The organism is Salimicrobium flavidum, from assembly GCF_900156645.1.
GTDB lineage: Bacteria > Bacillota > Bacilli > Bacillales > Halobacillaceae > Salimicrobium > Salimicrobium flavidum.
The window spans coordinates 115,343-173,013 of sequence record NZ_FTOC01000003.1 but is presented as its reverse complement, the minus strand read 5'-3'; the positions used below and the strand labels follow the sequence as shown (position 1 = coordinate 173,013).

Here is a 57,671-nt window from a genome sequence, read left to right as displayed (position 1 = left end):
CCCTTCCATCTGGTATTCCTGGAGCGGGTCGTTCTGTCCGTAGGCGCGCAGATGGATTCCCTGACGGAGCTGGTCCATCTGGTCGATGTGGTCCATCCATTTCTGATCGACCGTACGAAGCAGGATGACTTTTTCGAACTCGCGCATCTGTTCTTCAGTGAGGTCCGCTTCTTTTTCCTCGTAACGCTCGAGGATCTTCGTCATGATCAGTTTTTCCATCTCTTCCGGATCTTTGTCCTTCAGATCCTCTTCAGTGATATCTCCCTGCATGAGCAGATTCGACTGGACGTAGCTGACGATCGCTCCGATTTCCCAGTTCTCCTCGACTTCATCCGAGGTATGGGCCTGGACGGTGCGGGCCACGGTACGTTCGATCATCTGCTCGACGATTTCACGCAGATTGTCGGAAGTAAGCACTTCAAAGCGCTGCTTGTAAATGACCTCCCGCTGCTGACGAAGGACATCGTCAAAGGAAAGGATCGTTTTACGGGCATCGAAGTTGTTCCCTTCCACCCGTTTCTGCGCCGACTCAACGGCACGGGAAATCATTTTACTCTCGATCGGCTGGGAATCATCCATGCCGAGGCGTTCCATCATACTGCGGACGTTGTCGGAGGCGAAGCGGCGCATCAGCTCATCGTCGGTGGACAGGTAGAAGCGGGACATACCCGGGTCTCCCTGACGTCCGGCACGACCACGGAGCTGGTTATCGATACGTCTCGATTCGTGACGCTCCGTACCGATGACGGCAAGACCTCCACAATCGACGACGCCTTCCCCGAGCTTGATGTCGGTACCACGACCGGCCATGTTGGTGGCGATCGTCACGGCGCCTTTCTGCCCGGCATTTTCGATGATTTCCGCTTCACTGAAGTGGTTTTTCGCGTTCAGTACGTTATGCGGCACGTTCGCTTTCTTCAAGTAGTGGGAGATCGTTTCACTCGTCTCGACCGCTACCGTACCGACGAGTACCGGCTGACCCTGCTCATAGCGTTCCTTGATCTCTTCGACGACAGCGCGGTACTTTCCGTCGGTCGTCTTGTAGACGAGATCGGCATGGTCTTCCCGGATGATCGGTTCGTTCGTAGGAATCTGAACGACGTGCATATTGTAGATGCTCAGGAATTCTTCGGCTTCCGTTTTCGCTGTACCGGTCATGCCGGCGAGCTTATCGTACATACGGAAAAAGTTCTGGAAGGTGATCGATGCCAGCGTCATGCTTTCATTCTGGATCGGCAGACCTTCCTTCGCTTCGATCGCCTGGTGGAGACCGTCACTGTAGCGGCGGCCTTTCATGAGACGTCCGGTGAACTGATCGACGATGATGACCTCGCCGTCCTGGACGACGTAATCGGAGTCGCGGTGCATCGTCTGGTGCGCTTTCAGTCCCTGGTTGATATGGTGGATCAGCGATACGTTCCCGAGATCGAACAGGTTGTCGATCTTGAAGTAACGCTCCGCTTTGTTGATCCCTTCTTCTGTCAGCTGGACGTTTTTCGTTTTTTCATCATAGGTGAAGTCCTCTTCGATCGCCAACAGACGGACAAACGCGTTCGCCGTGTTGTACATATCGGCCGACTTCTTGGCCGTTCCTGAGATGATCAGGGGTGTACGCGCTTCATCGATAAGAATCGAGTCGACCTCATCAATGATCGCGAACGGAAGCGGGCGCTGTACCATCTGTTCTTTGTATAGCACCATGTTGTCCCGCAAGTAGTCGAATCCGTACTCGTTGTTCGTTCCGTACATAATATCCGCATTATAGGCTTCGCGCTTCTCGTCTTTCGTCAGATCGTTCGTATTGAGTCCTGTCGTCATTCCGAGAAAGCTGTACAGCTCTCCCATATCCGTGGAGTCACGGCTGGCGAGGTAATCGTTGACGGTGACGATATGGACGCCTTTGCCGGTTAACGCATTCAAATACGCCGGCATGGTGGACGCGAGCGTCTTCCCTTCCCCGGTCTTCATCTCGGCGATGTTGCCTTCATGCATCGCAATCGCACCGGTCAGCTGTACCGGGAACGGGCGCAAACCGAGCACACGTTTCGCTCCTTCACGTACAACAGCATACGCCTCGACGAGCAGGTCGTCGAGGCTTTCTCCGTCTTCGTATCGTTTTTTGAATTCATCCGTTTTCTGACGAAGTTCTTCATCCGAAAGTTTCTCTATCTCAGGCTCCAGTGCTTCAATCTTATCGACCGTCTTCTGAAGTCGTTTAATTTCACGCTGGTTGGCATCTCCAAACATTTTCTTCAATGATCCAAGCATGTTGCACGCTCCTCTGTTTCATAGCTATGTCGTATTTATATCCAATCTATATGATAACACTAGCATAAGTTGCGTGACAACTAATCACCGTCGCTCCGGCACGCTTTCCTTCTGATCGATCAGGTTCTTCACTTCGTTGTTTATGACCGCCATCATTCCGATCAGCTGGGCGACCGTTTCCTCCTGCTGGCGGACTCTACTCTCCAGACGTTCGCACTCTATACACATCGTTCATCGCATCCTTTCTTTTCCCTTTTATAGCATGGTTGCAGAAAAGAAACAAAAGGGGAAGAAGACGATTTTCGTTTCAGGGGTTTGTGAAAATGACGGTTTCGGAACGGGAATTTTCGGTTTTAATTTAGAGCTTAGGGCAGAAAAGAGTATTCTCTAAAAAACTTTGTGGTTTTTCGTTGTTGATTTTCGTCTCTGCAGGTGGAAGCTTGCCACGGGGAGGGTCTCAACTTCCTGAAACTCCTCTCACGGAGCTTCAGGCGATTCTCGGCTCATACTATTCCCGCAGGCGTCTCCCCCCCCCCCTTCGTTCTAAAATCAACAATAGCCTTTAACAGAACCGAAACAAAAGAAAGACCCTGATCGGAATCAAGGCCTTTCGGTTTCTATTTACGTCTCGATCAGGCCATAGCGACCGTCGCGACGTTTGTATACGATATTGGTTTCATCCGTTTCCGCATTCGTGAATACGTAGAAATTGTGTCCCAGCATGTCCATCTGAAGCGCCGCTTCCTCGGAAGCCATCGGTTTCAGATCGAATCTCTTCGTACGGACGATGTTCACATCTTCATCGTCTTCCTGGAGACGTTCCTGCGCTTGTTTTTCTTCCATTTCAGCGAAAACGTATTTAGGAGCACCCTCTTGACGGGCCTTGCGGTTAACTTTTGTTTTATGTTTACGGATTTGTCGTTCTAATTTATCTACAACCAGATCAACCGCAGCGTAGAGATCTGTGTTATGCTCTTCTGCACGAAGCAGAAGGTTCTTCATAGGGATGGTAACCTCAATCGTCTGCTCACTGTTGTAGACACTCAGGTTCACGTGGACCTCAGAAGACGGAGGTGTGTCAAAGTAACGCTCTAGCTTCGTCACCTTTTTCTCCACATAATTTTTGATTGAATCTGTCACTTCCAAGTTTTCACCACGAATATTAAATTGGAACATATAGAAGTGTCCTCCTTTCATCCTTATACCTTACATTCTACCATACCCTCCGGAATTTCTGCATAAACTACAGGGAATTTTCAGAAAAAATTTAAAAAAGCAGGGAAACCGTTGCTGCGACAAGGTTTCCCTGCTTTTTACATATACATTCATCACTTGCGGGTAGCGACGAATGAAGGGTTCTGCAGGTCTTCTCTGTTGTACGTGAGGTCTTTATCAGTATTCGCCACATGAACGGCGCCGCCTGCAATCTCCACAATCGCCTGGCCGGCAGCCGTATCCCATTCCATCGTCGGCTTGAAGCGTGGATAGAAGTCAGCTACGCCTTCTGCAATCAGGCAAAGCTTCAGAGAGCTTCCAGACGTGAGTGTCTGCACGGAAGGATAGTTCTCTTCCAGTTCTTTCACGAACGCATCTTCCTCTTCGGACTGATGGGAGCGGCTCACGATGACCGTCGCTGCCTCACCGTTCGATTCGATGGCAGGGAGACGCAGAGCCTCCAGCCCGTCCTGATAACTGTCGAGTACGGATGTGAATTTATAGGCGCCTTTGGCAGCGTCCGCGACATACAGGTCCTGGAGCGCCGGTGCGTAGACAACACCGAATACCGGCTTGCCGTCCCGGATGAGCGCGATGTTCACGGTGAATTCGCCGTTACGCTTTACGAACTCCTTCGTTCCGTCGAGCGGATCGACGAGCCAGTACTCGTCCCAATCCTGGCGCTCTTCATAAGAAATGTCCGAGCCTTCTTCACTGAGGATCGGGATAGATTCATCATAGTCTTCGAGATGCTTCACGATGATATCATGCGCTTTCTCATCCGCTTTCGTGATCGGTGAATGGTCTTCTTTTTCTTCTACATCAAAATCCGTCTCATAAACATTCATGATTTCCTGTCCTGCCCGTAAGGCAGCCTTAATAACTTCCTGCATAGTTCCAAAACCTCCAATTTACTGTGCTACAAGGGGATGTACCCTAAATCATATCAGCGGAAACGCCTGTTTAGCGACAGAAGTAGAGCGGCCGCAAGTGTCCTCACCTTCATCCCTATATTCGGTCCCGGCACAAAGAAAAACACCTACGCCGGACTCACTTTTTCGAGTCAACATAGGTGCCGTCCATCGTAGCGACGTTCGCATAAGGGTTCGTATAGCTCTGCTTCCCTTTGCGCTGCTTTTTATTGTTGCGCATTTCGGCTTTCAGTTCATTGAAAAGGAACTCCAGGCGACGCTGCATCGACCCGTCCTTGGAACGGACTTCCGTCAGAATCGCCATCTCCTCCTCCGTCTCCGGTGATTTCAATTCCCTCAGGAGCTCCCCGCGCTCCTCCACCAGACTCTCTACGTTTTCCATAATGGCGCTGCGGTTCTGTGTCGTCACTTTCTGATTGATCTCACTCTCCAGATCCCGGTTGACCTGGAGCAGACGCTGCCAAGTCATTACGCTTCACCACCGACGGCATGCTGCACTTTACGGGATTCCTTCACAACTTCCTTCCACGTGTCCCGGAACTCTGTCGCGAGCCCCTGCACTTCTTCGAGAATCTCGTCATCGTTCTGGATATTCGCTTCCATAAGACGACGATTCATGTAGTCGTACAAGGGAAGCAATTGATTCGACACTTCATAATCCGGATTCACCGTCACCATCAGTTCACGGATGATGGCTTGAGCTTTCTGGATATTCGTATTCTTCGCTTCGATTTCTTTATGTTCGACCGCTTTTCTCGCAGCTTTGATGAACTTGATGCAACCATTGTAAAGCATGAGCGTCAGTTCGCCCGGAGAAGCGGTTTCTACGGAATTGTTCTGATACGTTTTAATAGACATAATATCCTCCTTACATGCCGCCAGCAAAGTTCTGCTGCAGGAACGCAGATTGCTGGTTCATTTTACTTATCGCTTTTTCCATTGCTCCGAACTCGCTCCAGTAGCGGTCTTCGATTTCCGTCAGCCGTCTCTGGAAGTCTTCCATTTCACCATTGATGTTCTCTATCTGACGTCCGAGCGTGAAATTGTTGCTAAGACTGGTAGGCTTCCCGGCTTTGGTTTCTATCTGTGAAGTCGCTCTCGAAATCGTCTCATCCAGCTTCCGGACGATGCCCTCTTGTCCGTTCTCACTGGACCCGGACAATAATTGCTTCACGGCGAGAGGGTCTTCCCTCAATGCTTCGCGCAGTTTATCCTCATCCACTTCAAGCTTTCCGCCGTCGAGATAGTTTGCGGTCGTGGAAATTCCGATTTCAGAGGCTTGCGAGTACTTGCCGCCGTTATCGATGGTCTCGTACCAGTTCTGTCTCATCGTCGACATGGCATTATTAAGAACGTTATCACTGCGGAGAAGTCCACTTTTCGCCTTTTCTTCCCACATCTCTATTTCGTTTTCTTCCATGTCACCTCTTTGCTCTTCGGTCAGCGGAGGATAATCACGGTATCGCTTCTCCTGGGTCTTTTCGTTAAGGTGGTCGATGATTCCGTTGTATTTATCGACGAATTCCATCACTTTGTCGAACGCTTCGTCCGGGTTATTGGTCACGTTTACTCGTGCCGGATTATCTACGTTTGTACTGTGGAACTGGAAGTTGAGGCCGTTCAGTTCGTATTCGTTGGCGTGCGATGTAATTTTCATTGCACCGTTGTAATTGAAAATTGCATCCTGACCATCTAGGGTAGCAGCATTTTCCGTCAACTTTAGATTATCCGTCAAAAATGCTTTATTCGTGCCGCCAAATTCGATTTCTGAACCAGCTGCGTTGAAGTTACCAGTTTCGGTGCGTTCCATCATCACCTGACCTGAGTTCTGATCATAAAAGGCACGGATACCGAGGTCAGAATCATTGATGTCGCCTAAAACATCGTTCAGTGAATCATCCGCATTGACGGTAAATTCTTTCATTGTCGCTGCTCCGTCTTCCCCATAGGTAGTCAGGGAAAAGGTCCCTTCATTAAGCGTACCGCCGAACGCGTCACTGAGTTTATCCGAAGCATCGATGTTGGCCGTACCATCTTGATTAGTAATGGGAACAGCATTTCCCTCGGAATCTGTGGATGTAACGTACCCGATCTCTGCAAGCTGCTCCACCTCGATATTATAATTCCCCTCACCAGCCGTAGGCGTGCCCGTCGCTGTAACGGCACCAGGGTTCGTCGAAGAGGTATCCTTCGAGGTGTATGTACGCTCAAGATTCATATCTAGCATCATATTTTCAAGCTCGGAGAATTTCGTATTAACCTCGCGATACGCATCGCGCTGATACGTCTTCCATTCGCGGTCCTGCTCCATTTTTTCAAGCGGCTTCTTCTCCACCCGCATCAGGTCACTGACAATTTTGTCAATGTCCATCCCTGAGGCGAGACCGCCGATTCTCATATCACTCATGAAATCACCTTCTTATATTTTATGATCGACCAGAAATCCAAGCTGCTCCGCCATCATGGCGTACATATCGAGCATTTTCTCAGGAGGTATTTCTTTGATCACTTCATCTGTATCTGCATCTACTACTTTAACATAGTACTCTTCCAGTTTTTCGTGCATTTCGAATTTCAGAGATGTGCGTACGGGTTCCAAAAATTCATTCATCCCCTCTACCGCATTCCTGATATTTTCCGGAGAATTCTCCTTTCCGATTTCAATCGTCCGGGCCTCATCTTCCGGTTTCTTCTGCACAGCTTTTGTGTTGGTATCTGTTTGTTTTTGGCTTTGCAGAAGTTGTGATTGGGTAAGCATCTGTTCAATCTTCACCGTCAACAACTCCTCAGTGTATTCGCTTTTTTATTATATCGGTTTTTTAAGGAGAATTTAAACACTCAAGTAGAGTATATTTTTAGAATAGGGGTAATAAGAACGTATGTTCTTAAAAAGGAGAGGTTACATGCAGGTGCTAACAGAGATCCAAAGAAATATGCTGATTGCAAGTATTATGGGAGACGGGGAGATAACGAAACTTTATCCTGGAAGCAGAAGAAAGAATAATAGTTACCGGGAACATTACGGAGTAGAACAAAAAGCGTACAGAGAATGGAAAGTCAGTTATTTCGATAAATTTTTATACCTTACTGAGAAAAGCAATACCGTCCGTTCTAAATCAGACCCTCTTTTCACAGAATGGTTTCCACAATTTTATGATAAGAATGGTCAAAAATATATTCCACTGTCCATGCTGACAAGTTGCACACTTCCTCACTTTCTAGCAGTTTTATATATGGATGATGGTTCTCTGTGCATAACAAAAAGAAAAAATGAGAGAAACAGGAGAATTTATCTCAGCCCCTCAATCAGTCTTTATCTCCAATGCTACAGTTATGAGGATCTAGACGCTTTACGAAAACATTGCTTTCATACGTTCGGAATTGAGTTATCATTTTCCAAAAGAAAGGATGGACTGAATTATATTTTAAAAACGACAACAGTAAAAGCAACACTGGCTTTTCTCAAGGTAATTCAAGAAGTTACACTTACTTGTCCTTCTATGTACTATAAAACCAATTGGTCCTACCGCTTTAAGAGGGAGAAAGGGGTTTTTGCTGAAAGTGAACCCAGCTACACAATTATTTCGAGTGACTCGGAACGACATAGAGATTATACAACCGAGGAAGTTAAGAAACTGATTCTTTTAAAACAAGAAGGAAAAACAATTAACGAAATTGCTAAGATTCTTAATCGATCATATTGGTCAGTGGTATATAAATGGAAACATATAAACGAAATCAACGATAATGAGAAAAACAATTCAAATTCAACAATACAAAAATAAAGGACCCCGTAAATGGGATCCTTTGAAAAAATTATTGTAGAAGTTGAAGAACTCCTTGTGGTCTTTGGTTGGCTTGCTTCGCCGCTATGTCTTTCGAGCATAGAATAGACTATATCTTCACCCTCGCATTTTGAGGGGCTGGGCACTTCGAACGGTTGTTACCGCCCTACGGATTTCATCACCTCACGCGGTGGTCTATCCTAGTCGTTGAACCTTCTCCATCCTTTCGGAACAGGAGCTTGGCTGCTGATCATCCAATCTCTTTTCTTTTTCGCCCGTCACGCTTACCGTTTCCGGTTACGTTGTGGAGAAAAGAGCTTCAGGAACTTCCAGCAATTCACCCAGTGGTCCTCTGAGCCGTTACCGGTTCAGACGCCCTGTCCAATCTTATTGTAGTAGCTGCAGTACTCCCTGCGGCCGCTGATTGGATTGAGCTAGCATCGATTGAGATGCCTGAGACAAAATAGAAGACTTCGTTTGGTTCATCATTTCTGCCGCCATCGTGCGGCCATCTGCTTTCACAAATGCCTAGACTATATCTTCACCCTTTTTTAGAAAAGGGGTCGGGCACTTCGGATCAATAGCACTGAACCAATGCTTATCTCACCTACGGATTTCATCACCTCGCACGGTGGTCTATCCTAGTCGTTGAACCTTCTCCATCCTTTCGGAACAGGAGCTTGGCTGCTGATTGCCCAATCTCTTCTTTTTTTGACCGTTACGTCTGTCGTTTCCGACTCCGCTGTGGCAAGAAAAGCTTCAGGGGTTTCCAGCAATTCACCCGATTGTAATCACTGACCGTTACCAGTCAGGACGACTGTGCTTCCGCTTAAGCGGCGAAAGCATAATCTACGTCACGGATACGAGATTCCGCTGCCGTTAGGTTTTCAGAAGATGTTCCAAGGTTGTTGATTGTGTGATCCAAACGGTTTTGAGTCGCCCCCAACTTTGAGCGTTCAGAAGAAACATCTTCTATGGCTTGGTTTATAGTACTAATAGCACTTTCTGCTCCTTCTCTACTAGTCAAATCAATATCTTGAACTCCTAAAGCTTCTGATGACATTGAATTAAGAGATAAATTAGTAGTCTGGTTTTCATTTGCCCCTATATGAAAACTTAACGAGTTTCCTGTAACTTCAACTTCAGTATCAGTAGCAGAATTTTTTAGGTCTCCATCAAAGTTTAATTCTAGCCCTCCAACACTTGTGACTCCAGTTGTATTATCAGTTATCGTTTTCGTTGCTACTGACGTGCCATCTTCAGCTTTGACCTCAAAAGTGGCATCTGCTTCCACAGAAAAAGAGAAGGTTCCGTCCGTGGCTTCGCCAGCTGCACTACCCGTAATGTCGAAATCACCTACACTAACTGCTGAAGAATCCCAATTTGAAATATCCAATGAAGCTTCATTACCTACTTCATTTCCTTCGTCATCTTTAATTATTACATCAGCAGTATCATTACCGGAATCAAAATTAGAAACTTCCATGGTATAATCTCCTAATGCTACATCACTGGATCCAGAATTAATAGCTATTCCAGATACATCCGTAACTGCTGAAGAATCAACATCTACAGAAGTAGAAGTCGTTGTAACTGAATAAGTTTCATTATTTAAGTTTGAATCAAAGACCTCTGCACTAGTTATACCTGTGTCTCCGCTATTAGTAATTTCAGCCCCTTTAGCAAAAGTCCCATCCATTAATGTTTTTTTGTTAAACTCTGTATCAGTTGAGATACGATTTATTTCACTTTTAAGTTGTTCTACCTCTTTTTGAATTTCAGTTCTATCTTCAGAAGTATTTGTATCGTTGGCAGATTGAACGGACAGTTCACGCATACGTTGCAAAATACTGTGAGATTCGTTCATAGCTCCCTCAGCAGTTTGAATCAAAGAGTTTGCATCCTGTGCGTTTTTCGTTGCTTGATCCAAACCACGAATCTGACCGCGCATCTTCTCAGAAATCGCAAGGCCGGCTGCATCATCTTTTGCACTATTGATACGAAGACCGGAAGATAGTTTCTCCATTGATTCCTGTTGAGCCTGGTTCGCCTGTCCCATTTGACGGTGCGTGTTCAGCGCCGCTATGTTGTGATTAATTCTCATTTTAATAATTCCTCCTTGAATTTTCGTTCCACGTCCTTGTGGAATCCTTTTAGTATAAACAAAACGTTGGCCAACGATTTTGTCCTTTACATTCATAATATCGGCCCTTATTTCCAAGTGTTAACTATAATATTAAAAAAACTGTACATTTTTTCATGTACAGTTAGTTATCGATATAAGGTCTAATTTGCTTTTGCATTTCTCTTCTCCACGCTTCGTAATGCGGCAGCACTTTCGTTTGGATTAACACTCGCTTTTCTTCGTTTATCTGTTTTTCAAACCATCGACTAAAGAGTGCCGTCACATCGCGGAAATCAGTCTGAAGATTTTCTATGTCTTCCTCCAAAACAGTTTGTAATTGTTCGTTTGCTGTGGCGATCTGTTCCATTGCAACGACAATATCCCGAAAGACTCTTTCCGTTTCCGGAGGAGCATTTTCCGAAATGCTTTCAGCTAAATATTCGAAGCCTTCACCAACAGCGTCTATGGTTGCGGAATAACTTTCAAGGAAGGTCTGATTTTCTTCGGTTATTGTCATTTACTCACCTTTTCCTTTCAATTGGTTCAAGACGTTCGCATTCAATCGAGAAGCACCTTTATTTTCTTTCTGTATTTCCTCATACACTTCCTGGCGGTGAATATCCACATACTCGGGCGCTTCAATACCGAGTTTGATCTGGCCGCCTTCAATCGCTACGATCTTCACTTCGATATCGTTACCGATCCTTACTGATTCTCCGACTTTTCTATTCAGTACGAGCATCGGTATCACCGCCTTCAGGGAATAGCGGACGGCGTACGTCATACGCTTCGTCATTCAAAATGACCTGTCTCGCTTTTCGTTTGTCTTTATGTATCACAATCGGCGCCTGGAGGTTGATCGTTGACGTGGTAAAAGGATCTTTAAGCGTTACGACGTTGTACACAATCACGTCTTCCTGCTTTTCAATCTCCAATTCTTCCTGCATATGGTCACTGATTTCAAATTCGTAGTTCTCTTCAATCATGTAAGGACTCGTTACCACCAGGGCGACTCCCTGTTCTTCCGTCGATTGCAGGGCAAAATAGACACCCTCCTCATCAATCGGGAATAACGCAAACCTTTTGTAATCCTCAAGGCCTGGCAATCCTTCTTTAAAGGTGATCACTTTTTCTTCTTCGATCGTTACCGTTCCAAAATAGACCGTTTCTATTTCCATCATTACACCTTCCAATCAATAGTGATGCTCGGTTCCTGAAGAAGCGAGATATTCACTTTCCCCGGCTGATACGAGTACTGCGGGTAGCGCGGGGTCACATTTATTTGAGGCTCTTTTTTCTGTATGTCGATTTCCGCTTCCCGTGCCGTGTAATCGATATTTACCAGCTCATGGACTGGAGTATTACCCATCTGATAATCAACCTCGAACCCGTAGTTCCTGGCGGCCTGGCTGGCAATCGGGTTGCCGCCGTTTTCGATGCGCATCAGTTCATCGCCTTCACGCGCACGACGGGCTATACCTTCAGTCGCTTTCTGTTCCCCCACTTGCGCTGTGATCCGGGAACGTTCGGCGGAAGAGTTCAGATGCAGGTTGCTGCGGGCTTTGCTTTGGTCGATACTGAGCTCACCCTCAGGCTGTCTGATCGATACATCCGCTTTCGGCTGACGTATCAAGACGTCCGCATTCTGTTGCTTGTAGGAGAGCTGTGCATTCCTCGTCTGAATGCCGACTCTCGCATCCGTCGTCGATATTTGTAGCCGCGGCATCTCCATGACTCTTCCACCTCCTCTCATAGTTATAAGAAAAAGCTACCTGTCACAAAGGCAGATAGCTTATCTCAAAAAGTCCATCAGTGTCGGTTGGATAATCCGCGCTCCGGCACTTAGTGCGGCACGGTGGATGCTTTCCTGTGTCTTCAGGTTGGTGATGACTTCTTCCATCTCCGCATCTTCGTTATCGGACATCATTTTCGTCGTGATTTCTTTCTGGACCGCAAGACGGTCTTCCACCATGTCACGACGGTTCATCCGTGCACCGAGATCTGCACGTTCGTCGATGACTTTGTTGACATGTCCATCCACTTCACTAAGAAAAGAATCCAATTCGCGAGGTTGGTCAATTTCTTTGCCTTCCAATGTGTCCGCCAGATCACCAAGCGTTTCGAACACATTCTTTTGAACTGTCCCATCTTCTTCAGTTTCTACATCGATATCACCGAAAACATTATTACCATTCACGTTTGATTTTACAGTGACACCTTTGGAAATCTCAATATTAACGGAGGATTCATCAGCGTCAAACGTCACTTCTCCATCCCCCCCCGTGCTAGCAGGAGCATTGGTCGTATCCGTCCCGTTGAACAGATATTTCCCGTTCACTTCTGTATTCGCAAGATCCTTCAAGTGATCAGAGATCTGCCGCACTTCTTTGGCGATACTCTCGCGCTCCTGGTCTCCCAGCGTATCAGATGAACCCTGAACTGTAAGTTCACGGACACGCTGAAGCGCCTTCGTCGATTCATCCAGCGCCGCATCAGACGAATCCATCCAGTTGTATACTTCGCCGATGTTCCGCTCGAACTGTTCGACTTTCGTAAGCTCCGAACGATAGTCGATCCCTTTCATCGCAACCACGGGATCGTCGGAGGGACGGCTGATTTTTTTACCTGTAGAGAACTGTTCCTGATATTTGCCCATACTTTCGTAACTCTTGCTCATGTTCCGGAGCATATTATTCGTAAGCATTCCCTGTGTTACACGCATTCCTCTCACCTACCTTCCGACGCGGCCCATCTGATTGATGACACGGTCGAGCATTTCGTCGATTGACGTAATATTCCTCGAAGACGCGTTGTACGCGTGCTGGAATTTGATCATGTTGGTCATTTCTTCGTCGAGCGATACCTGACTGACAGAGTTGCGTTGATTCTCTACAGAGTTCTGAAGCGTCTGGGTGTTCTCGCTCATACGTCTCGCTTCCTGCGTCTCGACGGCCATGCCGCCGATCATGCCTTCATAGAAGCTGTTGACGGTTGATCCTTCGCCGAGGAGGTCATCCACCCTTCCTTGAATGCCTGCGAGTTCCCGGGCATTCTCTCCGTCTCCAGCACTCTGTGACGCTGTTGCTGAGGCGGCGATGTTCGCTACGTCTTCCTGGATGGAGTCGATTACGCCAATTTCAGAAGCCATGCCACGATACACTCGATCTTCAGGATTACCATTCTTTGGAGCCTCTCCAACTGGGTAAGATGAATCGTAAGAAAAGAAGCCAATGTCCTGTGGTGTATCCCCATTTTCTATTTCATCCATGTCATCAAGGCTGGTGCCACTTTTATGAACAGCATTGAACTGATTCGCAAACGAAGAAGCGAGTTGATCCAAATCATCGAGCATCGATGCATAGCTTCCCTCTTGTTCATTTGTTCCCTCATGAACTCCCTTAATACCGAGAAAATCCGCTCCGTCCCCGTCTACATTAAGTTTCGCATCACGTCCGGTAGATTCTGAACGGACGACTAAGCGCTGCTGGCCATCCTGGTTCAGGATTTCTGCTTCCATGCCTTCGGTTCCATTAATCTTGTCTTTAATATCAGCAAGAGTGGAATCGGCACCTAGAGTAAATACGAGAGAGTCTCCAGTTTCAGTTTCCCCTTCATCGTTCTCGAACGTCCCCGATAGTGTCATATTTAAGCCATCCAGGTCTGCTCCTGTTGCTGGAAGAGCTTCAGAAACCGCATAAGCCGAATCACTCGGTGTATCTGTGACTGTACCGGCAAGATCGGCGAGTCCTTTCAGTTTGCCCGGGGTGGGAAAACCGTTGAAGTCGATTGTATGAGCTTCTCCTACTACTTCTCCGTCTTCAGATATCTGGTTGAGCTGGAGGTTATCAAAAGCGATACGGTTGCCTGAGTCCTGGTAATTGATGGACAGCTCATTCACCGATTCCTGCTCGCCGTCGACAAGGGCAGGCACCCCATCTATCGAATTCCCCTGCTCATCGGCAAGACGTACCGTCGCAATTCCGTCCGCAATCTCTTTCGAGGAAGAGGCACTCTGCTTGTATGACACATCGATGCTTACGATTTCCGACAGGTTATCAAGCAGACGATCGCGTTCATCGTACAGGTCGTTCGGCAACTGGCCGTGCGGTTCGATGTTGCCGATCTGCTGGTTGAGCTGATTGATCTGATTCAGCATCGAATTCGCGTCCTGTACGGTGACGTTCGCTTCCTGCTGCGCATCCTTCTGCAGCGTCTGCACCGATTCCGACAGGTAGTTGAACGTCTCCGCCACCGCTTTTCCTCGTTCTTTCACGACCGAGCGCGCCCCGGAGTCCTCCGGGTTCACCGCAAGATCCTGGAGAGACTGCCAGAAACGGTCCATCGTTTTCGCAAGTCCCTGGTCAGTCGGTTCGTTCATGATCTCTTCCATTTTACCGAGGCCGTTTTCAAGCGCATCGTAATACCCCGCCTTCGTCGCCTCGGAACGGAACTGATCGTCAAGGAACGCCTCGCGCACACGCTCGACGCTTCCTGCCTGAACGCCGCTCCCGATCTGCCCGGCCATTTCCGGGCGGTTCCGGGACGCAGGAGGGAAGGCCGCGGTCTGTTCCATATTGACACGCTGACGCGTATAGCCTTCGGTGTTGGCGTTGGAGATGTTATGCCCGGTTGTATAAAGCGCGGATTGCTGGGTGAACAATCCGCGTTTTGCTACTTCTAATCCATGAAATGTGGAAACCATAGTTATTCCTCTTTTCCTTACGCTCTCGAGTCGAAGACGGACCGTTTCGGTTTATCCGAGTCCTCTTCGCCGCCGTAATTCATATTCGACAGACTGGGCTGTAATAGATCAAGTGAAAGATTGATGAACTGCAGCGACTGCTGCGTAAGTTCAGCGTTGAGCCGCTCCTGGTTCTTGAGGTCGGCGAGCACGAGGATCATCGCTTCGTACTCGGCATTGAGTGCATCATACGATTCCCCTTCGAGTCGCTCCAGCATGTCACTCACCGTCGGGTCAGGATTCGTGATGCCCTGCTCCTCGTACCAGGCCGTGACGTTCGCCTGACGCACTCTTTCGACTTTTTCGACCGCCTGGATGTGCCTTCTCTCTTCCTGGCCGAGCTGCTGGAGCTTAGCGGTGTCGTTGTTCTTCAACGCTTCCGTCTTCTCCTTCGACGCATGCAAGAGACTTTTGTGCAGCTTCACGAGCCGCTTCATATCGGATATTATCGATTCGATCATAAAAGTGTTACTCCTTTATTTCTCACTCGGAGAAGAAATTGACCATTTTCCTGGCGGTGACGGAAGGATCCGGTTTGTACGTCCCGTTATCGACCTGGGCTTTCAATTCATCGATACGTTCACTGCGGGGAGTGGATACCTTTTCCGATTCCTGCATCGATTTGGCTTCTTTCGATATTTCAAGCTTATCCTGATTCGGATTCTGCTGGACTTGTTTCTGTTGGTGGACTTGTTTCTGATACGGATTCCAATTCGTCTGATTCGGTCCATTGATTTTCATCCGTGTCACCTCTTTTCTATAACATTCCGTACTGTGTTCCCCCTATTATATCGAACTTTGCGGGGGAAGGTTAAATAGTTACTATTTCTTATCTTTGTTGACCGAGTAATACGTCATGCTTTTTCTCATTGCCTGGTTTTCCCGTTCCTTCACGCGGCTGCCTAGTTCCTTATCACGCTCGTGTTGCCGGATTCCCTGGCTCATTTCATCCGAGCAGGAAGCGCACATTCGGCCTTCCTGGATGTGCGTACCGCAACGTTCACACTCATACGAAAGGCTCGGGAAGTTGGCCGGATGCAAACGTCTTTCCTTCACGAATTTACGGATCTGGTCTTCTTCCACTTCCGTCGCTTCTGAAATCTGTTCCACGGAAGCACTGCGATTTTCTCTATACCGCAAAAATTTGTACACGGTCTGAAAATCATCTTCTTCCTGCTTCCTGCAACCATCGCATACCGTCTGCGGGCCCTTCATGAACAGTTTACCACAGCGCGGACAATTTGCCGGTTCTGCCATATTCCTCACTCCTCGATTTATCTCTTTCCTTTATTATCGTCAGGAATGAAAGAGCGTTAAGCCTCTTACGGAAGTCGCGCCATTTTCTTTCAGCACCGCTGCCGCCTGCTTCATCGTCGTGCCTGTCGTGTAGATGTCGTCGATGAGCAGGATGTGTCCCTGGACTTTTGTCGTCGCATAGAAAGGGTTCGGTGCGTCGAGGCGCTCCCGCTTCGTTTTCTTCGACTGTTTTTCGGAGTGGGTACGGCCGAAACAGAGATGGGTTTTCTTCATTAAGAGACGCGAAATCGCCTCCGCCTGGTTGAAGCCGCGTTCGTCGAGGCGTTCCTCGCTGAGCGGAACCGGCACCCCTTTTCCCCGGACGAATGTCGGAAGGAAGGCGCTCATCGAAGTGAGGAGCTCGTAATCGCCGCGATACTTCCAGCGGGTGATCCACTCTTTAGCGAATTCATTATAATGAAGAAAAGAGGTATTCGAAAGTAATGGCGACTCTCTGTCACAGTCCGGGCATATCTTTTGGTAGCGCGGGTTGCAGCAGCGCGGACAGCCCTGGTCGATCTTTTCGAATCCATTGTGACAGTCCTCGCATAGACGGCTGTCGATAGCGGGCCTGAGCACGTTACTCCAGTCGGTCTTCGGGTGGATGGGCTGGAAACAATATATACATTTCATGGAGTGTATCCCCGTTTATTCATCCGTTTAATCGCATCGCGCGCTTCCACCATCGCATCGGTCTTCCCCTCCATGTAAAAACGCACGTCCCCGGTCGGGTCCTCCGCACTTCTCCCGGCGCGTCCGGCGATCTGCACGAGGGCCGCTTCGTCGAACACCTCGTGTCCAGCATCGATGACGTACACGTCCACCGATGGAAAAGTTACGCCGCGTTCGAGGATCGTCGTAGTGACGAGCGTTGGGATGTGCTGGCGGCGGAATTTTTCTATCAGTTCTTCCCGTTCCGGGGAATCGGAGTGCACGTACGGGATGTGGAGTTCTTCGGCGATTTCCTCAGCGCGGGTGATCGTCGGCGCGAACAGAAGCAATTGTCGATCGGTCTTTTCAATCGGCGGGAGTTTCGTCTTTATTTTGTGGAATAAATGGAAGGTCGGTACAGGCAGGGGGTGGCCGTGATAGCGGACAGGCACGAATACTTTCGGGAGACGCTTCTGTTTTTTTCGCGGGGTGGCGGTGAGGTAGATGATGGCGGCTGTAGTTGTAGCCGCCTGTACGCTCGCCCATTGCAATGATGCGTCTTTATGAAAAGGGAAGGCGTCCACTTCGTCGATGATCAGGACGTCGAAGGCCTGCTTGTAGCGGTAGAGCTGATGCGTCGTGCTGAGGACGATAGGCGTGTAGGTCGACTGCTTCGCATGCCCTCCATATAGCGCTGCGACCGGTACGTCCGGGAACGCTGCTTCGATCCGGGGTCGGAGTTCACGCACCACATCCGCTCGCGGGGTGGCGATGCAGACACGCTTCCCTTCGACGAGGGCCTGTTCGATGCCGGGGAAGATCATTTCCGTTTTGCCTGCACCGCAGACGGCATGGACCAACAGGGTGCCGCTCGTAGTGACAGTGCGGCTGATTTCGTCTGCTGCGAGTTGCTGATGGCGGGTGAGCGTGCCGGTCCAGCGCAGAGTTCCTGTCGCCGGGAGCTGGTGAGACGATGGCATTTCGTAGAGGGGTGCGCATGATGTGACGCGCCCCATCTGGATACAGTTGCGACAGTACAGGCATTTCTTCCTCTGGCATGAGGCGTGCGGGAATTTTGCGAGTTTATGCCTTTTCGTATTGCCGCACCGCTGGCATTGTCTTTTCAGGAAACCGGGGTGCTGCTTCAATAGGGATTTATCTATATAGGAAGGGATTTCTTCTTTCGTAAGCCATTGGCCGCTGAACATGGACGTCCTCCTCTGGGTTTATCTCAGATTTATTGGTGGTTATCTCAAAAAAATTCAGTTTATCTCAATTTCTCGTGCATTTATCTCAATTTCTCGTGCATTTATCTCAATTTTTTCTGATTTATCTCAAAAAGTATACTTTCTTCTTATTGGGTCCTTCCGATCGCACAGTATTTTTCTTCAAAATATGATGAACAGCCCGGGAATCCTGCATCTGCAGAAACCAGCGCGCCTGACGATTGGTGATCCGTTCCCCGAACAGCAGCCGGTAGTCTTCCAAAGTAGAAAGATGTGCCCGCTTTTCACGGGCGCCGCACACACAGTGCCAGACCGTGCGGACCCGTTGCATCGACAGACGACCGCAGTCCTTGCAGCGCACACCGGGGAGCACGTCCGCCGCATTCACGCCCATCCGTTTCAGTACATCCGTCTCTGCCGGGCAGTGAGCCTGAAGTAATTTTTTTCTTAAAAAGGTTTTATCTATGAGGGGGCTGTCGTACATAAGAGAGTCGATATAAAAGGGAATCATATCAGGACGAAGCACGTCCGGGGGAAGGTCGCCTGCGATACGGGCTTTCCGGTTGGCGGCGATGACGAGCGCTTCACACGGAAGTGAGGGGTCTCCGAGAAATTCCAGGAGCTGCATCCGCTGGCGCCGTGCCTGGAGGACCGGGTCCGGGAAAGTTTCCGTCTTCCCTTCCCACTCACGTAGGAGCTGTGCACGTGCTGTATCGAAAAGGAGGGTGCCGCGGTGATTTTTCACTTCCAGAATCGCAAGGAAATTTTCATGCACGATCAGACAGTCGATCTGGAAAAAGGATTCTATGGAGGGGAGCCGCAGTCCGTAGTAGATGTCGAAATCAGAGGGTAGAAGGGAAAGGGGGTAAGCGAGGGATTGTTCTCCCTGGAAGCCGGAAACCATACGGGAAATCATCTGGTCGACTTCATCTGAGAGCGGCATATGAGCGCGGGCGTGGAGGGCGCGCCATGCGTCAAGAAACGGAGGCTCGGGTGGTTTTACGATCACTCTTTGTACCACCCGAGTCCCATTGCTCCTTCGCCGAGATGCGTGCCTATGACCGGACCGAAATGGCTGATGGTGACGGTCACATTTTCGTAGCGTTTCTCGATTTCCTGCTTCCATGCCCGGGCTTCTGCAGGCCGGTTGGCGTGGATGACAGCGGCGTGGACCCTGGAGCCGTCCGCTGCCGCTTCGTCGAAGAGCTCGAGCGTCCGTTTACGCGCCTTTTTATAAGTGCGGATCTTTTCGAAAGGGACGATTTTCGTATCGACGAAATGCAGGATCGGTTTCACCTGAAGCATGCTGCCGATGAAGGCCTGCGAGCCGTTCAACCGTCCGCCACGGGCAAGATGCCTGAGGTCGTCGACGATGAAATAAGCGCTCATCGACTGCTTCATCTCCCCGAGACGTTTCATGATCTCTTCCGGAGGTTCCCCTCCCTGGGCGCAGCGGGACGCTTCGAGAGCATAGAACCCCTGCATCAGGCAGCTGATTTCCGAATCGAACAGATGAAGCCGGATTCCTTCGACCATATTCCCGGCGGAGTGCATCGCCTGGTAGGTACCGCTGATGCCACTGGAGAGAGTGATGGCTATGACGTCATCATAATTCTCCTTCAATTCCTCCAGCTTCTCCATCACCGCTCCGACAGAAGGCTGGGACGTCTTCGGCAACTCCTCCGTCTCCTTCACTTTTTCATAAAATTCTTCCGTCGTGATATCTATTTCCTCCCTGTACGTCTCCTCGCCGAAGATGACGTTCAGGGGCACCATATGTATATTCAAATCATTTCTCGCATGTTCCGGGATATAAGCAGTGCTGTCTGTGAGGACCACCGTTGTCATCGAATCTTCCTTCCTTGTTGAAAGCCTTTTCTACATTCTATCGTACTTGCTCGTATATTTCAGCTAAAATTCCTGAAGCGGACGTATTCTCTTTCGGACAGGGGGTATCCATCCATGGACATGAGACTTAAGCGTTGGAAAAGGAGCAGCAGATGTAACTGGGCTCCAGATAAAAAAGCCAGAACGGAAACCCTTCCGTTCTGAACTCTCTTTTTCCTTATAACACTTCGACCCAGCCGTTCTTGATAGCAGTCACAACCGCCTGGGTACGGTCGTTCACGTTCATCTTCGTCAAAATATTCGATACGTGGTTCTTGACGGTCTTCTCGCTGATGTAAAGGGACTCTGCCACCCCTTTGTTCGAATTCCCATCAGCCAGAAGCTGCAACACTTCGCACTCTCTGCGAGTAAGCAGATGTAAAGGCTTACGATACTCGACAGCCTTGTACGCGTAGCCGTCGTTCCCATCCGATAGTCTGCGGTATTCTTTCACCAGGTTGTGTGTCACGCGCGGATGAAGATAGGAACCGCCCTGGGATACGACCCGGATCGCTTCGATCAGGGATTCCGAATCCATTTCTTTCAGTAGATATCCTTGCGCCCCTGTTTTCAATGCATGCGTCACGTAGTTCTCGTCATCGTGGATGGAGAGGATGATCACTTTCAGATCCGGAAAGCGTTCCGTCACTTCCGCTGTCGCTTCCACACCGTTTTTCCCGGGCATATTGATGTCCATCAGTACAACGTCCGGTCCGTATTGCTCGATCAGCTCGAGAGCGACTTCTCCGTCATCACCTTCTGCGACGACTTCAAAACTGTCTTCGAATTCGAGGATCCGCCGTACGCCTTCACGAAATAATTTGTGGTCGTCGATAAGTAGAATTTTAGTCGTCATCGTTTCTCCTCCTGTGCTCTTGTCATGAAATGAGTCCTTTAATAAGACTATATTCCCGATTTTACAACTTTACAAGCTATTTTTCTTCCGATATCGGCAATTTGATCGTAACACTCGTGCCTTTACCGATGCCGGAATCGATATCGAGGTCCCCGCTCAGCATATCCACACGTTCATGCATGCCGATCAAGCCGAACGAACCCTTCCGCTTCCCTTCCATATCAAACCCTTTGCCATCGTCTTTCACGATGATCATGATCGTCTGCCACGTAAGCTCGACTTTCACATCGATACGATCGGCCTCCGCATGTTTGACAGCGTTTTGCACCGCCTCCTGTACGAGGCGGAAAATCGCGACTTCATACTGTGACTCGAGCCTCCGCTCTTTGCCGAAAGATTGGAACCGGATATCAAGTTCATGATAGTCGGAAACCGTCGCCAGATACTTACGTAATGTGGGAACGATTCCGAGGTCATCAAGCGCCATCGGCCTGAGATCATAAATGATCCGGCGTACTTCGTACAGGGAGGAGCGCACCATTTTCTTCACGCTGCGCATCTCGGTGATTCCTTCTTTGACCGAACGCTCCTTGAACGTCCTCTCCACCAGGTCGGAGCGGAGTAACACATTCGCAAGCATCTGTGCCGGGCCGTCGTGGATTTCCCTCGACAGACGACGCCGCTCCTCTTCCTGGGCTTCGATGATCTGAAGGCCGAACTCCTGCTTTTGCTTCGCATCCTGAAGCGCTTCGCTCACTTCCCGGAAGTCTTCATTCAAATAATTGAGAACGACCGATATCTTTCCGCCCAGCTTCTCCGCCTTATCGATCGTTTCGTCGATGTCTCTGAGACGGCGTTCGATATCATCTCTACGTTCTCTCAGCTGTTTTTCCTTTTCTCTGGCCATGGAGAGGTTCATTTGCAGTTGGTGTGTCTCTTCATACATATTACGTATTTCCGTTTCCGAATACTCATTGAACTGTTCACTCATCTGAGACAGCCTCTGTCTCGCCACTCTTGACTTTTTATCCAGATCGTCGCCCTGTTCGATATAGGCGTCGATCTGGATTTTCAGGTCCTCGAGTTCTTCTTTCAGGTTCTCATATTCTTTGCGGGATTTCTCACTGATCGTGAATACCTCATCTTTACTGTTCGATACGTGATCCACCATTTCCTGTATAATTGCATCAAGAGACTTTTCGACCATGGGATTGTCCGCCATCGGAACCGTCCTCCATTCTTGCCTTATATTTCATTCGTTTTGCCTAAGTCATTCTATGGGGGTGGAAAGTCATTTCTTCAAAAAAACCTTTTTCTTCATTTGCCGATACGACTCTTCCTGTATATAATAGAGTTTTGGGAGGCAAATAATACTATGCTGAATTCTTATTATACGGTAAAACCCGAAGGAGAAAAAGAACTAGTTATACAAAAATCCCGTTTCATCGGCTATATCCGTCGCTGTGAAACAGAAGAAGAAGCGAATACGTTCATTAATGAGATCAAAAAGAAACATAAAGATGCGACGCATAACTGCTCCGCTTATCTGATCGGTGAACACGACCTGATCCAGAAAGCGAACGATGACGGAGAACCGAGCGGCACCGCCGGCGTACCTATGCTTGATGTTCTGAAAAAACGCGGTCTTAAAGATACAGCCGCTGTCGTCACCCGTTATTTCGGCGGGACGAAGCTCGGGGCGGGCGGACTGATCCGCGCTTACTCCGGAGCCGTCTCCGAAGCGATCGATGAAACAGGGATGGTGGAGCGTCGACTGATGAAACAGATGAACGTTACCATCGATTATTCCCTACTCGGAAAAGTCGAAAATGGAGCAAGACAGTCCAAATTCATCCTCGACAGGGTTAACTACCTTGAAAAAGTGGAATTAGTACTATATACAGAAAATGAAGACCAGGAAGAATTCCGTGACTGGATAACTAATATCACCAGCGGCCAGGCAGAACTCCTGGAAGGGGACCTTTCCTATAGGGAGCTCGATGTCCCGAGTGATAAACAAAAGGAGTAGCGACAACATGAATAAATGGATGAAACGAATAATTTGGACCATCCTATTCGTCGTGCTTTTGTTTGTCGGGGCGGCGGCAGGATATGGTGCTTACCTGACGGACAAAGTACGCGATTCGACGAACGACGCCCAGGAAGAACTCGACCGGGGAGAAAAGTCCGACAAACGGGAAACAACCGTAACTCCCGGCAAAGATCATTTATCCGTCCTTTTCGTAGGGGTGGATGCCAGTGAGAAACGTTCCGATAACCAGGACGACCGGAACAATCTCTCGGACGCCCTCATACTCGCCACGTTCAATAACGACGATAAATCTGTACAGCTATTGAGCATACCACGAGACACCTACACCTATATCCCGGAAGTGGAACGAAAAGACAAAATCACCCACGCGCACGCTTATGGCGGTATTGATTCCACCGTGGAAACGGTCGAAGGATTGCTTGATGTGCCGGTCGATTACTACGTGCGTCTGAATTTCAATTCGTTCGTGGAAGTAGTCAATGCCGTCGGTGGCGTCAAGTACGACGTCCCTTACGACCTGGAGGAGCAGAACTCCAAAGACCAGGCGGAAGCGATCCAGCTTGAAGAAGGAAGACAACTCCTGAACGGGGAGGAAGCGCTGGCCCTGGCACGTACCCGTAAACAGGACAGTGACCTCGAACGTGGACAGCGTCAGATGGACCTCATCAAGGCAATCGCCAATGAAGTCTCGTCCTTCAGCTCCTTCCGCAGTTACGATGACATCATCGATGCGGTCGGGGATGATATGACGACGAATATGTCCTTCGATCAGATGATCACGTTCAAAGACTATTTCCTACAGGAAAATGGCTTCGAATTCGACACGATGCAACTTGAAGGAGAAGGAGGCTTCGCCGATAACGGCATCTGGTATTACAAGACAGAGGAAGACAGTCTTGAAGATACCCAGGAAGAGCTCCGCACCCATCTCGGCCTGCCTGAACTCGATTCAGATAATAACAACTCGTGGGACGATGAGGAAAATGATTTCGCCCAGGATGATGAAGAAGAGGAAGATCCACCGAATTCCGGGACTTCCTGGTAAGATAGGACACTGCCGTCGCAGTGTTCTTTTTTTGACGAAAAAACCCCCGGGGCTAGAGACCCCCGGGGCACATTGTTGATTATTCTTCAGGTTTTTCTTCAGAGTTTTCCTCATCTTCTCCGAATCGTTCCGTCACTTCATAATTTTCATCTTCCAAGAGCTTCTGATCGTGACCGCCGAGATACTGATCGGCTCTGTACATATGTCCTGCAATCTTCTGACCCCAGTAAGGATCGGACGCATACTTCACGTTCATCCCCGTCGATTTGTTTCCGAGCGTGTAGCCGTTGAAGTGCTCACCTTTTTCCACAAGATACTCAGTCGTCAGTTTTTTCTCTGCAAGGTAGCGAATCGAACCTTCAAACGATTCAAATACCATAGCTCCATCATAGGCGTTTCCATCGACTGCGTCGATTCCGAACAGGTTGTTCTTATCACGGGCGATTGCACTCTTGCCCCAGGCACTCTCGTGAATAGCGTGGGCCATCAGGTAAAGGGCGTTCACACCCTGTTCCTCGGCTACTGTCACGAAGGCGTCCCCATGACCGATCAACGGACTGTCGGGATGCTGTGACGCGATATATTCATCGAGCATCTCTCCGTTGTAGTGCCCTTGTCTGCGAAGGTCGAGGTTATTGAAAAACGTCGCTTCTTCGCCGTTGAAGGTAGTACCGTCCCAGCTCGTAACGATTTCCCCTTCCCCGAGGGAGTCAGGAGCTTTACCGTAGCTATACGTTACATAGCTGTTACTTAAAGCGCGATAGATAGTATGTTGCAGCGTGCCGTTCACATTTCTATAATATGATGCGCCTGGTCTGGAATCCGACTCGATCTTCTGGAAATCTTCCGGAATGAACGTCACATCTTCAGGTTTGACGAACACTCTCTTCCCGGCCAGTTCCGCTTCGATCGCATTACTACGAGAACGTACATAGTTCAGTTCCACCTGCCCGTTCACATAAGTCGAGGAAGTCCCGAGGGAAGCATCCGTATAAAAAATCGTGAAAGCGTTCGTTACCAGCTGGGAGCCTTCAGGAGCCCAAAAAATATTTCCGTTCTTAATGATCACCTGGCCCTCTCCTGCGTTGGCCACTCCTTCACTCAAACTGTCATAAGAAGTGCCGAAATCCCAATCCTCAAGGGAATCCAGCGTTACGAGCTGAAACTCCTTCGACACGTAAAAAGGCATTTCCACTTTGTTCTGAATCGTATTCTTGCCGTGCTTCGCTTTGATGCGATCCTCTACAATATGTAAAGTGTATTTAGTATCTACAAGATAATCTGTCTCTGGCTCAACTTTGACTGTCTTATCATCATCCATCAACGTCACAGTTACAGGATAACCTATTTCGTTTTCATCTTCTACCATAACTGCAAAATCATTAACCGAAGATCTTTCGAGTTCTGTATTGAATTCGATTTTCCATGTTTTATCCGGCGCTACATTAATCTTTTCGCCCCACTCTTTCGTCTCTGCCTGGGCACAGGTGGCAAAGCCTAAAAACAGAGCGGCAAAAAGAAAGAAACCGAACCATCTCATTTTCACATGAAACTCCCCTTTTTTATCAATCTGTGTCCATTATAATGGTTTTCGGCAAAAGTGCCTACACCTCAAACGGACTATTTATAAGAAAAGCTCTGTTAAAGCCGGTTGTTGATTTTAAGGACGAAGGGTGGAGACGCCTGCGGGACTGGCATGAACGGAAAATCCCCGGGATCGACCATAGGGAGATTCCGGAAGTTGACGTCATGCCCGCGGCAAGCTTCCACCCGTAGAGACGAAAATCAACAATAAACGATGACAGAGCCATAAGAAAAATGAATTACTCCGGGGAGACGTCCTGGCGTAAGCAGGAGTTTCTGGATGACTTCATCCCCGGGAAAAGCTTTTGGACATTTGCGCAGGGTTCAACGCTCCGCTCCGGCCGTGAGCACCTCAATCCACAAAGTTATGAGGTGCTCAGACAATTCTCCCTACACTGAGCACCTCATAACTTCTCCAAATGAGGAACTCGGAGTCTGCTTAACCTACCGAACACCTCAAACACCCCTTCCACAATACAAAAGGACTGCCTTCTCTTATAAAGAGAAAAGCAGTCCTTTTGCAGTTATCAACGCTTCGATTTATGTCCTTTGAACAGATTCAGAATCGGTCGGTATTCCTTACCGATCAGACCGGTGAATTCCACCAGAAGTTCCAGTAACAGCACGAGCACCGCGAGCACGATGAACGCACCATATAAAGTCGCCTGGGAAAAGATGACCGCAGCGAGACTGAACAGGGCGCTGATCGTGTAGATGACGAGCACGGTCTCCGGGTGACTGTAACCGAGATTCAGAAGATTATGGTGCAAGTGTGATTTGTCCGGCGCGGACATCGGCTTTTTCTGCAATCGGCGTCGTATAATCGCAAAGACGGTGTCAGAGATCGGAACCCCGAGGATAATGACCGGGATGACGAACGAGAACAAAGTTACGTTTTTGAACCCGAGCAGGGAAAGCACACTGATCATGAAGCCGAGAAACAGAGCTCCCGTATCCCCCATGAAAATCTTTGCGGGATAAAAATTATAAATAAGGAACCCTACGGTACTCCCGAGCATCATCAGACCGGCGAATACGACGAATACGTTCCCCATCGTGATCGCCATCCCTGAAATAGTGAGCAGCGCGATAGCCGAGACACCTGCGGCAAGTCCGTCCAGACCATCGATCAGGTTGATCGCGTTCGTTATAGCGATGATCCATACCATCGTTATGATTTCACTGAATACCCCGAATTCAAGTGTAGACTCCGTAAATGGGACATTGATGAAAGAAACGACGATACCTTCCCCTGCGTAGACAACAATCCCAGCTGCAACTATCTGTCCGGCGAGTTTCCACTTCGGTGAAAGCTCTCTCATATCGTCCCACACACCGGTCACAATGATGAGTGACGCACCGATGAGTACAGGCCAGAAAATAGGTGTAGCCGGCATGAACAGGAAATATCCGAGGATAAAGCTGATGAAAATTGCGAGGCCACCGAGACGCGGCATCAGTATTTTATGAACTTTTCTGTGGTCCGGTTTATCTGTCGCTCCTATGAAGACAGCCAGTTTCTTCACCATAGGTGTGATGAAAACAGCTGCGATGAAGCAGAACAGTAAGGCCTGATATTCCATCAAGACCCTCCTCCATTTAATAGTTACCTTCGTTTTATAAAACAAACTCACCGTTATCTTTTCATGTAATACAAACCATTAGAAATTATACCACAAGTATCCCCGGTTCCGAAAAGACATCTTTAGTATTACATTACCTAATTTCTTCTCGCTAAACTGGGTCTATGTACACAGCATCTTCAATGATGCAAAGGCCAGTATTTATTTCAATATCTATTTAATAACCTTAAATATTCAAATAGATAAATAAACTTTTTCAAACAAATAGCCCAGGGGATGTCTCCCCCAGGGCTATAACTTTAGTTCACTTCCAATTTATAATATTCTTCGATTCCGCGAGTTACCGCTTCTGCGAACAATTCACGATATCTGTCCGACATCAGCTTCGGATAGTCGCCGGAGTTCGTGATGAAGCCGAGTTCCACGAGCACAGCCGGAAGGAACGTCTCACGGATGACGTGGAAGTTACCATGTTTCCCGCCACCACGGTCGCTCATGTCCGCCATCTTCACGAGCTGTTTCTGGATTTCTTTTGCCAGGAGACAGCTTTCTGTCGCTGTCGAAGTTCCGTCTTTGTAACAGAACGTTTCCGCTCCATTAGCTGAGCGGGTAGCTGCGTTTGTATGGATACTTACAAACAGATCCGCAAATCGTTCTTCCGAGAATTCCACACGCTCGGAAAGACGCAGGAAGGTATCTGTACTTCTTGTCATGACCGGATTAGCTCCGCGTGCTTCCAGTTTGTCGTACACACGTTTCGAGACATCCAGGTTGATCTCTTTCTCCACGCCTTGCCCGTAGTTGGCACCGCCATCATGCGCGCCATGCCCCGGGTCGACAACGATAAGCTGATCCTGAAGCACGCCTCCGCTGACAGAACGAAGTTTCATGAAGTTCTTGTGCATCCAGCCTTCTTGTCCATTATAATCAACTTTTGCCCAAAAACCGTCATATCCATAAATCTCAACGCGGTCCCCTCTTGCGTAAGAGCCGAGCTGGCTGTACGAAGAATCCGGGCCTTTCCTTACGTTGAGCGTATCAGCTGTAACCGTACCGAAAGAAACAATTCCATCTCCTCTGTCAGGTTCAGGGTTTAGAATTTCGCGTTCTGTGGTAAACACTTTTTTGAAACGGTCTTTCATATCTTTGCCGTTTTTGAATTCGATGGTTTGACCTACAAAAATGGTGTATGTAGCACCACTTTTATATCCATCTTCAGGGGCGGGGACGACTACGGTCGATCCATCTTCCACGTATGGATCGATTCCGTCGATCCTCCCGACCCCTTTTTCTTTCACTTCGATATTCCATTTATTCAGACTGGATTCTTCGACATCCATATTGAAATCGATTCTCCACTCTTTATGTACATCCACATTTTCCACTTTTTCTCCTACACTGATGAAAGTGATTTCTTCAGCGTTTGTAGCCAAAGGTAATATCAATAAAACCAGGAAACTGACCAGCAGAGTGACGACGTTTTTTCTAGATGACATCCAGGTTCCTCCTAATAGTTAATTTTGTTCATTATAATCGCTTATTAAAGAATACCACGAAGCCCTCTTCCTTTTCTACATTTTTTCCACATGCACCCTGTAATTTAGTCAAATAGGCATACGTAGTTTTACAATTGTGTTACAAGACCTTGATTGAAAACTTCCACACACTGCTAGTCACTTCTATCCCTTCATGCTAGAATGAGAATTAGTGACTTTACTAAATCAGGGAGCGTTTACTTATGATAGAAACCATTAAAAAGAATCTGTTCGACAAACATGAACGACAACTTAATAAGTACAGAAAACTTGTGGAAGCCATCAACGATAAAGAACCGGAGATGGAAAAACTCTCAGATGAAGAATTGAAGCAAAAAACCGAAGAATTCCGTTCTGCCATCGACAATGGTTCCAGTATCTTCGACATACAGATCGATGCCTTCGCTGTAGTGCGAGAGGCTGCCAGACGTGTACTTGGGCTTCGCCATTTTGATGTGCAGCTGATCGGCGGGCTTGTCATGACAGAAGGGAATATTTCGGAAATGGCTACCGGAGAAGGGAAAACACTTGTCGCGACTCTTCCGAGTTACTTACGTGCCCTTGAAGGGAAAGGGGTGCACGTCATTACGGTCAATGAATACTTGGCCGAACGCGATTTCGAATCGATGGGACCTCTATATGAATTTCTCGGACTGACGACAGGGCTCAACGTTCCTCAGATTTCTCCAAAGCAGAAACAGGATGCTTATCAGGCGGATATTACATACGGTATCGGAAACGAATTCGGGTTCGATTTTCTGCGTGACAACATGGCTCAACAAAAACAGCAGCAGGTACAGCGCCCCTATCACTTTGCCATCGTCGATGAAGTGGATAGTGTGCTGATCGACGAAGCGAAGACGCCACTAATCATCGCCGGTAAAACGATGGCAAGCGCAAAGCTTCATAAAGTGTGCGCCCGTCTGGCTAAATCTTTCAAGAATGAAGTCGATTATACATTCGACCGTCAGACGAAAGGTGTCAGTCTTAGTGAGGACGGAATCACCAAAGTGGAAAGAGCGTTCGGCATCGACAACCTTTTCGATTTGGAACACCAGACGCTTTACCACTACACTATCCAGGCCGTACGAGCCCATGTCATGTTCGAACGTGACGTCGATTACATTGTTCATGAAGGGGAAATCAAGCTCATCGATATGTTCACCGGACGTATGATGGAAGGGCGTACACTCTCGGATGGGCTGCACCAGGCAATTGAAGCGAAAGAGGGTCTTGAGATTACAGAAGAGAATAAGACGCAGGCCTCTGTAACCGTTCAGAACTATTTCCGTATGTATCCGATCCTTTCCGGAATGACCGGGACGGCAAAAACGGAAGAGAAAGAGTTCGAAACCGTTTATGGAATGGGTGTCATTCCTATCCCTCGCAACAAACCGATGCAAAGGGTGGATCACCCCGACCTAGTTTTTGAAACGACGGAACAGAAATACCGGAAAATGGTCGAGGAAGTACAAGCGCGTCACGCCAAAGGGCAGCCGATCCTCATCGGTACTACTTCTATCCTTCAATCAGAGAAGGTCGCTGAATACCTGGATGAGGAAGAAATCCCCTATGAACTATTGAATGCTAAAAGTGTAGAACAGGAAGTCCGCCTCATTTCGATGGCAGGTCAAAAGAACAGGATTACGATTGCGACGAACATGGCAGGGCGAGGTACAGATATCATGCTCGGGGAAGATGTAGCGGAAGTCGGTGGCCTGCACGTCTTAGGTACTGAACGTCACGAAGCGCGGCGGATCGACAACCAGCTGAAAGGACGTTCCGGCCGCCAGGGAGACCCGGGTTCCACCCAGTTCATCATTTCTATCGATGACGACATGATGCACCGGTACGCAGAAGATGAAGTGGAACGTAAGAAGAAATCCCTGAAAACGGATGAAGAAGGCCAAGTGATGAATAAAGATATTTATAAATTCATCGACACTGTGCAGAAGATCAGTGAAGGAAGCAATTACAACATCCGCGAGTTCACGCTTAAACTCGACGACGTCATCAACGACCAGCGGGAAGTCGTTTATGAACTCCGCAACCGCATTCTGCATGAGGAAGACGCCGTTTCCAACATCGCACCGATGCTCGATTCCTACGTCGAACAGCTTATTGAAAAGCATTGTCCTGATACAATCGCACCTGATGACTGGCCGCTTTCCGATATTGAAAACGAACTGAATCGAATCATGCCTAGCGTTCGAATTCACATGAAAGACAAAAACTTCGAAGATATCGAGGATATAAAAGAATTTACCCAGCGCGCAGTCGACGGCTACAAAGAACAGTTGGATGAGTTGAAGAAGAATCCGATCCTTCAAGCCCGTTTGAAACAAGGGGCAGTGGCAGTCATGGATCAGCTATGGATCCGTCATCTGGAAATGATGAACCGTCTGAAGGAAGGTGTCGGCATCCGGCAGTATCAACAGGAAGACCCGATACGCCTTTATCAGAATGATGGTCTCGATATCTTCCAGCACACATACTTTGAGATGAAGAAAGGTATGCTTCTGCACTTATCCAACCTGGTGCAGGGATTATATAATAAACAATCGGCTAAGAAGAAAAAGGAGAATCAGTGATGCTCAACTTTTTTCGTAAAAATAAGCAGGAAGATGGAGAGGAAAATAAGAAAGGTAATGAATCCGCAGTAGATGCTTCGGAACTTTTTGAAGAAGTGGACGAAGACGCTTCCGGAGAAGAAGTCGAAACTCCGCTCTCTCTCCACCCCGACTGGAAGCTCGACGAAGAGGAGACTTACGTATATCGGTTCATCAACAATGAAAATCCCCCATTGAAACCTAATCAGATTTCCCTGGCCGGCTATGAACTGAAAAAGATTTCTAAAGATGTAGCTGTGGGGGCGTTCGTACGCCATTCGTTACCGAAGCCCATTTCCTTTCAGAGTACGACGATTGTACTTATGAAGGAAGATGGCCAAAAACTTGCCCGGAAAGAATTCGACCTGTCTGAAGCCGGAGAACTCCCTCCGACCTCCAGTCGTCCCCACCCTTTCATTTTCAAAAAGAAAGACCTTCTCGTCCCGGTGGAGGAGATTCCTCAGGATGGATGGAGACTGGCCTTTGAATTGAAAAAGAAAAAAACCGAACATTCCTTGGACCTTGATGAAAGCTGGGAAAAGTCCATGGCAGAAGAAGACATCTCCAAATTGGAAAAATTCGTAGGGCGACTCAAGTCTCCGAAAACGGGAGAAGTCAATTTCATGAGTGTCAAAGCTCACCAGACCGATAATGAAGATTTGCATATCACGATGCTGATTCGAAACGGCAGTGAAAAGAACATCGAATTACAACAGGTTCCTCTTCAAGTGGAAGACGCTTCCGGAGAAATTGTAGCACAGGGTGGCTTCAATCTTGAAAACTTCGAAGTGAAGGCAAACACAAGCAAACCCTGGACCTTCATTTTCCCGTCTTCGATGCTAAAAAAATCCGAGGTTGATCTAAGCACGTTCAAAGCCTACCCTATACAAAAATAAGAGGTAGGGAGTTCATACCTCCCTACCTCTTATTTGTATTGTTCTTCAAGATTGTTCTTCATGAGCTCATACATATTAATGCTATACTGACCGGCTGACTTTTCGGCATGGTTCACCTGGTGTGTAAAAAAACTGGCCGCAAAAGATAAATAAGCACTTTTGCTGACCCCGAGCTCATTCGCTTTTTCTTCTATGATATGGTATAAATCCTCTTCCAAGCGGACGCTTACCTGTTTTTTCATTACGTTCAACCCCCCTCTGGCATCATATCTGTTTTCGAAATAATTGTAAAGAAACCACAGAAAAGGAGCTGTCTATGAAATACATACTATTTACGTTACTTGTCACATGTCTAACGCTCATCTCCGCTATCTCTGTTTCTGCTACGCCGGATGAAGCGATTAAAGACATCATACGCGATCATTATGTAGATACCGTAAGTAAGGATCTGCTGAAAGAACCCGCAGAAACCATTTTCTCTGAGCTCGACCCCTACTCCAGGTACGTCACCCGTGAAGAGCTTGACCAGCTGTATAATTCCATCGACCAGGAAATCACCGGTATCGGTATCACGATCCAACATAATATTATCCAATCCGTCATCCCCGGGGCGCCTGCTGAAAAAGCGGGGCTTGAGGGCGGTGATGTAATCAGGAAAGTGGACGAGACGAGCGTTGAAGGAATGAGTGAAACGGCTCTCGGAGGTCTTCTCCAAGGTGAGGAAGGCACCGCTCTTACTCTTACAGTGCGGCGTGGGGACGAGCTGCTTACATTCGAGGTCCGTCGTGCAGAGTTCTCCATCCCTTCCGTACGTACCCGGCAACTGGCTGGAGACATCGGTTATATGAGCATTTCCTCCTTCAACAGTCGTTTAGGAGAAGAGATCTCTGAGATACTTAAAGAGAATGATGCCCAGCACTGGATTCTTGATTTCCGTAACAATCCAGGAGGCTATGTCCAGGCAGCCAGACAGCTCGCCGGATTCTTCCCTTCTGCAAAGGATGCTCTGCTCGTAGAACACAGGGGCGTCACGGGGACGTGGAAGGCTATTTCCCAGGAAGAATCTTTCCCTTCAACCACATCCATGCTCGTGAATGGCTCAAGTGCCAGCGCTTCTGAAATCGCTGCCGGTTTTTACAAAGATTATAATCTCGGCACGATTTACGGTCAAACGACCTTCGGAAAGGGACTTATGCAACAAGCTTTTGAAATCGAGGGTGCCGGAGCGGTATTGCTGTCCGTGAATCGCTTCTTCACTCCTGATTTCCATGCTATTCAGGGCTCAGGTGTCACACCCGATGTGAAGACGTATCTTCCTTTACTCGAAGCACATTTTGATGCTCTTCGTTCCACGACCTCTTTCCCAGCTTTCAAACCGATCGATGAGGTACGTGAAGAAAAAGTATTCACTGTTGAAGTGAACAGACCTACAAATCTCTCTTCAATTGCAGAACACATAGAAATACTGCAACTGGGAGGTTATGAAGTGGATGCAACTATCAAAAAAGTCGACAGTACAACGTTCAAGGTCAACCCTGAGACCCTCGTCTCCGGGTCGGAATATGTCCTCACTATAGAACCCGGATGGACCACTGTTCAGGGAGCCGATGCCCCCGGCGGGATTCTCCAACGGTTTTCCGTTAAATGAAGTATGGCTGAGCACCTGACTCATCACTCCCTGCACTATTGAAAAATATATTTATTATGACGAAGGAACCTATTCTTTTTCAAAAAAATTCTCGATATTCACGTTTCATAGCGTGTACAATAAGGAATGCACAAAAAATAACCCCAATTATGTGTAATTGGGGAAAAAGTTTGTTTAGGAGGATGTACACCTTATGGCTATAAGGGAAAGAAAGAAACTTGAAAGATCGCTGAAGCCTCACTGGGTATGGGCGATCGCTTTCGGTTCCGCCATCGGTTGGGGAGCTTTTGTTTTGCCACCGGACTGGATGAGCGACGCGGGGCCGCTCGGAGTTATCATCGGTATCCTGTTGGGTGCCGCACTCATGATGGTCATCGGAGTCAGCTACGGATTTCTCATTGAGAAGTTCCCGGTGACAGGGGGAGAATTCGCCTATGCCTACATAGGATTCGGGAGAAAGTTCGCCTTCGTCGCAGGTTGGTTCCTGACGCTCGGTTATATGTGTATTGTAGCCTTGAACGCCTCTGCGCTATCGCTATTAGCTAAATTCCTGTTCCCGGATATAATGGCTATCGGAACAATGTATACCGTAGCCGGCTACAACGTTTCTATCATGCAGATTTTAATTTCAAGTATCGCCATCATCATTTTCGGTCTGCTGAATATACGGGGAGCCAAATTCTCGGGAAACATACAGTTTATTTTCGCAATGGTACTGATTGCAGGTATCACCCTGCTCGGACTCGGAGCCATTTTCACAGAAGGTCCGAGCCTTTCGAACGCAACACCAGCTTTCAAACCGGATCAGTCCATGGTCATTTCCGTGCTGACGATCCTGGCACTTGCTCCTTTCGCCTACGTCGGGTTCGATAATATTCCGCAAGCGGCGGAAGAATTCAATTTCGAACCGAAGAAAGCATTCGGACTTATCATCTGGTCTCTTCTTGCTGCCGGACTTGCGTATTCCGCGATGATTCTGATTACCGCAAGTACCATGCCGTGGCAGGATCTCCTCGGAGTCATCGATTCCCAGAATATCGAATGGGGAGTAGGACATGCTATTGAAAGTTACATGGGACGTCTCGGTGTATTCATCATCGCAGCTGCTGTTTCGATGGGGATATTCACCGGTCTGAACGGTTTCATGATTTCCTCAAGCCGTCTGACTTTCGCGATGGGCCGTGCCCGCATTTTACCTAATGCGTTCCGTCAGCTTCATCCGAAATACAACACTCCCTATGTAGGAATCATTTTCACGGTTCTCATTTGCCTGATCGCTCCGTGGTTCGGCCGCGAGGCACTGCTATGGGTCGTGGACATGTCTTCCACCGGGGTAGCGATTGCGTACTTCTTCTGTACAGCTACCGCTTATAAGTATTTCGCTTATTCCGAAGCAGGCAAAAAGAAAAACCCTCATGCTGCGGTTTCTCCGGGAAGAAAGGTATTCGCCTTACTCGGTCTGCTCAGTTCACTAGGGTTTCTCGTATTACTTCTGTTCCCACCGTTGCCTTCGTCGCTCGGTCAGGAATCCTATATAGCTTTCGGGGTATGGATTTTGCTCGGAATCGTATTCTACTTCGCGAATCAGAAGCGATATAATGACATTTCAAGAAAAGATATGAACTATCTCATCCTGGAAAAAGAAGAGCTGTAATATCCAAAAAGATTGAAGAACAACCAGAGCCCCTGCAGGTACTGCACGAGCGGAAGACCCCCATGGTCAAACGATATTCTTGAGCATGGCCCCCCCCTTGAGCACGTGCCCGCAGAAAGCGATGTGTTGTTCTTTTTTATCCTTTTATGAACAGCATACAGAACAAAAGCCAAACATTCGTGTTCGGCTTTTGGTTTGTTCTATTTAATTTTTGTACCCTATTCTTTTTAATGGACCGTGTCTACAGCTTTCGGTTCAACACGTCCGTTCATAATCGTGTCATCAGCAATTGTCATAGGGATCTGCAATATACGGTAGTCTCCCTTTTCTTCATGGTACTGAAAAGGAATTCTTTTCTCCCCATTTTCTAAATGAAGGACTAGTTCAAGATCCTGTCTTTCCTTACCAAGGTCCCCACTTTCGATTTTCAATGCTTTTGCAAGACCGGCTACATCTTTGAGTACCGGGTCCTGATCTTTTACATAATTACTCACAGAATTCCCCTTTCTTACGAAGTTACATAAACAGTGGCGCTCTTGATTGCCTGTGGTGAGACATTTTTGATTTGAAGATTGTTGAATGTCCCCTCTTCACTATCATAACTCATATCAATGATTTGTCCATCGTCTATCATCATGTACACTTCAGCGTTTTCTCCGGCTTCCGGGATATTCGAAACTTCGATATCTGCCGCACTCACTCCTGTAATAACTTCAACGGCAGTACCATTTACTTCAGAAAAAGTGTACTGGGTCGCAGAACTCATCTCTTCTTCGGAGCGAGGCGTTCCATTGACGTGGCCATCCTCAGAAGGGGCTTCCTCTCCGCTATTTCCTTCCCCTTCATTCTCTGAAGAAGAGCCTTCCCCACTTGCTGAATCTGAAGAACTACTACTGCTTTCATCGCTATTGCCTTGCGAAGCTACAGAAGAATCATTCGATTCCGAGGATCCACTATCAGAAGTTCCGGAAGAAGAATCGGAATCAGAGCCAGATTCGGAACCGGCGTTCGATCCTTCTCCATTCGTTCCTTCTTCATTAGTTGAAGAAGATCCGCCTTCTCCTTCTTCAGAACCGTCACTAGACTCACCTGCGGCGTCGGCCGTTTCGGAATCACTCGAGCCTTCCTGGGTTTCTTTCTCTTCCTGATTCTTGTCAGAGCCTTCTAGATCATTGGCGTTCTCCACATCCTCACCCGAGCATGCGGATATTATAATAGACAGTGAAAGAATAATAAACATATACAAAATACGTTTCACTAATGGTGCCTCCTTCTTCTCCGTTTGTCATTTCTTCCCTTATTATAGCACGCCGGGCCGGCAGAAATCTATTGCAGAATAATTACAAATCACGTAACAATTACATACTTCTGACACTTCTTTTGCTTCCCTTATAAAAAAGGCTCTGTTATCGTTCATTGCTGATTTTTATCTCTACGGGTGGAAGCTTGCCGCGGGCATAGCGGAAACTTCCCGTATCTCCCTTGGTGGATACGGGTGATTTTCCTTCCATGCTCATTCCGCAGGCGTCACCACCCTTCGTTCTGAAATCAACAACAGGCTTTAACAGAACTATAAAAAAAAGTCGACCACAGTCGACTTTCATTTAATCCGCTTCACAGTGACCTGGTCCTTATTATGAATCGCCCAGGTGCGGCATCCATATTTAAGTCCATATCCTTCGTAGTCGAAGCGGTGTATATGTTTCACAATCGTGTTCTTCACTTCCCGGTGATAAGTGAAGAAGATAACGACGGGATGATGAAGAGAATCATAGAAGAACAGAGGGTTCATGCTCCTGGAAAGATCACCGAAAGGCCAGAACCCCAGATAATGAAGCATGGTGACATATGTGTCATCGATGACAGCTTCTTCTTCCCATACAAAATCAAGCCCCGCAATATTATTATTTAATTGATGATAGCACGAAGCTGCCTGAATGTAGGAAAGAGGAGATTCGTCCCCAATGATTCCTTTCATCATTTGTTCCTTTTTCTGGTTCGGTGATATAGCGTAGACTTCTTTTTCCCTGCACTCCATCTGCCATCCGGATTTTATACGAAGTTGCGAGAATCTTTTCACAACCGGACTTACGTCGTAAATGACATACACGAGATTCGAAAAAGCCGGGGTGGTCTCCCCTTCTACATTGGACTGAACCGCACTTCTTTTGAAGGTCACTTTTCCACTCATCAGCTCCTCCTTTCACTCACAAGACTCGAGAAATTTTTTTACATCCTCAAGCGAGAGGCCGAGGTCTTTCGCCTCCTGTAAAAGCTCCACCCATTCCCGGTCCAGCTTTTCCATAACTTGCCGCCTCCTTATTATTTTGCCTCTTCATCCGATGGGTTCCGAGTATGCGAAATAAGATCCTCAAGCGGTACATGCAGGGACTTAGCAAGTTTACTCATCACAATATAGGACGGATTCTTCTGTACCCCGCGTTCTATATTACTGATATAAGACTTTGATACCCCCGAACGTTTCGCCAGTTCACTGACCGATAACCCTCTGCCGAGCCGCAATACACGAATTCTCTCTCCAATCATCGCCACATCCTCCACCCTCCAAATCTTATTCGTTCTTTATAACGAATTTGTATTTTAAGTATATTCTTTATTACGAAAAATATAAAGTCTCAAAAATAGCCATTTATCTCTTTTGTTGGTCTAATACTATTGTTTTCTTGGTTTTACTTCTTTTTACCACCTTTTTCATTATAAGCGCATTTTATTCTTTTTTAAGAACAAGCGCTATTAAAGCCGCTTGTTGTTTTGTGAACGATAATAGAGCCCATCACAAAAAAGGCATCCTGCTTTCAGGATGCCTTACATAATCATCATTTATTCTACATGGAAGGTGAATGCGATCTCTTTCTCCATCTCATACTCTTCTTCAGAGGTTATATCTTTTATATACAAGGAATAAGTCTCTCTTGACTCATATCCTCCCTTAGGAGGGTAGACAAGTACAGTGTCTTCTCCTCCCTGGACCGCTCCCGTTTCCATGTCTTCTCCGTTTTCTGTCTGTAGATAGAACGACTCGCTGCTCCTCGAAGCAGCAGTGAGGTCTGTATTGAAACGGACAGTGAACACGTGATTCGGCTGTACCGTTTTCTCTTCCTTCCATTCATCGAAAGCTTTCAAGCCTTCCATTTCTTCCGAGAGGGATTGGGCAGAACAATTCTGACAAGACTGATACCAGCTGTAAAGTTCCATCATCTGAACCGGGTGAAGCTGATATCTTTCATCCAGAGCCTGGACACGCGTGTAGTTTTCTCCTTCTTCTTCCAACAATCGTTTCGTACGATGATCGAGCCACATTTCCGCTTTTTCCCGGTAGTCCCGGTCGGAAATATCAAAACCTTCTCTCGCCGCGTATAATCCTGCCACTTTATTATTTTCCCAGGCGGTAGGAAAACGTGCGGGGTCCACATTTGTCGGCCCAGGATAAACCGCGAGTTCGGGCGTAAGTGCAGGCTGATCCCAGTAGTCGAGCACCCAGTCGGTGTAGCCGCTTCCGTTACTTTCAAACTGGACGAGATCATAGCCGCTGAACCTGGAATAGTTACGTGCTATACGCGAATTGCGTTCATAGTCCTCCGGTTCGATTCTATAATTCCAATACATGATCTGACCCGCTGTATGATAAGAAATCGTAAGTTCCGGATTCAAAAGATACTGAAGGTCCCGCATCACTTTCGCCTCCGGAGCCTGAAGCGGGTAATCACCTTTGAAGTTCTTATAACTTCTCGAGGTTTTCGTCACATTATTCCATCCGGAAGGGTACTGACGATTCAAATCGATCCCTTGAGCATTCGCTTTCCAGCGCTTGAAATTTGTACTCCCCTCGTTCCACTCGATCAATTTATCGTGGACCTCTTCAGGAAAAGCTGAGAGCCCTTTCTGCTGAAGAGTGACTCCATCGGGATTCACCATCGGTACGAACCAGATAGATGTATCATCAAGCACCTGTTTCGCATTATAGGAAGGGAATGAAGTCTCTCCCAGATACCCTTTGGCATATTCTTCGATCATGTTCATATTCAATATCGTAGTCAGCCATTCTCTCGCATGATGGGACCCATTATAAAGAACATGATCGTCTCCGTAACCGAGTTTCACCAGATAAATATCTCGGTCGTAAACCGAGTCGCCGATGTCGAACACTTCCACGAGATCCCCATATGTATCGTCAAGCTGTTCGAGATCCCCTTGCATTTCTTCATATGTATACGTTGAGTTCGTGTTTACAATTTTATCGGCATGGACCGATACAGGAAAGGTCCATGCCAGGATAAAAAATACGATCATCCATTTCTTGTTCATTATTCTTCTACTTTCCCCCCATATTCCGATAATCGGTTAGTGAGTTCAAGGAACGAGTGCTCCTCCCCTTCATCGATCGCCCGGTCGATAAGACGAAGAATATTCTCCTTCTCCAGTTCCTGGACTATCGTTTCCACTTCCGCTACAGGGATCATCGTACGTTTTTCATAAAACGTGTGGATAATCTGTTGCAACTGCGTCCGAAATTGCTTCATATGCATCAGATCGATCACAGTCACATGAAGAATCTCCTCTCCCTTTTCAAAAGTGAATACATCGAACAAGTTATGGACCTTATTCAACTCTTTATTGATAAAAATCTCACTTGATTCTGCCGGAATGAATTGATATGACTTTTCATCGACAAGAAGGCTGATATATGAATGATCAAAAATGATCCGGAGAAACGGCCCATCCTCGACGATTGCGTATGGCTGAAGATTTTCAAGTTGCATCATCGATTTACACCCCATTCAATCTGAATTTTCTGTATATTACATTATTTTACCGGAAAATCCAGTGAAATGAAAGCGTTTCACTTAACTATAGACCATTCTTCTGTCACTTCTTTACTAAGCTGCTCCAGCAGTGCTTTACTTTTTTCCCTCGAGTCGGATTTCACCCCGTAGTAGCATTTCAGCTTCGGTTCGGTTCCGGAAGGACGGAGACAGAACCAGCTATCATCAGCAAGAAGAAATTTCACTACATTCGATTTAGGCAGCGAAATCGCTTCCTTCGTTCCGTCTAGATACGTTTTCTCAGAAGATTGATAGTCTTCAATCGCCTGCACGGCTAGCCCGCCGTAAGTTTCCGGTCTCATTTGACGGAACCTGTCCACAATCCTCGAGATTTTCTCCGTACCGGCTCGTCCCTCAAGCTTCAGGGAATCCATTTCTTCCATATAATATCCATGTTCTTTGTAGAGCTCCTCGAGTGCTTCGAGAAGAGTGAACCCTTTCTTCTTCCAGAAGCCAGCCATATCTGCCGCGATAAGTGCAGCCTGGACCGCATCCTTGTCCCGTACGAAACCCTCGATCAGGTAACCGTAACTCTCTTCGTATCCGAAAGCGAACGTAGCTTCCTTCGATTCTTCGAATTCCTTTATCTTCTCTCCGATATATTTGAAACCGGTCAGTGTATCCAATGTCCGTGCCCCGTACTTCGAAGCGATCGTTCTTCCCATTTCCGAGGTGACGATCGTTTTGATCACTGTTTTGTTCTCTGGAAGGTTTCCATTTTGAGAAAGGATGTAATCCAGCATAAGGGCTCCAGTCTGGTTCCCACTCAACACTTGATATTCTCCGTCTTCTCCCGGCACGGCAAGACCGACACGGTCAGCATCCGGGTCCGTAGCGATCAAAAGTTCTGCCCCGGTCTCTTTTCCTTTTTCTATAGCCATCGCAAACGCCTGATGCTCTTCAGGGTTCGGAGATGCTACAGTCGAAAACTCAGGATCCGGGATCGCCTGTTCTTCGACGAGGCTCACGTTTCTATACCCCGCTTCTTTCAGACTGGCAGGTACCAGCATATGCGCGGTGCCATGCAGAGGTGTGAATACGATCGCCAAGTCCTTATCCGTTTCATCAGAGATCCTGATGCCCTGTACCGCTTCAAGATACGCGCGGTCCACTTCGTCATCGATCCATTCCAGAAGTCCTTTTTTCTCAAGAACCGCCACTTCTTCTGTGTTCACGTGCAGTTCACTTTCGACTTGCTCGACGAGGTCGATCATTTTTTCCGCCTCTTCCGGAGGTAACTGTCCCCCATCTTCATTGTACGCTTTGAAACCATTGTACTCCGGCGGGTTGTGACTTGCAGTGATGACCACACCTGCAGTCGCCTGTAAATAACGAACGGCGAAGGAGAGTTCAGGAGTTGGCCGGAGAGAAGAGAAAACGTAGGCCTTGATGCCATTCGCACCGACCACGCGAGCTGTCTCAGTGGCAAAGGTTTCGGACAGATAACGATTGTCATAGGCGATGGCGATGCTCTCTCCATGTTCCGCCTTCACGTAGTCCGCTAGCCCTTGAGCGGCTTTCCTGATCGTGTACACGTTCATCCGGTTCGTTCCTGGCCCAAGTTTCCCGCGCATTCCTCCGGTACCGAATTCCAGTTCTTTATAAAAAGCGTCCTCGAGTTCCTCTTCATCCAACATCCCAAGCTGTTCCCTCAGTGACTCATCCAGGTTCTCTTCATTTTTCCATTTTTCTAATGTTTTTTTCCAACTCATAATCTAATCCCTCCTATTTTTCTTTATTTGAATGGGAAACGATGAACGCTCCCGTTCCTTCAAGAGTAAAAGCTTTAACGGACGCAGGCAGTATGAAATGATCGCCCTTTTCGACGCCGTGTCGCTCCCCTTCGATCCAAACATTCACATCACCCTCCAGAACACTGAATAACAGATACGAAGGGTTACGGATCTCGTGAGTCATCCCGTGTATATCCCAATGTTCAACAGAGAAATATTCTTCACTGATCAGGTGCTCACGTTTCATCCCTTTAATTATTGCAGTCGTCCGCTCTATTCCAGGGTCTTCATGAGGGATGGAGGCGACTTCGACAGAATCATCAAGATGAAGCTCCCGTTTCTCTCCGTCCTGCCCGAGCCGATCATAATCATACACCCGGTACGTGATATCCGAGTTTTGCTGGGTTTCCAGAATTCTCACCCCCGCCCCGATAGCATGGATCGTGCCGCTTGGGACGTAGAAGAAATCCCCAGCCTCCACTTTCAGAGGCCGGAGCAGTTCATCCCACTCCCCGTTGTCCACTCTTTCGCGGAACTCTTCTTCCGATGTTGCATAATGACCGAGAATGATCTCGGCATCTTCCTCGGCGTCTAAAATGTACCAGCATTCGGTCTTTCCGTACGGTTTGCTTTCTTTTTCCTTCGCATATGTATCGTCCGGATGGACTTGCACAGACAGCTTATCGTTCGCATCCAGAATCTTCGTGAGAAGCGGAAACTCCTCCCCTGCCTCTTCTGAAAACAGTTCCCTGTGGTCCGTCCACGTTTCTCGGAGAGTAGAACCGGCAAGCGGACCATTCATAATTTCATTCGTACCGCTCTCGTGCCCGGAAATAGCCCAGCATTCCCCGGTTCTTGGAGAAGGAAGAGGATATCCGTACATATCTCTCAAGTTCGTACCACCCCAGATTCTTTCCTTGAACAGAGGAGCGAGCATCATCGGTTCCTTATACATTCGGGTCCCACCTTTTCCTTTTCTTTTATTATAACAAAAAAGACCGGCATTCGCCGGTCAATTTCCCCCATTCTGCAAACTTGAATCGAGCATCTCCAAATAATGGATATGTATTTTGTTCATCAGGGCATTGATTTCTACAGTAGGGTCTTCTATGTATTCTTTTTTAGCGATCTCCGACCCTTCACTGAAAAAATCTTCATAATGCCCCTGCACCCCGAGTCTGTTAATGAGTACATCGATCGAAACAGTGCAAGCATCAATAAATTCCTTTAGATTCATTCGCTTTCAACTCCTGAATGTAATAGTGGGTGCGGTATAAACGGCACTAAGGAGCCTAAGTCAAATGAATTACCACTTACACCGTACTCTTCCTATTATATAGGTATTTTTTCCTTTTACAATCAAAACTTCCATAATTATTCTTATTTTTCTCAAAAAAAGAAAGCGATTACTTCATAATATTTAGAATACTCTCCTTGTAGCACCTCGCCACTTCCTGTACAATGTCCATTATATAAACAATAATGTACTTTAGAAGTGGACAAGGAGTGATCATATGAAAGATACAATTCAAGTAGGACTTCTGGGTCTCGGCACCGTGGGCACAGGTGTCATCGAGATTCTGCACAATAATAAGGAAAGCATCAAACATAAAACCGGATGCGAAGTGAAGGTGAAGAAAGCTCTTGTCCATGACCTCCATAAAGACAGAAATCTTCCCGGTGACTCAGTAGAACTGACGGATAAGTATGAAGATATCACCGACGACCCGGAGATCGATGTCATCGTAGAAGTGATGGGGGGCGTAGAGCACACGCTGAACGTATTGCTCGGAGCGATTGAAAATAAAAAGCATATCGTCTCCGCCAACAAGGACCTCGTCGCCGAACATGGAGAAGCACTCTTCGACGCCGCTGTACGCAACCAGACGGATCTTTACTATGAAGCGAGTGTCGCCGGCGGAATTCCGATCATCCGGTCGATCGTTGATGGTCTCTCTTCCGATAACATCCGTAAAATGATGGGGATCGTCAACGGAACGACGAACTACATTCTTACGAAAATGAGCCAGGACGGCTCGGATTTTGATGAAGTGTTGAAAGAAGCCCAGGAGCTCGGATTCGCCGAAGCCGATCCTACGGCGGACGTAGACGGACTCGACGCCGCAAGGAAAATGACGATTTTATCCATCCTCGGTTTCTCCATGCCTACGAGACTCGAGGACGTGAAGCTGAAAGGGATTCGTGGAATGTCCACAGCTGACATCGATTACGCTGATAAACTCGGATATGCGATCAAACTCATCGGTATCGCTGAACACGATGAAGAAGGGATCTCTCTAAGCGTCGAACCTTCCCTTCTTCCAAAATCACATCCGCTCTCCAATGTAAACGATGAATACAACGCTGTGTACGTGTACGGAGATGCTGTGGGGGAAACGATGTTCTACGGACCGGGAGCCGGCAAAGGACCGACAGCTACAGCGATCGTCTCCGACCTGATAGCCGTCGTGAAGAACATTCAGCTCGGAACCACCGGGAACAATTACGTGCACCCTCAACATGACCGGAAGCTGAAATCGAAAGCGGACACATATACGAAGAAATATATCCGCCTTCATGTACTCGACCAGCCCGGTATCCTTATGGAGCTGACCCGCGTATTCGCCGAAAAGGATATTTCCTTTGACCAGATCATCCAGCAGCCAGCGGATTCCCATGAAGAACGCGAACTGATGATGGTCACCCATTCCGTAAATGAAGAAGCGTTTGAATCAGCGATGGAAGCTCTTGAACAGCTACCTTCCGTCCGCTCCGTCGACAGCGTCTTCCGTGTAGAAGGAGGAGACAATTAATGTGGCATGGTCTGATCCACCATTACAAAGAATGGCTGCCGGTAACAGAAAATACGCCGGCCCTCACCCTGAATGAAGGGAATACACCGTTCATTCATCTGAAGAACTTATCCGAAGAACTTGATATCGACGCCTATGTAAAAGTCGAAGGTGCCAACCCGACCGGTTCCTTCAAGGACCGCGGTATGGTGATGGCGATGGCCAAGGCGATCGAAGACGGCTCCGAAGCTGTCATCTGCGCTTCCACCGGGAATACCTCCGCCTCTGCTTCCGCCTTTGCGGCGAGAGCTAACATGCGTTGCATCGTCGTTATACCTGACGGAAAGATCGCTGAAGGGAAACTTGCCCAGGCGGTCATGTACGGAGCGGAGGTCTTCGCTATCAAAGGGAACTTCGACCAGGCGCTTGAAATCGTCAAAGAAGTGGCCAAAGAAGACGGAATCACACTCGTCAACTCTTTGAATCCGAACCGCATCGAAGGCCAGAAGACGGCCGCTTTTGAAGTATGTGACTCCCTCGGTAAAGCTCCGGACTATCTTTGTATCCCTGTCGGTAACGCCGGGAACATCACCGCTTACTGGCGAGGATTTAAACAATACAATGAAAAGTATGCCACCGGTCTTCCGAAAATGTACGGTTTCGAAGCTAGTGGAGCAGCCGCCATCGTTGAAGACCGTGTCTTCGAAAACCCTGAAACCGTAGCCACGGCTATCCGTATCGGCAATCCTGCCAGCTGGGGGCCCGCGAAAGACGTCGTCCAGGAATCTTCGGGGGAAATTGATAAAGTGACCGATGAAGAGATTCTCGAAGCCTATCACTTACTCGCCCAAAAAGAAGGCATCTTCGCTGAACCCGCTTCCTGTGCTTCCCTTGCAGGCACCCTTAAAAAATTGAAAGAAGGAAAAATCGAGAAAGGCTCCACTGTCGTCCATGTCCTTACAGGTAACGGGCTGAAGGATCCGAATACCGCGATAGATACAAGCGAACTGAAACCGAAAGTGATTGAAAATGACCTTCACGCATTCAGAAAAGCTTTGAAAGGGGATCATCATGAGTAATTTCACAATCACTGTGCCAGCTACTTCCGCAAATCTCGGTCCCGGTTTTGACTCTGTCGGTATCGCTCTGACGAAATATGCGACGTTCCGCTGCGCACCCAGTGATGAGTGGCGCTTCATCGTTCCGGAAGCGGATCGCCCGTTCATCCCGGAGGGGAAAGATAACCTGATCTACCAGGCAGCCATTTTCACAGCGAAGGAATTCGGGTATGATAACCTTCCAACTTATGAAGTGACCACCTCGAATGACGTTCCGGTATCGCGGGGGCTTGGGAGCTCCTCCACTGCCGTCGTTGCGGGCATCGAGCTTGCCAATCAGCTTCTCGGTCTTGAGTTGACTGAACAGGATAAAGTGATCGTAGCCTGTAAAATCGAAGGGCATCCGGATAACGTAGCGCCTGCCATATGCGGCGGTATCGTCATCGCCCATTACGACCACGACACACCGAAATATGTGAAGTTGACGAACGGAGTGGAATCGCTGCAGTGGCTCACGGTCGTTCCGGACTTCCATTTGAAAACGGAAGAAGCCCGTGATCTGCTGCCGAGACAGTTCTCTTATAAAGAGGCTGTCTATGCAAGCAGTACCGGTAACGTTCTCGTCGCAGCTCTTGCCCTGCACGATTGGAAATTGGCGGGGGAGATGATGGAGAAGGACCGTTTTCACCAGGTTTATCGTAGCCCGCTCCTGCCTGATTTCGCCCCTGTATCGAAAGCATTGAAAACAGCGGGCAGCGTCGGTACCTACGTCAGTGGCGCCGGCCCGACGATGATCGGTCTATTTGAGGAACTGGAAGAGAAAGAGATTGAAGAATTGAGGTCTGTTTTCCCTCATTTATATTTTGAATCTCTTCGTACGGACACAAAAGGCGTACAGGTAGAGAGATGTGCTCAAAAAGAAGTTTCCGAAGCGTAATTCGGGAGCTTCTTTTTTATTATAGGATTATCTTTCGTCGACAAGAGGAGCGAAATTTTTCAGTTTCCGTTTTGCATGCCTCCCCCAATTTTTCACGGCATCCTGAGTGACGCCTTCCCTTGCTGCAATTTGAGCCACTGCTTTGTCCTCATAAGCGAACTGGACCACCCATTTCCATTCATTAGGTGTCAGCCGCTCCCTTATTTGTCTCCATAACCATTCATTGTGCATCTCAGGAGGAGGTACGCTGCCTTCTTCTATTGAAATCATTTGCCGTTGATGTTCCTGTTTCTCTTTGTAACGTTGATCGTTTCTGATCCGATCGATCAGTGCATTTCTGATTTTCCAGTTGACGTATGTAGAAAAATCACTCTTCGTTTCATTATGGGACTCGCATGCTTTCCATAAAGCGATGAGTCCTTCCTGATAATATTCACCGTCCACATCACGGATACCGAGTTGATGGATGAAATAATGAATTCTCTTTTCGTTCTGTCTAACTGTCTCATCGAAAGTTCCGGGTTCCATAAAAAACACATCCTTTTATCTTCTTACTTTATAATCGTGTTAAGAATGGATTTTGGTGTCATTTTTTTACGGAAAATTAAATTTCTCCCCCGGAATATTCAGAAATCTATTCTCTTTTGCAGGGAAAAGAGGGATAATATAACAAGAAAGGAGAGAACTCATGGACATAAATTCATTCCCCGAATATTATGGGCTGGTTGCAGAAGTGCTTAATCGTCTCAACATCCCGTCTCCGCATGAGGATGAACTGCAGGAGGCCTATTTCATCTATCATAAGTGTGTAGAAAACTATGACCCGTCACTTTCGAAATTTTCCACTTACTACTACCAGGAGCTGAAATACCATTTCCGCTCGGTGCTCCGAAAAGCGAAGCACCGGGAACAATTGCTGAAAAAAATCATGGTCCTTTACCCTTCCTCCCATATCGATCATTACTTCCTTCAACCTCCCCTTGACGAGAGAGAAGCACAGATTTATCACTTTTCGATGGAAGGCTATTCCACCTCTGATATCGCCTCGCTTCTATCCATTTCCAAGTCCACCGTGCTAAGGGAACGGAAAAAACTCCAGCGCAAATTCTCCACTTATGTTTCAACCCCCTCCGATTAAGGGAAACTCATACTATTACTTTCGAAGGAGAAGCGCTATGGAACCCAACCGGCATTTGACACCTATCACAAATCTCTGGTTCGATGGTACATCTACAGAATTTACACATGCCTTCGTAGAACGGTTCGCTTATGAATGGGTGGTAGAAATCATCAATCCTTGTCCGATCCCCCTTATAGAAAACAGGGAGTACGTTCTTACACTATCGTTTGAACAGGAGGATGGTCTTACTTTTTCATCGATAAATATCGAGTCTTATGATATCATGCAGGGTGATGAGTTTACGGTTTACCGTTTTTATATGTATCCGCTATAGAAGGGACAGATTATCGTGTTTTACTTGGGGTTCGCTTTGTTTTTCCTGCTCTATTTCATTGTAGGAGCTTTCACTGAGCTTCTTGAGCTCACAACAGTAGGTGGCATCATCGCTGTCGCCTTCATCTTTCTGAACATTTATATGTATTTCAAGTCGAAAAAGACGGATGCTGATTGACAGCATCCGTCTTTCGTTCTTTTATGAGGGAAAAGACTTCTCTCTAATGATTACTCAGCCTTTTTATTCACCCACACTTCTCCATTTTCATATTTCAACTGTTCAGGGTAACGAAGGTCCGTCACTTCATCGATGGTCTGCTGCGTCGGAGGCTTCGTCATAAGTGAAACGACGATATTAGCCAGGAAGCCTGCAGCTGCTCCGAAGATTCCTGCGCCGGTATCAATGATACCGAGAACGGTAACTCCGCCGAATTTGGCAAGGAAAATGTAAGACAGAGTTACTGTAAGACCCACAAGCAGTCCTGCGACCACTCCGGGACCGTTCGCTCTTCTCCACCACACACCGAGAACCAGCGCCGGGAAGAATGTACCAGAGGCGAGTGCGAACGCCCAGGCTACAATCTGTGTTATAGCTCCCGGAGGATTGAGTGCAATCAGTCCTGCAACGACAGTAGCTATGACGATGGACCAACGTCCGACAGCGAGCCGTTTTCTGTCTGTCGCATGAGGATTGATGGAACGGTAATAAATATCATGAGACAAAGCTGCTGAGATCGTGATCATCAGACCGCCCGCCGTAGACAAAGCTGCTGCCATTGCGCCGGCTGCCATCAATCCGATAACGAAGATGCCGAGGTTCGCGATTTCAGGAGTCGCCATAACAACGATATCTCCACTGATGACCAGCTCTGACCACTGCAAGGTGCCATCCCCGTTCGAATCCGCTACAGACAACTCCCCTGTGTCCACCCAGGACTGTGTCCAGGCGGGCAGATTATTTATTTGCGATCCGGCTACCTGGGTCATCAGAATGAACCGGGAAAACGCAGCGTAAGCGGGAGCAGAGAGGTAAAGGATCCCGATAAACACGAGCGCCCAGGCACCACTCCATCTGGCCGCCTTCATTGTCGCTACTGTAAAGAAACGTGTGATGACGTGAGGAAGTCCTGCGGTACCTGCCATCAATGTAAACATAAGTGCGATGAACTGCCATTTCGATCCTTCCGTGAACGGCACAAGGTATTCACTGATCCCCAGTTCCTGATCGAGCGCTGAGAATTCAGAGACGACTTCCCCGTAAGATAGCCACGGGAGCGGACTGCTCGTCAACTGCATCGCCATGAATATGACGGGGATGACGTAGGCGGTAATCAATACGACATATTGAGCCACCTGAGTCCAAGTAATCCCTTTCATTCCACCAAGGGCAGAATAGAAAGCGATGAGCACTACTCCGATAAGTGTACCGATTGCTGTGTTCACTTCAAGCAAACGACCGATAACGACACCAGAGCCTGACAGCTGACCGACAGAATACGTGAAACTTATAATTATGGTAGCTACTGCGGCAATGAGGCGTGCGGTATCATTTTTATACCTGTCTCCGATAAATTCCGGGACCGTATATCTCCCGTATTTACGTAATTGAGGAGCCAAAAGGAAAGTAAGGAGCAGATACCCCCCTGTCCAGCCCATGATATACGCAAGACCATCATATCCGAGAAGCATGACAGTCCCCGCCATACCTATGAATGAAGCTGCACTCATCCAGTCGGCTCCGATGGCCATCCCGTTGAATACCGGTGGGACACCGCGGTCCGCTACGTAGAAATCCGAGGTTTTTTTGGCTGTGTTGAATATGGCTATGCCTATGTATAAACCAAATGTAGCTACGATTAAAGTTAATGAAACAAGAAACTGAGTATCCATATCTTCCCCCTGTTATTTATTGACCACGTTCTCTTCCTTATCTTCTTTATCAAGGTCCAGCAGGCCAAATTTTTTGTCTACGAAATCGCTTACAATTGCATTTACAAAAAGAAGAAAAATAAATGTAAGTACTGCTCCCTGAGCTCCCATGTAATAATGAAGAGGCATATTCAGAAATGTAATCGACGACAACGGTTCTGCAAAAAGCACTACACCATAAGAAACACAGAACCCTATCGCTAAATAAATGATGATCAGTGTCGTCCGTGTTCGAAAATAAGCATCCGCGGTTTTCTTATCGATCTTTTGCAAATAATCCACCTCCTGTATTAATCCCTTAAGTCAAAAATGAAAGATACCGTCTCCCAGAATGGCAAAGGCACCATTGCGACTTTAATAATGACAAACCCGAACAGTGCCAGAAATGGAAGAGTAAGTAAAAACGGTTTCGATTTCCGGAGTCCGAAAAACACACTGACAATCGTCAATAAAACGAATCCTACTACCAGCTCCATAGGTCACCCCCAAATGTAATCGCTTCCAATTTTGGATACTGAATTTTCTAAAAACATTAAATTTTCTATCTTTCATTTAACTAGATGTTCACAAAGATGTCAATAAAATAAATGTAAATTCACAAAAAAAGTGACTCCCGACTGAATCGGAAGTCACTCTTGACCATACTTACTCGTTTACATCCACAATACGTCCTTCTACTTCCGGAGAAACAGTGTCTCCCTGGCTTTGAAGGTATTGCGTGAATACATCATAATCCATAAAACCTGGCTCACTTACCCGGTTGTCATTATAGACCTCTTCGAACATGGTGTAATCATCTCCACCCTGGATCGTGAACAGGTTACTGGCTACATAGTACATTTCGTCATCCTGAAGTGGAGCATAGGATCCATCATCCTGAAGCACCTCAGCACTCACTATACGTTCACCGACCGGTTGGCTGCTGTCATATTCGAAATTCATACCGGCTACGTGGAGGAACTGTCCACCCGGCTCAGGTGCAGTGGATACACTGTGTTCGAGTGCTGCTTTGAACTCACTACCCTGGATGTTCATGATACCGAGGGCGTTACCGAACGGCATTACCGTCAGGATTTCACCGAGTGTAATCGGGCCTTCATCGATGGAAGCACGGATCCCTCCACCGTTGGAAACGGCGATTTGTGTCTCCGGATTGATCTGTTGAGCTTTCCAGAGCATACCGTCCGTGATCAGGTTACCGAGATTCGTTTCTCCGGTACGAACGTCTGCACGCTCACCGTTCAGTTCAACCTCCGTACTTACACCGATTTCCTCCTGCTGGATCGCTTCGATTTGCTCTGTGTAAGGCTCCAGCTGGGTCGCGAAATCTTCATCCGCCGGGAGATTTTCAAGGGCTACAAGCTCCCCTTCATAATCAGTGATGACACCGTTCTGGTCGAATTCGACTTCGAGTGTACCAAGATTATTGTTATACTCGCCGGTTTGCACGATGACTGTAGGCTCGTCCCCTTCGACTACGCGAGGTTCGGTGATTTCAGAGTGCGTGTGTCCGCCGACGATGATGTCAAGGCCGTCCACTTCCTCAGCGAGTGTCAGGTCGTTGTCATATCTCTCCGCGTCATCGAAACCGATGTGAGTAAGAGCAATCACTTTGTCGACACCGCGACTTTCGAATTCACTTACCATCGCTTCCGCTTCTTCAAGGTAATCGGAGAACGTAATGTCCTCAGGACTGGAGATATCGGCCGTCTCTTCCGTCGTCAGTCCGAATACTCCGACTTCCTCTCCTTTCACTTTCATCGTTAGACCACTGTAGATCTCTCCATCTTTGGCATCTGCTGTGACGATGTCCGTCTTATCGATATCATCGAAAAGTTCGTCCTGAGAGAAGTCCACATTTGATGCAACAAAAGGAAACTCTGCATTATTAACGAATTCCTGAAGCGCCTGATGACCATTATCTCCGGAACCTAAATCGAATTCATGGTTACCAAAAGTCATTGCATCATACCCGAGCTGGTTCATGAAATCAAGGTCCGCCTGCCCGAGGAATTCCTGGAAGTAAAGTGTACCTGAGAACACATCACCAGCACTGAGAAGAAGAGAGGCAGGGTTTTGACTACGGAAATTATCGACAGCCGTTTTCGTCTGGGCAATATTATCGATATTTCCATGAGTGTCATTCGTATGCATCAGCTCAAGCTCGAAGTCATCGTCGGATACTTCTGCAGCTCTGTGGAGGAATACAGCATAGTCACCACGCTTAGCATCGTCCCACACGCCGAATTCCGTTTCGGATATACCATTCGTTATTCCGTAATCGACAAGTGCCTGAACAGCTTCGAAATAACGGTTACTTACATCTTCAAAGTCCACAGCGTTTGTCACCGGTTCGAGATTGAATCCTTCAGCGATCCAGATGGCGAGTTCTCCACGACTGATCTGATCATGAGAACCGAAAGTAGTTTCCGTCTTACCTTCAGTAATCCCAGCCTCTTTCAGAGCAGCCACCGCTCCCTGAGCACGGTCCGGGACGTCCGTGAATCCATGATCCGCATCGTCATCGATGTCAAGATTCAATACATTAGCCAGCTGCACCGCAGCATCCACACGTTTGATCGGCTTATATGTACCGAAGGTCGTTTCTGTGTACCCCTGTGTCGCACCCTGTTCAACCAGGAAATCGACCGCTTCTGTATACCTGTCGCCCACATCTTCGAACTGATGTGAATCCGCTGATACAGCGGGAGCCGAAACTGCTACTGCTGCTGTGGCTGCAAGAGCCGTCGTCGACCAAACCTTTTTGTTTTTACTCACTACAATCTCCCCTTTACAAAAGTATGAAAGCCTTACCATTTTTCATTTTACATGAAAGATTCTGAAAAATAAACGAATACTATAAGATATTTATGAAATTTTACCTACCCTTAACAAAGAAGGGCAGGTAAAATTTCCTTTATCTTTTCGGACCTTTTCCGGGATGCTCATCATGAACGGGATGATTGTCCCACTTGTCCTCCTTTTTCTTCTTTCCTTTGCCAGGGTGTTCATCATGGACAGGATGATCATTCCACTTGTCATGACCTTTCCCTTTCCCTGGATGCTGATTTTCGTTTTCCTCTTCCGCTTCAAAATTAAAGAGAGCCAGTACAGGATCATGGTCACTTGCCCTTCCATCTTCCGTTCCGAAATTAGAGTTCACGTTGATCGTTTCGATTTGTGAATTCTCATAAAGTGCATCGGTTGCCAGAATATGATCCAGCACCTGTGCGTTCCCCTGATAGTTGTACGTATAGCGATCTTCAGCGTCCACGTCTTTGATCAGGTTGTTCAGTACGTCCCCTTCAAGCTCCTCGAGAGGATTGGAGAAGACGAAATCATTCAAATCTCCCATTACAACAACATTTGCGTTTTCCATTTCCGTCTCCACTTTTTCTGTGAACTCTCTGATCGAAGCAGCCTGCTGCATCCGCTGCTCTTCACTTCCGAGTTCATAAGGATGTTCGGAGCCGAATGGTGCACCGTCTCCACCTTTGGAGTTGAAATGGTTCGTTACGACAATCACTTTCTCCCCATTGAATTCGAATTCTGCCGCAAGCGGTTTACGGGATTCGTCCCACGCTTCGTTCTGAGGCGCAATACGTGCCGGGTTATGAGATAGGCCGTCTTCCGTCACTTCAACTGCTGTCGTTGCCTCTCCGGTCGGCTTATCGGTCATCGATACCCGTTCCGGATTATAGATGACTCCGACACGGATGTTTCCGCCCGGAATCCCCCCGTCCTGACCGTCTTCAGGAGCAACTTCCGCATATTCATAGGTCGGACCACCTGCTTCTTCAATAGCGGCAATCAATGTTTCATAACTTTCACTGCCATCGACTGTGCCGTCATCTTCGTTACCACTGTTATCCTGCACCTCGACAAGGCCAACGATATCTGGAGCATTCATATTCTCCACCATCTGTTCAGCGATTCGCGCTGTTTTTTCAGGACTGGTTTCCGGAGAGAAATTCTCCATGTTGTACGTAGCTACGGACAACTCCGTCTCAGAACCTTCAAGTGTACCGAATTCCTCTTCGGCTCCACCATCGTTCACCTCCGGAAGATCACCGGTCGGACGGATTTTGTAGTTGCTGTAATCATAGTTTACGACACCAGTGATCGGCTCATCGAAGTAATCTCCGACCTTAGCACTGATATTCTCCCCGTCGACATCGATGAACATACGTTCCGGGTTCAAATCATTCTCCGTAAGGCGTAGACCGCCGACATCGGTGAACGCCTGGTCTTCACTCGCTTCGACAAATACAGGGAGCTCTTCATATTTCACCGGTCCTGTCACTGTCGCATTCGGCAGTTCCACGAGCATACCTTCGAGACTTTCGTAGAAATCAAGGCCGTCGGTTTCCGGATCGAAGGAGGTCATGCCGTCATCCTCCACATTCTCTGTCGGTTGCACCCGGTCTTCCCCGATGACTGTCGTTTCCGGAAGATCCACACCCGAAGCCACGGTAGTCACTTCGCTCGCGGTGATCTGGGTTGTCAGAAGGTCATTCGCATCATCATACCCTTCTTCTCTCCACTCGGTTACTTCTCCGTCCACCGTCAATTCATCCCCGACTTCCACATTATGGCCGGAGCGGTAGACATAAATTCCTTCAGAAGTTTTAATGTCATCATCAGGATTTACGGACTGCATGTAAAAGCCGCTCGACCCGTCCAGTTTCGTAACGACACCGGACACATCTTTCACCGCTTCTCCCTCGTACGGCGAAGTATGCCCTGCACCCTGAAGATCATGGATATCCACATTATCAACGGCAGGGAGCACGCTATACGTATACGTCGCTTCTTCACTGACGGTGCCGTCTTCTTTCACTACTACCGCCCTCACTGTCGTATCCTCACTTATCGTGATAGGCTCCGTGTAAAGCTCACTGTCTTTCGTCGCCTCTGAACCATCTGTAGTGTAATAGATCTCCGCATTTTCCTGTGCGGTGTACAGTTCCACGTCCGTATTCTGGACGATGTCGCCTGATTCATGAGAAGCATTTACAGCAAACACCTCTGCAACGACATCCCGCTCATTTCTCGGAACTAGTCTGTACTCGTCATAGCTGTAATTCACCACCCCGGTCAGCTGTTCGTATGTATCCCCTACATTGAGCAGCCCATCTTGTTTCGGCGTGGAATAAAGTGTGCCTTCTTCGTCCTGCAACGTATAGTCACCGAAATCGTTCACGCTTTCCACGGTGACATTCTCCGCCTGAACAAGTTCTCCTTCAACGTCTTCGTTCATTCCGGAACTCGTCACCGTTTCGGCCTCAGGCATTCCTGGGGTCCCTGTCTCTTCAAGAGAGGAGGTCGTCGTTTCGATTTGGGCCATTCCGAAATAATCGGCTAGTGTCCCTTGTGCTTCGACACTTGTGCCGAGTTCCACATCAAGCGAAGGACCACGAAGAATCACACCTGCCGTGTCGTCCTGGATATAAAGATTCGTCTGTCCGCCCGTCTCAAATGAAGCAGTCACCGTTCCTTCAACCCGGACAATGTCTCCTTCCGCTCCATTTCTAGCCTCTTGAATACTAACCGTTTCAACTGCTTCCTCTTCCTCTACTTCATAGCTGCCCAGATGTTCAAATGTATCTCTGCTATAAGCATTCCATTCCTCAGAAGCTGTAAACGTATCGTCTATGGTCGTATCTCCTGTGGTGACTCCTTCATCACGGACGAGGGTTACGTCCTGACCGAATTGCACATCTGCTCCAGTCTGTCCGATGGAGTCGACGACGCTATCTCCTTTTCGAAGAACGACAGGATCGTTTCCATTGAAGTTCGTTACCGAACCGTTCTCGGTATCCGCTTTCGCTAATACTTCTTCATCCGCACTGGTATGCGCAATAACATGTACTTCCCCGCTTTCAAGCGTCCCTTCGAGAGTCAAATCCCGGGAAGCTGTCGCGCTTCCATTCGAGTAAAGTTCCACCGTATACCCCGAGAGGTCCACCGGTTCCCCGGTTCCGTTATAAATTTCGAGCGCTTTGTTGTAGCTGCTCCCTTCTACGTATTCAGAAAATAATAAATCCGATGTTTCTGCTGCACTTACACTGTCCACATTCGTGTGTGGTGCCAGCACCATAGCTGCTGTACCGATTCCGAGCGCTAACCTTTTGACATAATTCAAATGCGTAGCCTCCTTCTTAATAATGTAAACGCATTCTCATTATAAAAGGAATTCTTTAATCCTGTGTACATATTTTCGTAACATTTTGTAAATTAGTCCTAATGGTGCGTACAACTTCATTTACTGGTTAAATATAAAATTTATTCCAAGTATAAGGTCCTATTATCCCATCTATTTGAAGAGAACGAAGCTTTTGGAAATGACAAACGGCTCTTTCAGTTTTCGGACCGAATATTCCGTCCACCTTTACTTTCATTACGATTTGTGCCTGCTTTACACGCTTCCCGCGACTCCCCCTCCTTAGAAGAAAACCAGGGTAATCGAACGGACTTGCCCCATTTGCGAGTTCCTTCCAGGACATTCCATGAGTCCACTCCAAATGAGGGTAATCCTGGAAGGTTGTCCAATTTCCGCCCCACGTAAAGCCTAGGACTTTAGCAACAGATGCAACCCTGCGCCAGTCTTCGTTCACTATCCAGACCGCCTGTTGTCCGCTTTCATCGACGAGACAAAAATCCAGAGCGAACCCATAATTATGAATGCTTTGTCCGGGCTTAGCATTTGTCACTATTTTTCCGTGACTTCCGTACTTCTTCCCTCTCCATTCATATCCAGGCCTCCCCTGTCCATACAAAGATGCCTGGCGTCGATAAGAACGCTTCCCTTCGGTGATTTGTGCGAAAATCCCTTCTTCGTAAACAGTATCAATGACCGTTCTTCCCCAAATTGCGATGAGCGGGTGTACCCGCCCCATATTTTTTGTGCTACGTTTCAACAGTTCTTCTTTTGATATCGGCATAATCCAATCCCCCTTTGTACTTATAATCGAAATAAGATTCATTATGGTGTAATCAGATTAATGGATTTTTCTTGGAATGGGCCCTAAAATGAAATTATGAAACGTATTTAGTTGAGGTGAATATCATGAAAATTGAAATTTGGTCCGATTTTGTATGCCCATTCTGTTATATAGGAAAGCGTCGGTTAGAGGATGCGATCCAGGCTCTCCCTGCCGATGCCGAAGTGGAATTGCACTATAAAAGCTTTGAACTCGACCCTGATGCCAGGACGGAGACAGAGCCGCGTATGCATGAAAAATTAGCTAAGAAATATAATCGCACCCTGGAGCAGGCGAAAGAAATGACCGCTCATATGGAAGGGGAAGCGAAAGAAGCGGGGCTGGAGTTTCGC

At 47.6% G+C, this 57,671-nt stretch carries 60 protein-coding genes (2 of these 60 running past the window's edge); 14 read left to right on the top strand and 46 right to left on the bottom strand.

What is annotated here, in order from left to right:
- The 8 genes from secA to flaG all read right to left on the bottom strand — a co-directional run.
- On the bottom strand, positions 1–2,268 hold the 5' portion of the coding sequence (gene secA, locus BW944_RS05900) for a preprotein translocase subunit SecA (protein ID WP_076557697.1). It extends 246 nt beyond the left edge of the window; only the first 2,268 of its 2,514 coding nucleotides appear in the window; its start codon is at positions 2,266–2,268; the stop codon falls past the left edge of the window.
- Positions 2,269–2,352: 84 nt separating this feature from the next.
- A complete protein-coding gene (locus BW944_RS14990) occupies positions 2,353–2,496 on the bottom strand; it encodes a hypothetical protein (protein WP_159438168.1) in 144 nt (47 codons plus the stop codon).
- A 393-nt stretch (positions 2,497–2,889) separates the two neighbouring features.
- Positions 2,890–3,444, bottom strand: coding sequence for a ribosome hibernation-promoting factor, HPF/YfiA family (gene hpf, locus BW944_RS05895; RefSeq protein WP_076557695.1), 555 nt, complete (start codon positions 3,442–3,444; stop codon positions 2,890–2,892).
- Positions 3,445–3,596: 152 nt separating this feature from the next.
- Positions 3,597–4,376, bottom strand: a complete 780-nt coding sequence (cysQ, locus tag BW944_RS05890) for a 3'(2'),5'-bisphosphate nucleotidase CysQ (RefSeq protein WP_076557693.1) — start codon at positions 4,374–4,376, stop codon at positions 3,597–3,599.
- A 157-nt stretch (positions 4,377–4,533) separates the two neighbouring features.
- Positions 4,534–4,884, bottom strand: coding sequence for a flagellar protein FliT (locus tag BW944_RS05885; RefSeq protein ID WP_076557691.1), 351 nt, complete (start codon positions 4,882–4,884; stop codon positions 4,534–4,536).
- On the bottom strand, positions 4,884–5,273 hold the full coding sequence (fliS, locus tag BW944_RS05880; protein ID WP_076557689.1) for a flagellar export chaperone FliS: 390 nt from the start codon (positions 5,271–5,273) through the stop codon (positions 4,884–4,886). Before fliS ends, BW944_RS05885 begins: the two co-directional genes overlap by 1 nt.
- Positions 5,274–5,283: 10 nt before the next feature.
- Positions 5,284–6,822 carry a flagellar hook-associated protein 2 gene (locus BW944_RS05875; protein ID WP_076557687.1) on the bottom strand — a complete coding sequence of 513 codons (1,539 nt, stop codon included), beginning with the start codon at positions 6,820–6,822 and terminating at the stop codon, positions 5,284–5,286.
- Positions 6,823–6,834: 12 nt separating this feature from the next.
- Complete coding sequence (gene flaG, locus BW944_RS05870; RefSeq protein ID WP_234983123.1) at positions 6,835–7,188, bottom strand: flagellar protein FlaG; 354 nt, start codon at positions 7,186–7,188, stop codon at positions 6,835–6,837.
- Between the two features lie 130 nt (positions 7,189–7,318).
- On the opposite strand from flaG, the gene BW944_RS05865 reads away from it, so the two are divergent.
- Positions 7,319–8,200 carry a DNA endonuclease gene (locus tag BW944_RS05865; protein ID WP_234983122.1) on the top strand — a complete coding sequence of 294 codons (882 nt, stop codon included), beginning with the start codon at positions 7,319–7,321 and terminating at the stop codon, positions 8,198–8,200.
- Between the two features lie 387 nt (positions 8,201–8,587).
- On the opposite strand, the gene BW944_RS05860 is transcribed toward BW944_RS05865, so the two are convergent.
- The 17 genes from BW944_RS05860 to BW944_RS05780 all read right to left on the bottom strand — a co-directional run bounded on the left by BW944_RS05860 (position 8,588) and on the right by BW944_RS05780 (position 22,204).
- The gene (locus tag BW944_RS05860; RefSeq protein WP_407690079.1) at positions 8,588–8,689 is read right to left on the bottom strand and encodes a flagellin; all 102 of its coding nucleotides are present in this window, start codon (positions 8,687–8,689) and stop codon (positions 8,588–8,590) included.
- A 340-nt stretch (positions 8,690–9,029) separates the two neighbouring features.
- Positions 9,030–10,304, bottom strand: a complete 1,275-nt coding sequence (locus BW944_RS05855; protein WP_076557682.1) for a flagellin N-terminal helical domain-containing protein — start codon at positions 10,302–10,304, stop codon at positions 9,030–9,032.
- Between the two features lie 163 nt (positions 10,305–10,467).
- Entirely contained in the window at positions 10,468–10,842 is a 375-nt protein-coding gene (locus BW944_RS05850) for a DUF8042 domain-containing protein (protein ID WP_076557680.1), read from the bottom strand.
- The gene (csrA, locus tag BW944_RS05845) at positions 10,843–11,067 is read right to left on the bottom strand and encodes a carbon storage regulator CsrA (RefSeq protein WP_076557678.1); all 225 of its coding nucleotides are present in this window, start codon (positions 11,065–11,067) and stop codon (positions 10,843–10,845) included. It lies immediately after the preceding gene.
- Complete coding sequence (fliW, locus tag BW944_RS05840; protein ID WP_076557676.1) at positions 11,051–11,503, bottom strand: flagellar assembly protein FliW; 453 nt, start codon at positions 11,501–11,503, stop codon at positions 11,051–11,053. Before fliW ends, csrA begins: the two co-directional genes overlap by 17 nt.
- A 2-nt stretch (positions 11,504–11,505) precedes the next feature.
- The gene (locus BW944_RS05835) at positions 11,506–12,057 is read right to left on the bottom strand and encodes a DUF6470 family protein (RefSeq protein ID WP_076557674.1); all 552 of its coding nucleotides are present in this window, start codon (positions 12,055–12,057) and stop codon (positions 11,506–11,508) included.
- Positions 12,058–12,117: 60 nt separating this feature from the next.
- Positions 12,118–13,047, bottom strand: coding sequence for a flagellar hook-associated protein FlgL (gene flgL, locus BW944_RS05830; RefSeq protein ID WP_076557672.1), 930 nt, complete (start codon positions 13,045–13,047; stop codon positions 12,118–12,120).
- Positions 13,048–13,056: 9 nt separating this feature from the next.
- Complete coding sequence (gene flgK / locus BW944_RS05825) at positions 13,057–15,027, bottom strand: flagellar hook-associated protein FlgK (RefSeq protein WP_076557670.1); 1,971 nt, start codon at positions 15,025–15,027, stop codon at positions 13,057–13,059.
- A 17-nt stretch (positions 15,028–15,044) separates the two neighbouring features.
- Positions 15,045–15,527 carry a flagellar protein FlgN gene (locus BW944_RS05820; protein WP_076557668.1) on the bottom strand — a complete coding sequence of 161 codons (483 nt, stop codon included), beginning with the start codon at positions 15,525–15,527 and terminating at the stop codon, positions 15,045–15,047.
- A gap of 22 nt (positions 15,528–15,549) precedes the next feature.
- Complete coding sequence (gene flgM, locus BW944_RS05815; RefSeq protein ID WP_076557666.1) at positions 15,550–15,807, bottom strand: flagellar biosynthesis anti-sigma factor FlgM; 258 nt, start codon at positions 15,805–15,807, stop codon at positions 15,550–15,552.
- Between the two features lie 81 nt (positions 15,808–15,888).
- A complete protein-coding gene (locus BW944_RS05810; RefSeq protein ID WP_076557664.1) occupies positions 15,889–16,323 on the bottom strand; it encodes a TIGR03826 family flagellar region protein in 435 nt (144 codons plus the stop codon).
- 39 nt (positions 16,324–16,362) lie between these two features.
- On the bottom strand, positions 16,363–16,995 hold the full coding sequence (locus BW944_RS05805) for a ComF family protein (protein ID WP_084193646.1): 633 nt from the start codon (positions 16,993–16,995) through the stop codon (positions 16,363–16,365).
- Positions 16,992–17,993, bottom strand: a complete 1,002-nt coding sequence (locus BW944_RS05800) for a helicase-related protein (protein WP_234983126.1) — start codon at positions 17,991–17,993, stop codon at positions 16,992–16,994. Before BW944_RS05800 ends, BW944_RS05805 begins: the two co-directional genes overlap by 4 nt.
- Positions 17,994–18,342: 349 nt before the next feature.
- A complete protein-coding gene (locus tag BW944_RS05795) occupies positions 18,343–19,248 on the bottom strand; it encodes a nuclease-related domain-containing protein (protein WP_076557658.1) in 906 nt (301 codons plus the stop codon).
- Positions 19,245–20,087 carry a DegV family protein gene (locus tag BW944_RS05790; RefSeq protein WP_076557656.1) on the bottom strand — a complete coding sequence of 281 codons (843 nt, stop codon included), beginning with the start codon at positions 20,085–20,087 and terminating at the stop codon, positions 19,245–19,247. Before BW944_RS05790 ends, BW944_RS05795 begins: the two co-directional genes overlap by 4 nt.
- Positions 20,088–20,304: 217 nt before the next feature.
- Positions 20,305–20,982, bottom strand: a complete 678-nt coding sequence (locus tag BW944_RS05785; RefSeq protein ID WP_076557654.1) for a response regulator — start codon at positions 20,980–20,982, stop codon at positions 20,305–20,307.
- A 76-nt stretch (positions 20,983–21,058) separates the two neighbouring features.
- Positions 21,059–22,204, bottom strand: a complete 1,146-nt coding sequence (locus BW944_RS05780) for a sensor histidine kinase (protein ID WP_076557652.1) — start codon at positions 22,202–22,204, stop codon at positions 21,059–21,061.
- A 153-nt stretch (positions 22,205–22,357) separates the two neighbouring features.
- Between BW944_RS05780 and BW944_RS05775 the strand changes: the two genes are divergently transcribed.
- Together BW944_RS05775 and BW944_RS05770 are read left to right on the top strand one after the other, a co-directional pair.
- A complete protein-coding gene (locus tag BW944_RS05775; RefSeq protein WP_076557650.1) occupies positions 22,358–23,011 on the top strand; it encodes a YigZ family protein in 654 nt (217 codons plus the stop codon).
- Between the two features lie 7 nt (positions 23,012–23,018).
- Positions 23,019–24,080 carry an LCP family protein gene (locus tag BW944_RS05770; protein WP_076557648.1) on the top strand — a complete coding sequence of 354 codons (1,062 nt, stop codon included), beginning with the start codon at positions 23,019–23,021 and terminating at the stop codon, positions 24,078–24,080.
- Between the two features lie 79 nt (positions 24,081–24,159).
- Here BW944_RS05770 and BW944_RS05765 read toward each other — a convergent pair whose 3' ends face one another.
- The 3 genes from BW944_RS05765 to BW944_RS05755 all read right to left on the bottom strand — a co-directional run bounded on the left by BW944_RS05765 (position 24,160) and on the right by BW944_RS05755 (position 28,743).
- Positions 24,160–25,620, bottom strand: a complete 1,461-nt coding sequence (locus BW944_RS05765) for a glucosaminidase domain-containing protein (RefSeq protein ID WP_234983125.1) — start codon at positions 25,618–25,620, stop codon at positions 24,160–24,162.
- Positions 25,621–26,191: 571 nt separating this feature from the next.
- Entirely contained in the window at positions 26,192–27,247 is a 1,056-nt protein-coding gene (locus BW944_RS05760) for an MraY family glycosyltransferase (protein ID WP_076557644.1), read from the bottom strand.
- Between the two features lie 299 nt (positions 27,248–27,546).
- Entirely contained in the window at positions 27,547–28,743 is a 1,197-nt protein-coding gene (locus BW944_RS05755) for an N-acetylmuramoyl-L-alanine amidase (RefSeq protein ID WP_076557642.1), read from the bottom strand.
- Between the two features lie 242 nt (positions 28,744–28,985).
- Here BW944_RS05755 and secA2 point away from each other — a divergent pair, with 242 nt between their 5' ends.
- Together secA2 and BW944_RS05745 are read left to right on the top strand one after the other, a co-directional pair.
- On the top strand, positions 28,986–31,373 hold the full coding sequence (gene secA2 / locus BW944_RS05750) for an accessory Sec system translocase SecA2 (RefSeq protein ID WP_076557640.1): 2,388 nt from the start codon (positions 28,986–28,988) through the stop codon (positions 31,371–31,373).
- The gene (locus tag BW944_RS05745) at positions 31,373–32,287 is read left to right on the top strand and encodes an accessory Sec system S-layer assembly protein (protein WP_076557638.1); all 915 of its coding nucleotides are present in this window, start codon (positions 31,373–31,375) and stop codon (positions 32,285–32,287) included. Before secA2 ends, BW944_RS05745 begins: the two co-directional genes overlap by 1 nt.
- A gap of 29 nt (positions 32,288–32,316) precedes the next feature.
- Here BW944_RS05745 and BW944_RS05740 read toward each other — a convergent pair whose 3' ends face one another.
- On the bottom strand, positions 32,317–32,529 hold the full coding sequence (locus tag BW944_RS05740; protein WP_076557636.1) for a ribbon-helix-helix domain-containing protein: 213 nt from the start codon (positions 32,527–32,529) through the stop codon (positions 32,317–32,319).
- Between the two features lie 74 nt (positions 32,530–32,603).
- Between BW944_RS05740 and BW944_RS05735 the strand changes: the two genes are divergently transcribed.
- Together BW944_RS05735 and BW944_RS05730 are read left to right on the top strand one after the other, a co-directional pair.
- Positions 32,604–33,935 (top strand): S41 family peptidase, encoded by a 1,332-nt coding sequence (locus tag BW944_RS05735; protein WP_076557634.1) that lies wholly within the window; start codon positions 32,604–32,606, stop codon positions 33,933–33,935.
- Positions 33,936–34,128: 193 nt separating this feature from the next.
- Positions 34,129–35,589, top strand: a complete 1,461-nt coding sequence (locus BW944_RS05730) for an APC family permease (protein WP_076557633.1) — start codon at positions 34,129–34,131, stop codon at positions 35,587–35,589.
- Between the two features lie 227 nt (positions 35,590–35,816).
- On the opposite strand, the gene BW944_RS05725 is transcribed toward BW944_RS05730, so the two are convergent.
- From BW944_RS05725 to BW944_RS05680, 10 genes are all read right to left on the bottom strand, one after another.
- Positions 35,817–36,083, bottom strand: a complete 267-nt coding sequence (locus BW944_RS05725; RefSeq protein ID WP_076557631.1) for a hypothetical protein — start codon at positions 36,081–36,083, stop codon at positions 35,817–35,819.
- Between the two features lie 14 nt (positions 36,084–36,097).
- Positions 36,098–36,847, bottom strand: a complete 750-nt coding sequence (locus tag BW944_RS05720) for a hypothetical protein (RefSeq protein WP_076557630.1) — start codon at positions 36,845–36,847, stop codon at positions 36,098–36,100.
- Positions 36,848–37,189: 342 nt separating this feature from the next.
- Complete coding sequence (locus BW944_RS05715) at positions 37,190–37,780, bottom strand: hypothetical protein (RefSeq protein WP_076557628.1); 591 nt, start codon at positions 37,778–37,780, stop codon at positions 37,190–37,192.
- Positions 37,781–37,792: 12 nt separating this feature from the next.
- Positions 37,793–37,894 carry an anti-repressor SinI family protein gene (locus BW944_RS05710; RefSeq protein ID WP_076557626.1) on the bottom strand — a complete coding sequence of 34 codons (102 nt, stop codon included), beginning with the start codon at positions 37,892–37,894 and terminating at the stop codon, positions 37,793–37,795.
- Between the two features lie 17 nt (positions 37,895–37,911).
- The gene (locus BW944_RS05705) at positions 37,912–38,136 is read right to left on the bottom strand and encodes a helix-turn-helix domain-containing protein (RefSeq protein ID WP_076557624.1); all 225 of its coding nucleotides are present in this window, start codon (positions 38,134–38,136) and stop codon (positions 37,912–37,914) included.
- A 294-nt stretch (positions 38,137–38,430) separates the two neighbouring features.
- Positions 38,431–39,915, bottom strand: coding sequence for a M14 family zinc carboxypeptidase (locus tag BW944_RS05700; RefSeq protein WP_076557622.1), 1,485 nt, complete (start codon positions 39,913–39,915; stop codon positions 38,431–38,433).
- Complete coding sequence (locus tag BW944_RS05695) at positions 39,915–40,373, bottom strand: IDEAL domain-containing protein (protein WP_076557620.1); 459 nt, start codon at positions 40,371–40,373, stop codon at positions 39,915–39,917. Before BW944_RS05695 ends, BW944_RS05700 begins: the two co-directional genes overlap by 1 nt.
- Positions 40,374–40,450: 77 nt before the next feature.
- Positions 40,451–42,145, bottom strand: coding sequence for a phospho-sugar mutase (locus BW944_RS05690; protein WP_076557618.1), 1,695 nt, complete (start codon positions 42,143–42,145; stop codon positions 40,451–40,453).
- A gap of 13 nt (positions 42,146–42,158) precedes the next feature.
- Positions 42,159–43,121 carry a mannose-6-phosphate isomerase, class I gene (gene manA / locus BW944_RS05685; protein WP_076557616.1) on the bottom strand — a complete coding sequence of 321 codons (963 nt, stop codon included), beginning with the start codon at positions 43,119–43,121 and terminating at the stop codon, positions 42,159–42,161.
- Between the two features lie 57 nt (positions 43,122–43,178).
- On the bottom strand, positions 43,179–43,403 hold the full coding sequence (locus BW944_RS05680) for a hypothetical protein (RefSeq protein WP_076557614.1): 225 nt from the start codon (positions 43,401–43,403) through the stop codon (positions 43,179–43,181).
- A gap of 277 nt (positions 43,404–43,680) precedes the next feature.
- Between BW944_RS05680 and BW944_RS05675 the strand changes: the two genes are divergently transcribed.
- From BW944_RS05675 to thrB, 3 genes are read left to right on the top strand one after another with little or no spacing between them, the layout of a single operon-like run.
- The gene (locus BW944_RS05675) at positions 43,681–44,979 is read left to right on the top strand and encodes a homoserine dehydrogenase (RefSeq protein ID WP_076557612.1); all 1,299 of its coding nucleotides are present in this window, start codon (positions 43,681–43,683) and stop codon (positions 44,977–44,979) included.
- Positions 44,979–46,037, top strand: a complete 1,059-nt coding sequence (gene thrC / locus BW944_RS05670; protein ID WP_076557610.1) for a threonine synthase — start codon at positions 44,979–44,981, stop codon at positions 46,035–46,037. The genes BW944_RS05675 and thrC overlap by 1 nt, the downstream gene beginning before the upstream one ends.
- Positions 46,030–46,953 (top strand): homoserine kinase, encoded by a 924-nt coding sequence (gene thrB, locus BW944_RS05665; protein ID WP_076557608.1) that lies wholly within the window; start codon positions 46,030–46,032, stop codon positions 46,951–46,953. The genes thrC and thrB overlap by 8 nt, the downstream gene beginning before the upstream one ends.
- A 27-nt stretch (positions 46,954–46,980) precedes the next feature.
- Here the strand turns inward: thrB and BW944_RS05660 are convergent, their stop codons facing one another.
- Positions 46,981–47,481, bottom strand: a complete 501-nt coding sequence (locus tag BW944_RS05660) for a sigma-70 family RNA polymerase sigma factor (RefSeq protein WP_076557606.1) — start codon at positions 47,479–47,481, stop codon at positions 46,981–46,983.
- Between the two features lie 160 nt (positions 47,482–47,641).
- Between BW944_RS05660 and BW944_RS05655 the strand changes: the two genes are divergently transcribed.
- From BW944_RS05655 to BW944_RS15130, 3 genes are read left to right on the top strand one after another with little or no spacing between them, the layout of a single operon-like run.
- Positions 47,642–48,091 carry a sigma-70 family RNA polymerase sigma factor gene (locus tag BW944_RS05655; RefSeq protein WP_076557604.1) on the top strand — a complete coding sequence of 150 codons (450 nt, stop codon included), beginning with the start codon at positions 47,642–47,644 and terminating at the stop codon, positions 48,089–48,091.
- 37 nt (positions 48,092–48,128) lie between these two features.
- A complete protein-coding gene (locus BW944_RS05650) occupies positions 48,129–48,407 on the top strand; it encodes a hypothetical protein (RefSeq protein ID WP_076557602.1) in 279 nt (92 codons plus the stop codon).
- 15 nt (positions 48,408–48,422) lie between these two features.
- A complete protein-coding gene (locus BW944_RS15130) occupies positions 48,423–48,584 on the top strand; it encodes a hypothetical protein (RefSeq protein ID WP_200806498.1) in 162 nt (53 codons plus the stop codon).
- Positions 48,585–48,634: 50 nt separating this feature from the next.
- On the opposite strand, the gene BW944_RS05645 is transcribed toward BW944_RS15130, so the two are convergent.
- The 6 genes from BW944_RS05645 to BW944_RS05620 form a co-directional block, all read right to left on the bottom strand.
- Positions 48,635–50,296, bottom strand: coding sequence for a sodium:solute symporter family protein (locus BW944_RS05645; protein WP_076557600.1), 1,662 nt, complete (start codon positions 50,294–50,296; stop codon positions 48,635–48,637).
- A 12-nt stretch (positions 50,297–50,308) separates the two neighbouring features.
- The gene (locus BW944_RS05640; RefSeq protein ID WP_076557599.1) at positions 50,309–50,608 is read right to left on the bottom strand and encodes a DUF4212 domain-containing protein; all 300 of its coding nucleotides are present in this window, start codon (positions 50,606–50,608) and stop codon (positions 50,309–50,311) included.
- 17 nt (positions 50,609–50,625) lie between these two features.
- Positions 50,626–50,811: a hypothetical protein gene (locus tag BW944_RS05635; protein ID WP_076557597.1), complete on the bottom strand. Its 186-nt coding sequence runs from the start codon at positions 50,809–50,811 to the stop codon at positions 50,626–50,628.
- 169 nt (positions 50,812–50,980) lie between these two features.
- Positions 50,981–53,113, bottom strand: coding sequence for a 5'-nucleotidase C-terminal domain-containing protein (locus BW944_RS05630; protein ID WP_084193644.1), 2,133 nt, complete (start codon positions 53,111–53,113; stop codon positions 50,981–50,983).
- Between the two features lie 139 nt (positions 53,114–53,252).
- Positions 53,253–56,480 (bottom strand): chitobiase/beta-hexosaminidase C-terminal domain-containing protein, encoded by a 3,228-nt coding sequence (locus tag BW944_RS05625; RefSeq protein WP_076557594.1) that lies wholly within the window; start codon positions 56,478–56,480, stop codon positions 53,253–53,255.
- 127 nt (positions 56,481–56,607) lie between these two features.
- Positions 56,608–57,279, bottom strand: coding sequence for a M15 family metallopeptidase (locus BW944_RS05620; protein WP_076557593.1), 672 nt, complete (start codon positions 57,277–57,279; stop codon positions 56,608–56,610).
- Between the two features lie 125 nt (positions 57,280–57,404).
- Here BW944_RS05620 and BW944_RS05615 point away from each other — a divergent pair, with 125 nt between their 5' ends.
- Positions 57,405–57,671, top strand: partial view of a DsbA family oxidoreductase gene (locus BW944_RS05615; RefSeq protein WP_076557591.1) — the beginning only. It continues 438 nt past the right edge of the window; 267 of the gene's 705 nt are visible here — the first part of the coding sequence; it begins with the start codon at positions 57,405–57,407; the stop codon falls past the right edge of the window.

Bases quoted from the DNA above. Each gene is read 5' to 3' on its own strand.
- BW944_RS14990 (WP_159438168.1), bottom strand. From the start codon at position 2,496: ATGTGTATAGAGTGCGAACGTCTGGAGAGTAGAGTCCGCCAGCAGGAG.
- hpf (WP_076557695.1), bottom strand. From the start codon at position 3,444: ATGTTCCAATTTAATATTCGTGGTGAAAACTTGGAAGTGACAGATTCA.
- cysQ (WP_076557693.1), bottom strand. From the start codon at position 4,376: ATGCAGGAAGTTATTAAGGCTGCCTTACGGGCAGGACAGGAAATCATG.
- BW944_RS05885 (WP_076557691.1), bottom strand. From the start codon at position 4,884: ATGACTTGGCAGCGTCTGCTCCAGGTCAACCGGGATCTGGAGAGTGAG.
- fliS (WP_076557689.1), bottom strand. From the start codon at position 5,273: ATGTCTATTAAAACGTATCAGAACAATTCCGTAGAAACCGCTTCTCCG.
- BW944_RS05875 (WP_076557687.1), bottom strand. From the start codon at position 6,822: ATGAGTGATATGAGAATCGGCGGTCTCGCCTCAGGGATGGACATTGAC.
- BW944_RS05865 (WP_234983122.1), top strand. From the start codon at position 7,319: ATGCAGGTGCTAACAGAGATCCAAAGAAATATGCTGATTGCAAGTATT.
- BW944_RS05860 (WP_407690079.1), bottom strand. From the start codon at position 8,689: ATGATGAACCAAACGAAGTCTTCTATTTTGTCTCAGGCATCTCAATCG.
- BW944_RS05855 (WP_076557682.1), bottom strand. From the start codon at position 10,304: ATGAGAATTAATCACAACATAGCGGCGCTGAACACGCACCGTCAAATG.
- BW944_RS05850 (WP_076557680.1), bottom strand. From the start codon at position 10,842: ATGACAATAACCGAAGAAAATCAGACCTTCCTTGAAAGTTATTCCGCA.
- csrA (WP_076557678.1), bottom strand. From the start codon at position 11,067: ATGCTCGTACTGAATAGAAAAGTCGGAGAATCAGTAAGGATCGGTAAC.
- fliW (WP_076557676.1), bottom strand. From the start codon at position 11,503: ATGGAAATAGAAACGGTCTATTTTGGAACGGTAACGATCGAAGAAGAA.
- BW944_RS05835 (WP_076557674.1), bottom strand. From the start codon at position 12,057: ATGGAGATGCCGCGGCTACAAATATCGACGACGGATGCGAGAGTCGGC.
- flgL (WP_076557672.1), bottom strand. From the start codon at position 13,047: ATGCGTGTAACACAGGGAATGCTTACGAATAATATGCTCCGGAACATG.
- flgK (WP_076557670.1), bottom strand. From the start codon at position 15,027: ATGGTTTCCACATTTCATGGATTAGAAGTAGCAAAACGCGGATTGTTC.
- BW944_RS05820 (WP_076557668.1), bottom strand. From the start codon at position 15,527: ATGATCGAATCGATAATATCCGATATGAAGCGGCTCGTGAAGCTGCAC.
- flgM (WP_076557666.1), bottom strand. From the start codon at position 15,807: ATGAAAATCAATGGACCGAATCAGACGAATTGGAATCCGTATCAGAAA.
- BW944_RS05810 (WP_076557664.1), bottom strand. From the start codon at position 16,323: ATGGCAGAACCGGCAAATTGTCCGCGCTGTGGTAAACTGTTCATGAAG.
- BW944_RS05805 (WP_084193646.1), bottom strand. From the start codon at position 16,995: ATGAAATGTATATATTGTTTCCAGCCCATCCACCCGAAGACCGACTGG.
- BW944_RS05800 (WP_234983126.1), bottom strand. From the start codon at position 17,993: ATGCCATCGTCTCACCAGCTCCCGGCGACAGGAACTCTGCGCTGGACC.
- BW944_RS05790 (WP_076557656.1), bottom strand. From the start codon at position 20,087: ATGACAACGGTGGTCCTCACAGACAGCACTGCTTATATCCCGGAACAT.
- BW944_RS05785 (WP_076557654.1), bottom strand. From the start codon at position 20,982: ATGACGACTAAAATTCTACTTATCGACGACCACAAATTATTTCGTGAA.
- BW944_RS05780 (WP_076557652.1), bottom strand. From the start codon at position 22,204: ATGGCGGACAATCCCATGGTCGAAAAGTCTCTTGATGCAATTATACAG.
- BW944_RS05775 (WP_076557650.1), top strand. From the start codon at position 22,358: ATGCTGAATTCTTATTATACGGTAAAACCCGAAGGAGAAAAAGAACTA.
- BW944_RS05770 (WP_076557648.1), top strand. From the start codon at position 23,019: ATGAATAAATGGATGAAACGAATAATTTGGACCATCCTATTCGTCGTG.
- BW944_RS05765 (WP_234983125.1), bottom strand. From the start codon at position 25,620: ATGAGATGGTTCGGTTTCTTTCTTTTTGCCGCTCTGTTTTTAGGCTTT.
- BW944_RS05760 (WP_076557644.1), bottom strand. From the start codon at position 27,247: ATGGAATATCAGGCCTTACTGTTCTGCTTCATCGCAGCTGTTTTCATC.
- BW944_RS05755 (WP_076557642.1), bottom strand. From the start codon at position 28,743: ATGTCATCTAGAAAAAACGTCGTCACTCTGCTGGTCAGTTTCCTGGTT.
- secA2 (WP_076557640.1), top strand. From the start codon at position 28,986: ATGATAGAAACCATTAAAAAGAATCTGTTCGACAAACATGAACGACAA.
- BW944_RS05745 (WP_076557638.1), top strand. From the start codon at position 31,373: ATGCTCAACTTTTTTCGTAAAAATAAGCAGGAAGATGGAGAGGAAAAT.
- BW944_RS05740 (WP_076557636.1), bottom strand. From the start codon at position 32,529: ATGAAAAAACAGGTAAGCGTCCGCTTGGAAGAGGATTTATACCATATC.
- BW944_RS05735 (WP_076557634.1), top strand. From the start codon at position 32,604: ATGAAATACATACTATTTACGTTACTTGTCACATGTCTAACGCTCATC.
- BW944_RS05730 (WP_076557633.1), top strand. From the start codon at position 34,129: ATGGCTATAAGGGAAAGAAAGAAACTTGAAAGATCGCTGAAGCCTCAC.
- BW944_RS05715 (WP_076557628.1), bottom strand. From the start codon at position 37,780: ATGAGTGGAAAAGTGACCTTCAAAAGAAGTGCGGTTCAGTCCAATGTA.
- BW944_RS05710 (WP_076557626.1), bottom strand. From the start codon at position 37,894: ATGGAAAAGCTGGACCGGGAATGGGTGGAGCTTTTACAGGAGGCGAAA.
- BW944_RS05705 (WP_076557624.1), bottom strand. From the start codon at position 38,136: ATGATTGGAGAGAGAATTCGTGTATTGCGGCTCGGCAGAGGGTTATCG.
- BW944_RS05700 (WP_076557622.1), bottom strand. From the start codon at position 39,915: ATGAACAAGAAATGGATGATCGTATTTTTTATCCTGGCATGGACCTTT.
- BW944_RS05695 (WP_076557620.1), bottom strand. From the start codon at position 40,373: ATGATGCAACTTGAAAATCTTCAGCCATACGCAATCGTCGAGGATGGG.
- BW944_RS05690 (WP_076557618.1), bottom strand. From the start codon at position 42,145: ATGAGTTGGAAAAAAACATTAGAAAAATGGAAAAATGAAGAGAACCTG.
- manA (WP_076557616.1), bottom strand. From the start codon at position 43,121: ATGTATAAGGAACCGATGATGCTCGCTCCTCTGTTCAAGGAAAGAATC.
- BW944_RS05680 (WP_076557614.1), bottom strand. From the start codon at position 43,403: ATGAATCTAAAGGAATTTATTGATGCTTGCACTGTTTCGATCGATGTA.
- BW944_RS05675 (WP_076557612.1), top strand. From the start codon at position 43,681: ATGAAAGATACAATTCAAGTAGGACTTCTGGGTCTCGGCACCGTGGGC.
- thrC (WP_076557610.1), top strand. From the start codon at position 44,979: ATGTGGCATGGTCTGATCCACCATTACAAAGAATGGCTGCCGGTAACA.
- thrB (WP_076557608.1), top strand. From the start codon at position 46,030: ATGAGTAATTTCACAATCACTGTGCCAGCTACTTCCGCAAATCTCGGT.
- BW944_RS05660 (WP_076557606.1), bottom strand. From the start codon at position 47,481: ATGGAACCCGGAACTTTCGATGAGACAGTTAGACAGAACGAAAAGAGA.
- BW944_RS05655 (WP_076557604.1), top strand. From the start codon at position 47,642: ATGGACATAAATTCATTCCCCGAATATTATGGGCTGGTTGCAGAAGTG.
- BW944_RS05650 (WP_076557602.1), top strand. From the start codon at position 48,129: ATGGAACCCAACCGGCATTTGACACCTATCACAAATCTCTGGTTCGAT.
- BW944_RS05645 (WP_076557600.1), bottom strand. From the start codon at position 50,296: ATGGATACTCAGTTTCTTGTTTCATTAACTTTAATCGTAGCTACATTT.
- BW944_RS05635 (WP_076557597.1), bottom strand. From the start codon at position 50,811: ATGGAGCTGGTAGTAGGATTCGTTTTATTGACGATTGTCAGTGTGTTT.
- BW944_RS05620 (WP_076557593.1), bottom strand. From the start codon at position 57,279: ATGCCGATATCAAAAGAAGAACTGTTGAAACGTAGCACAAAAAATATG.